The sequence below is a fragment of the Chryseobacterium lacus genome, from assembly GCF_003336205.1.
Lineage (GTDB): Bacteria > Bacteroidota > Bacteroidia > Flavobacteriales > Weeksellaceae > Chryseobacterium_A > Chryseobacterium_A lacus.
The window spans coordinates 229,609-280,461 of the sequence record NZ_QPIE01000005.1 but is presented as its reverse complement, the minus strand read 5'-3'; the positions used below and the strand labels follow the sequence as shown (position 1 = coordinate 280,461).

At 39.0% G+C, this 50,853-nt stretch carries 52 protein-coding genes, 1 tRNA gene and 1 pseudogene (1 of these 54 only partly in view); 26 read left to right on the top strand and 28 right to left on the bottom strand.

The window, feature by feature from the left end:
* Positions 1-397 precede the first annotated feature (397 nt).
* The 3 genes from DQ356_RS08495 to DQ356_RS08485 are packed head-to-tail and all read left to right on the top strand — an operon-like array spanning position 398 to position 2,923.
* Positions 398-1,840, top strand: coding sequence for an SIR2 family protein (locus DQ356_RS08495; protein ID WP_114304044.1), 1,443 nt, complete (start codon positions 398-400; stop codon positions 1,838-1,840).
* Between the two features lie 2 nt (positions 1,841-1,842).
* Positions 1,843-2,334: a TIR domain-containing protein gene (locus tag DQ356_RS08490; protein WP_114304043.1), complete on the top strand. Its 492-nt coding sequence runs from the start codon at positions 1,843-1,845 to the stop codon at positions 2,332-2,334.
* Position 2,335: 1 nt separating this feature from the next.
* Positions 2,336-2,923 carry a toll/interleukin-1 receptor domain-containing protein gene (locus DQ356_RS08485; protein ID WP_114304042.1) on the top strand — a complete coding sequence of 196 codons (588 nt, stop codon included), beginning with the start codon at positions 2,336-2,338 and terminating at the stop codon, positions 2,921-2,923.
* A 238-nt stretch (positions 2,924-3,161) separates the two neighbouring features.
* Here the strand turns inward: DQ356_RS08485 and DQ356_RS08480 are convergent.
* Both DQ356_RS08480 and DQ356_RS11180 read right to left on the bottom strand, forming a co-directional pair.
* Positions 3,162-3,490: pseudogene (locus DQ356_RS08480) on the bottom strand (transposase); the annotation flags it as partial.
* Positions 3,491-3,644: 154 nt separating this feature from the next.
* Positions 3,645-3,926, bottom strand: coding sequence for a phage integrase N-terminal SAM-like domain-containing protein (locus DQ356_RS11180; protein ID WP_126723265.1), 282 nt, complete (start codon positions 3,924-3,926; stop codon positions 3,645-3,647).
* Between the two features lie 333 nt (positions 3,927-4,259).
* Here DQ356_RS11180 and DQ356_RS08470 point away from each other — a divergent pair, with 333 nt between their 5' ends.
* Positions 4,260-5,030, top strand: a complete 771-nt coding sequence (locus DQ356_RS08470; RefSeq protein ID WP_114304039.1) for an abortive infection family protein — start codon at positions 4,260-4,262, stop codon at positions 5,028-5,030.
* 267 nt (positions 5,031-5,297) lie between these two features.
* Here DQ356_RS08470 and DQ356_RS08465 read toward each other — a convergent pair whose 3' ends face one another.
* The 8 genes from DQ356_RS08465 to fbp all read right to left on the bottom strand — a co-directional run bounded on the left by DQ356_RS08465 (position 5,298) and on the right by fbp (position 13,370).
* Positions 5,298-5,858 (bottom strand): Crp/Fnr family transcriptional regulator, encoded by a 561-nt coding sequence (locus DQ356_RS08465; protein WP_114304038.1) that lies wholly within the window; start codon positions 5,856-5,858, stop codon positions 5,298-5,300.
* Positions 5,859-5,939: 81 nt separating this feature from the next.
* On the bottom strand, positions 5,940-6,938 hold the full coding sequence (locus DQ356_RS08460; protein ID WP_114304037.1) for an alpha/beta hydrolase: 999 nt from the start codon (positions 6,936-6,938) through the stop codon (positions 5,940-5,942).
* A 124-nt stretch (positions 6,939-7,062) separates the two neighbouring features.
* Complete coding sequence (locus DQ356_RS08455) at positions 7,063-8,316, bottom strand: ABC transporter permease (protein WP_114304036.1); 1,254 nt, start codon at positions 8,314-8,316, stop codon at positions 7,063-7,065.
* A gap of 26 nt (positions 8,317-8,342) precedes the next feature.
* Complete coding sequence (locus tag DQ356_RS08450; protein WP_114304035.1) at positions 8,343-9,299, bottom strand: HlyD family secretion protein; 957 nt, start codon at positions 9,297-9,299, stop codon at positions 8,343-8,345.
* A gap of 33 nt (positions 9,300-9,332) precedes the next feature.
* The gene (locus DQ356_RS08445; RefSeq protein WP_114304072.1) at positions 9,333-10,739 is read right to left on the bottom strand and encodes a TolC family protein; all 1,407 of its coding nucleotides are present in this window, start codon (positions 10,737-10,739) and stop codon (positions 9,333-9,335) included.
* Between the two features lie 138 nt (positions 10,740-10,877).
* Complete coding sequence (locus DQ356_RS08440) at positions 10,878-11,048, bottom strand: DUF2007 domain-containing protein (RefSeq protein WP_228420691.1); 171 nt, start codon at positions 11,046-11,048, stop codon at positions 10,878-10,880.
* A 237-nt stretch (positions 11,049-11,285) separates the two neighbouring features.
* A complete protein-coding gene (locus tag DQ356_RS08435) occupies positions 11,286-12,302 on the bottom strand; it encodes an o-succinylbenzoate synthase (RefSeq protein ID WP_114304033.1) in 1,017 nt (338 codons plus the stop codon).
* Positions 12,303-12,350: 48 nt separating this feature from the next.
* Positions 12,351-13,370, bottom strand: a complete 1,020-nt coding sequence (gene fbp, locus DQ356_RS08430) for a class 1 fructose-bisphosphatase (RefSeq protein WP_114304032.1) — start codon at positions 13,368-13,370, stop codon at positions 12,351-12,353.
* Between the two features lie 211 nt (positions 13,371-13,581).
* Here fbp and DQ356_RS08425 point away from each other — a divergent pair, with 211 nt between their 5' ends.
* The 5 genes from DQ356_RS08425 (at position 13,582) to DQ356_RS08405 (ending at position 18,740) form a co-directional block, all read left to right on the top strand.
* On the top strand, positions 13,582-14,820 hold the full coding sequence (locus DQ356_RS08425; RefSeq protein ID WP_114304031.1) for an aspartate kinase: 1,239 nt from the start codon (positions 13,582-13,584) through the stop codon (positions 14,818-14,820).
* 18 nt (positions 14,821-14,838) lie between these two features.
* On the top strand, positions 14,839-16,695 hold the full coding sequence (locus DQ356_RS08420; protein ID WP_114304030.1) for a lysophospholipid acyltransferase family protein: 1,857 nt from the start codon (positions 14,839-14,841) through the stop codon (positions 16,693-16,695).
* Positions 16,696-16,771: 76 nt separating this feature from the next.
* A tRNA-Phe gene (locus tag DQ356_RS08415) sits at positions 16,772-16,844 on the top strand.
* Positions 16,845-17,017: 173 nt separating this feature from the next.
* Positions 17,018-17,926, top strand: coding sequence for a TIGR01777 family oxidoreductase (locus DQ356_RS08410; RefSeq protein ID WP_114304071.1), 909 nt, complete (start codon positions 17,018-17,020; stop codon positions 17,924-17,926).
* Between the two features lie 139 nt (positions 17,927-18,065).
* Positions 18,066-18,740, top strand: a complete 675-nt coding sequence (locus DQ356_RS08405; protein WP_114304029.1) for a YceI family protein — start codon at positions 18,066-18,068, stop codon at positions 18,738-18,740.
* A gap of 61 nt (positions 18,741-18,801) precedes the next feature.
* Here DQ356_RS08405 and DQ356_RS08400 read toward each other — a convergent pair whose 3' ends face one another.
* Positions 18,802-19,074: a hypothetical protein gene (locus DQ356_RS08400; RefSeq protein ID WP_126723263.1), complete on the bottom strand. Its 273-nt coding sequence runs from the start codon at positions 19,072-19,074 to the stop codon at positions 18,802-18,804.
* A gap of 488 nt (positions 19,075-19,562) precedes the next feature.
* On the opposite strand from DQ356_RS08400, the gene rpsF reads away from it, so the two are divergent.
* The 3 genes from rpsF (at position 19,563) to rplI (ending at position 20,850) form a co-directional block, all read left to right on the top strand.
* On the top strand, positions 19,563-19,904 hold the full coding sequence (rpsF, locus tag DQ356_RS08390) for a 30S ribosomal protein S6 (protein WP_114304026.1): 342 nt from the start codon (positions 19,563-19,565) through the stop codon (positions 19,902-19,904).
* 26 nt (positions 19,905-19,930) lie between these two features.
* Positions 19,931-20,233: a 30S ribosomal protein S18 gene (gene rpsR / locus DQ356_RS08385; protein WP_095069239.1), complete on the top strand. Its 303-nt coding sequence runs from the start codon at positions 19,931-19,933 to the stop codon at positions 20,231-20,233.
* A 92-nt stretch (positions 20,234-20,325) separates the two neighbouring features.
* Positions 20,326-20,850 (top strand): 50S ribosomal protein L9, encoded by a 525-nt coding sequence (gene rplI / locus DQ356_RS08380; protein WP_114304025.1) that lies wholly within the window; start codon positions 20,326-20,328, stop codon positions 20,848-20,850.
* 242 nt (positions 20,851-21,092) lie between these two features.
* Here rplI and DQ356_RS08375 read toward each other — a convergent pair whose 3' ends face one another.
* Entirely contained in the window at positions 21,093-21,770 is a 678-nt protein-coding gene (locus DQ356_RS08375; protein ID WP_262510892.1) for an SDR family NAD(P)-dependent oxidoreductase, read from the bottom strand.
* Between the two features lie 238 nt (positions 21,771-22,008).
* On the opposite strand from DQ356_RS08375, the gene DQ356_RS08370 reads away from it, so the two are divergent.
* On the top strand, positions 22,009-23,373 hold the full coding sequence (locus tag DQ356_RS08370; protein WP_114304024.1) for an aldehyde dehydrogenase: 1,365 nt from the start codon (positions 22,009-22,011) through the stop codon (positions 23,371-23,373).
* On the opposite strand, the gene DQ356_RS08365 is transcribed toward DQ356_RS08370, so the two are convergent.
* Positions 23,365-24,099 (bottom strand): TrmH family RNA methyltransferase, encoded by a 735-nt coding sequence (locus tag DQ356_RS08365; protein WP_114304070.1) that lies wholly within the window; start codon positions 24,097-24,099, stop codon positions 23,365-23,367. The two genes, DQ356_RS08370 and DQ356_RS08365, sit on opposite strands and share 9 nt — an antisense overlap.
* Here DQ356_RS08365 and tamL point away from each other — a divergent pair.
* Positions 24,085-26,646, top strand: a complete 2,562-nt coding sequence (tamL, locus tag DQ356_RS08360; RefSeq protein WP_114304023.1) for a translocation and assembly module lipoprotein TamL — start codon at positions 24,085-24,087, stop codon at positions 26,644-26,646. The genes DQ356_RS08365 and tamL overlap by 15 nt on opposite strands.
* Here the strand turns inward: tamL and DQ356_RS08355 are convergent.
* Together DQ356_RS08355 and DQ356_RS08350 are read right to left on the bottom strand one after the other, a co-directional pair.
* Positions 26,643-27,221: a SanA/YdcF family protein gene (locus tag DQ356_RS08355; protein WP_228420694.1), complete on the bottom strand. Its 579-nt coding sequence runs from the start codon at positions 27,219-27,221 to the stop codon at positions 26,643-26,645. The two genes, tamL and DQ356_RS08355, sit on opposite strands and share 4 nt — an antisense overlap.
* Before the next feature lie 35 nt (positions 27,222-27,256).
* Positions 27,257-28,381, bottom strand: coding sequence for a 2Fe-2S iron-sulfur cluster-binding protein (locus DQ356_RS08350; RefSeq protein ID WP_114304022.1), 1,125 nt, complete (start codon positions 28,379-28,381; stop codon positions 27,257-27,259).
* A 26-nt stretch (positions 28,382-28,407) separates the two neighbouring features.
* On the opposite strand from DQ356_RS08350, the gene DQ356_RS08345 reads away from it, so the two are divergent.
* The 8 genes from DQ356_RS08345 (at position 28,408) to DQ356_RS08310 (ending at position 37,552) form a co-directional block, all read left to right on the top strand.
* The gene (locus DQ356_RS08345) at positions 28,408-28,977 is read left to right on the top strand and encodes a TlpA family protein disulfide reductase (protein WP_114304021.1); all 570 of its coding nucleotides are present in this window, start codon (positions 28,408-28,410) and stop codon (positions 28,975-28,977) included.
* Between the two features lie 36 nt (positions 28,978-29,013).
* Positions 29,014-29,982, top strand: a complete 969-nt coding sequence (locus DQ356_RS08340) for an iron ABC transporter permease (protein WP_262510891.1) — start codon at positions 29,014-29,016, stop codon at positions 29,980-29,982.
* Between the two features lies 1 nt (position 29,983).
* Positions 29,984-30,907 carry an ABC transporter ATP-binding protein gene (locus tag DQ356_RS08335; RefSeq protein WP_114304019.1) on the top strand — a complete coding sequence of 308 codons (924 nt, stop codon included), beginning with the start codon at positions 29,984-29,986 and terminating at the stop codon, positions 30,905-30,907.
* A gap of 159 nt (positions 30,908-31,066) precedes the next feature.
* Positions 31,067-31,519 (top strand): MarR family winged helix-turn-helix transcriptional regulator, encoded by a 453-nt coding sequence (locus tag DQ356_RS08330; RefSeq protein WP_114304018.1) that lies wholly within the window; start codon positions 31,067-31,069, stop codon positions 31,517-31,519.
* A gap of 5 nt (positions 31,520-31,524) precedes the next feature.
* Entirely contained in the window at positions 31,525-33,918 is a 2,394-nt protein-coding gene (locus DQ356_RS08325) for a 3-hydroxyacyl-CoA dehydrogenase/enoyl-CoA hydratase family protein (RefSeq protein ID WP_114304017.1), read from the top strand.
* An 83-nt stretch (positions 33,919-34,001) separates the two neighbouring features.
* On the top strand, positions 34,002-34,466 hold the full coding sequence (gene tnpA, locus DQ356_RS08320; RefSeq protein ID WP_114304016.1) for an IS200/IS605 family transposase: 465 nt from the start codon (positions 34,002-34,004) through the stop codon (positions 34,464-34,466).
* Between the two features lie 104 nt (positions 34,467-34,570).
* Positions 34,571-35,749 (top strand): thiolase family protein, encoded by a 1,179-nt coding sequence (locus tag DQ356_RS08315; RefSeq protein WP_114304015.1) that lies wholly within the window; start codon positions 34,571-34,573, stop codon positions 35,747-35,749.
* Positions 35,750-35,785: 36 nt separating this feature from the next.
* A complete protein-coding gene (locus tag DQ356_RS08310) occupies positions 35,786-37,552 on the top strand; it encodes an acyl-CoA dehydrogenase family protein (RefSeq protein ID WP_114304014.1) in 1,767 nt (588 codons plus the stop codon).
* A gap of 87 nt (positions 37,553-37,639) precedes the next feature.
* Here DQ356_RS08310 and DQ356_RS08305 read toward each other — a convergent pair whose 3' ends face one another.
* From DQ356_RS08305 to gldB, 13 genes are all read right to left on the bottom strand, one after another.
* Positions 37,640-38,029 carry an META domain-containing protein gene (locus tag DQ356_RS08305; RefSeq protein WP_114304013.1) on the bottom strand — a complete coding sequence of 130 codons (390 nt, stop codon included), beginning with the start codon at positions 38,027-38,029 and terminating at the stop codon, positions 37,640-37,642.
* Between the two features lie 66 nt (positions 38,030-38,095).
* Positions 38,096-40,498: a phenylalanine--tRNA ligase subunit beta gene (gene pheT / locus DQ356_RS08300; protein WP_114304012.1), complete on the bottom strand. Its 2,403-nt coding sequence runs from the start codon at positions 40,496-40,498 to the stop codon at positions 38,096-38,098.
* 162 nt (positions 40,499-40,660) lie between these two features.
* Positions 40,661-41,104 carry an SRPBCC domain-containing protein gene (locus DQ356_RS08295; RefSeq protein ID WP_114304011.1) on the bottom strand — a complete coding sequence of 148 codons (444 nt, stop codon included), beginning with the start codon at positions 41,102-41,104 and terminating at the stop codon, positions 40,661-40,663.
* 37 nt (positions 41,105-41,141) lie between these two features.
* Complete coding sequence (locus DQ356_RS08290; RefSeq protein ID WP_114304010.1) at positions 41,142-41,558, bottom strand: SRPBCC domain-containing protein; 417 nt, start codon at positions 41,556-41,558, stop codon at positions 41,142-41,144.
* A 35-nt stretch (positions 41,559-41,593) separates the two neighbouring features.
* On the bottom strand, positions 41,594-42,016 hold the full coding sequence (locus DQ356_RS08285) for an SRPBCC domain-containing protein (protein WP_114304009.1): 423 nt from the start codon (positions 42,014-42,016) through the stop codon (positions 41,594-41,596).
* A gap of 6 nt (positions 42,017-42,022) precedes the next feature.
* Positions 42,023-42,451 carry a VOC family protein gene (locus DQ356_RS08280; protein WP_114304008.1) on the bottom strand — a complete coding sequence of 143 codons (429 nt, stop codon included), beginning with the start codon at positions 42,449-42,451 and terminating at the stop codon, positions 42,023-42,025.
* A gap of 83 nt (positions 42,452-42,534) precedes the next feature.
* Positions 42,535-43,752 carry a DUF763 domain-containing protein gene (locus DQ356_RS08275; RefSeq protein WP_114304007.1) on the bottom strand — a complete coding sequence of 406 codons (1,218 nt, stop codon included), beginning with the start codon at positions 43,750-43,752 and terminating at the stop codon, positions 42,535-42,537.
* A gap of 63 nt (positions 43,753-43,815) precedes the next feature.
* Positions 43,816-44,313, bottom strand: a complete 498-nt coding sequence (tpx, locus tag DQ356_RS08270) for a thiol peroxidase (RefSeq protein ID WP_114304006.1) — start codon at positions 44,311-44,313, stop codon at positions 43,816-43,818.
* 85 nt (positions 44,314-44,398) lie between these two features.
* Entirely contained in the window at positions 44,399-45,820 is a 1,422-nt protein-coding gene (locus DQ356_RS08265) for a CCA tRNA nucleotidyltransferase (protein ID WP_114304005.1), read from the bottom strand.
* A 75-nt stretch (positions 45,821-45,895) separates the two neighbouring features.
* The gene (locus DQ356_RS08260) at positions 45,896-46,444 is read right to left on the bottom strand and encodes an L-threonylcarbamoyladenylate synthase (protein WP_114304004.1); all 549 of its coding nucleotides are present in this window, start codon (positions 46,442-46,444) and stop codon (positions 45,896-45,898) included.
* A 66-nt stretch (positions 46,445-46,510) separates the two neighbouring features.
* Complete coding sequence (locus DQ356_RS08255) at positions 46,511-47,659, bottom strand: cystathionine gamma-synthase (protein WP_114304003.1); 1,149 nt, start codon at positions 47,657-47,659, stop codon at positions 46,511-46,513.
* 47 nt (positions 47,660-47,706) lie between these two features.
* Entirely contained in the window at positions 47,707-48,033 is a 327-nt protein-coding gene (gldC, locus tag DQ356_RS08250; protein ID WP_114304002.1) for a gliding motility protein GldC, read from the bottom strand.
* A 9-nt stretch (positions 48,034-48,042) separates the two neighbouring features.
* A complete protein-coding gene (gene gldB, locus DQ356_RS08245; protein ID WP_185123777.1) occupies positions 48,043-49,023 on the bottom strand; it encodes a gliding motility lipoprotein GldB in 981 nt (326 codons plus the stop codon).
* Positions 49,024-49,102: 79 nt separating this feature from the next.
* On the opposite strand from gldB, the gene nadE reads away from it, so the two are divergent.
* The 4 genes from nadE to DQ356_RS11425 all read left to right on the top strand — a co-directional run.
* Positions 49,103-49,903 (top strand): NAD(+) synthase, encoded by an 801-nt coding sequence (nadE, locus tag DQ356_RS08240; RefSeq protein ID WP_114304001.1) that lies wholly within the window; start codon positions 49,103-49,105, stop codon positions 49,901-49,903.
* An 11-nt stretch (positions 49,904-49,914) separates the two neighbouring features.
* Positions 49,915-50,406 carry a ribonuclease domain-containing protein gene (locus DQ356_RS08235; protein WP_114304000.1) on the top strand — a complete coding sequence of 164 codons (492 nt, stop codon included), beginning with the start codon at positions 49,915-49,917 and terminating at the stop codon, positions 50,404-50,406.
* Between the two features lie 20 nt (positions 50,407-50,426).
* Positions 50,427-50,708 (top strand): barstar family protein, encoded by a 282-nt coding sequence (locus tag DQ356_RS08230; RefSeq protein WP_114303999.1) that lies wholly within the window; start codon positions 50,427-50,429, stop codon positions 50,706-50,708.
* 71 nt (positions 50,709-50,779) lie between these two features.
* A protein-coding gene (locus DQ356_RS11425) for an ATP-dependent DNA helicase (RefSeq protein WP_114303998.1) crosses the window boundary here: on the top strand, positions 50,780-50,853 show its 5' portion. Its footprint extends 1,852 nt past the window's final position; the window shows 74 of its 1,926 coding nt (coding positions 1-74); its start codon is at positions 50,780-50,782; the stop codon falls past the right edge of the window.

The window sequence follows — 50,853 nt, the reverse complement described above, 5'->3', positions numbered from 1 at the left end:
CTAGAGGCACGATTGAGAAACTTGTTAGTCCTTAACTCCTCCGGAGATTTTTTTTTGTAGCCATTTTATATGTTTTTTAGGGTTTAATAAAAACAAAATTACTAAAACGGTGAATGGGAAAGCTACCGGAGGTTTAGTTCAACATCGCATTGGCTAAATGGCGGTTTAAGGGAGAAATTGAAAGTTTCTCCTTTTTTTGTCGCAACAGCCTTTTATATTTCCTTTTTTCATAAATTTAGAAAATAATAAAAGGCTGTTGCTTAGCTTAGTGCAAGATTGAAAGTTTAGGCTTTCTAATCCGCCACTATCGCCAATACGCGGCCCGTTAGCGGTAATACTTCGATAACACATCGAATATAATCATTATACATACAATAACCATTTTATAAAAACAACCATGAAATTTTCTAACGAAATTGATATATTCATAAATGATTATGTCAAGGATTTAAACTCTGGAACAGCGTCTATTTTTGCAGGTGCTGGAATGTCAATTCCAGCTGGTTTTGTCAATTGGACAGATTTAATGAGTGAAATAGCAACAGATTTAGGATTAGATCTAAATCTTGAAAAAGATTTAGTTTCTATTGCTCAATTCCATGTAAATGAAAATCAAAATAGAACAAAAATTAATCGAAAAATATTAGAAGAATTTACAGAAGATGTGTCGGAAACTGATAATCATCGTATTGTTGCTAGATTACCCGTATCTTCAATTTGGACAACAAATTATGATCAATTAATTGAAAAATCTTTTGAAAAAGAATATAAAGTTATAGATGTAAAATATACAAATGACCAGCTTCTAACTACAAAACCTAAGAGAGATATTGTAATTTACAAAATGCATGGTGATGTTTCACATCCAAATGATGCAATTTTAACTAAAGAGCAATATGAACATTACTACCAAACACACGAACCTTTTATAAATGCACTATCCGGAGAATTAACTACTAAAACATTTCTATTTATTGGATTTAGTTTTAATGACCCAAATTTAGATTATGTTCTTAGTAGGTTAAATTTTAGGTTTAGAAAGCAACAGAGACAACATTACTGCTTTGTAAAAACTCCTAAAATTGGAGACTATAACATTCCTGACCAAGCTAGTCTTGATTACAGCATCAAGAAACAAAATTTAATTATTAATGACCTTAAACGATATGGAATAAAGTCATTGAAAATTGAGAAATATTCAGATATAACTGAAGTACTTAAAGAGATTGAGATTCGATATAAAAAGCAAACAGTTTTTATTTCAGGTAGTGCTGAAACGTATGAACCTTATGAAAAAAATGATGCTCTTGGATTTGTCCACAAACTATCCAAACTTTTAATTCGTAACGAATATAAAATCGTCAATGGCTTTGGTTGGGGAATTGGTAGTTCAGTAATAAATGGTGCATTAGAACAAATTTATGAAAATCCAAAAAAGCACTCTGAATCTCAACTTATAATGAAACCATTTCCTCAATTTGAAAGTGGTAATAAGAAATTACCTGAATTATGGAAGGAGTATAGACAAAATATGATTTCTCAATGTGGTCTTTGCATTTTTATTTTTGGGAACAAAAATGACAAGGGTGAAATAATTAATGCAGATGGTGTAATTAAAGAGTTTGAAATTGCAAAACAAAACCAATGTATTTGCATACCAATTGGAACCACACAGTATGCTTCAAAGATTATTTTTGAAGAAATATCAAAAAATCCTGAAAATTATTATGACAATTACGAAGCTATTTTTCCATTCATTGTAAAGCTAAATGACACTAGTCTATCTTTAGATGAAATTTTAAAAGTGATACAAGAATTATTAAACAAAATAAAAAAATAAGTATGTCTAGAAAAGTTTTTACAAGTTTTCATTATAGTGCAGATAATTGGAGAGCTTCTCAGGTTCGAAACATGGGTAAAATAGAAGGAAATCCAATAGCAACAACCAATAATTGGGAAGAAGTTACAAAAGGTGGTGATAAAGCTATAGAAAAATGGATTGACGATAACATGCATGGTAAATCTTGCGTAATCGTATTAATTGGTTCAGAAACATCCAATAGAAAATGGATTGATTATGAGATAAAAAAAGCTTGGAAAGAGAAACGTGGAATAGTTGGTATTTATATTAATAAATTAAAAGATAGCAATGGAAATCAAAGTATTAAAGGGAAAAATCCTTTTGAAAAATTTGATGTTAACGGTGTAAATTTCGCTAATATTGTCAAATCTTATAATCCACCATACCAAAACAGTTCAGACGCTTATAATTATATTAAAGACAATATTCAAAATTGGATCGAAGAAGCAATGAATATTAGAAATAGATATTGATATGAGTATACTAAGTAAAAGTCAATTATTGGAATTTAGAAATACAACTAGAGTATTCTCAAAATCAATTAATGAAAGTTTAAGTGAATTTAGAAAAGAAAGTCAACTAGGTAAAACAACTATATTTTTATCGCATAAACATGATGAATTAGCAGAATTGGATTCGGTAATATCCTTACTTAAAAAAATTGGAGTAAATGTTTACGTTGATTGGCTCGATAGTGGAATGCCTAAAAATACTTCAGGAGTCACAGCTGCTAGAATTAAAGAAAAAATTGTAGAAAATAAAAAATTTATTCTATTAGCAACTGAAGGTTCAATTTCATCTAAATGGTGTAACTGGGAACTAGGTTTAGGCGATGTAAACAAATACGATAAAGATATTGCGATTTTTCCAATAAGGAATGATTACGAAAATTTCTCAGGAAGTGAATATCTTCAAATTTATCCTAGGATTGAATTTGTAACTAAAAATTCAGTATTAAGAAAGATTGGTGGTTATTTTGATGAAGGATATTATGTTATTACTCCAACAAATAATGAGGGAGTTTCTTACTATACAAAACTTCAAGAATGGCTTACAAAATAAAAGTACTACCGCTAATAACTAAGCTTTCGTTGGGCTTGAAAAGCCAACAATGAAAGCCCGTTGAACGGAACCTTCGGGGGCTTTTTTGGCAGTCTATGGAGTTATCGTTTTTAGAATTTAGATACACAAAGCAGTTTTTTTAGAAGTACTGCTTTTTTTGTGGGCAGAAGTGGCACTTTGTAGGGTTTAAATGCTGTGATTTTTCGTTTCAGCATATAATTTCCCTTACCCGCAAAGTTTATTTCGCAGAGAAAGTTTGGGTGACGAAAAGAAAATCCTGTGGCGGACCACGTTGCCCGAAAATGGCAATGGTCACCAGGTTTCCTTTTTTGCAACAGCTGCATTTTCTGAGCATAGTCTGGCGAACAAAAACGCTCCGTTCCACTTTTAAACTTTCTTGCAAACCCTGAAGTTTTCCACGCTTCCAGCTGCTGCTTAAAATACCATAATAACGGATTTTTACAAATCTTTTCGGCAAAAGATGCATCGCAAAACGGCGGATAACTCCTTGTGGCTCAAAACCATCTGCTTTCTGATACCTTTCTGGCGGTAATCTTTGTAACTGAACAAATCACAGAGACGAAGATTTCTGACTTCCAAACAGCGCAATCCACAGCCGTAAAGCAACCCGATTAAGATTTTATGTTTTAAAAGTTTACAGCCGGACAACATCTGCCAAACCTCCTGTTTACTGAGCACTACAGGAAGTTTTTTCTCTTTTTTAATTTCCGGAAGACTTAGAAAATCGTAGCTCAATCCTTCCGATTTCAACAGAACCGAAGTCCGTAAACCGTGTGTTTAATTGCGAGGGTGATTTTGATTTTTTCTGAAGATAAAAAAGGTAATCGTGGATTTGCTCAGGATCTAATTCTGTCGGGATTTTCCCGAAATGCAGCGACACCGCAGCCAGGTGTCTGGAGTAATTACTGAACGTACTTTGGCTTGTTCCAAGCACCGAAACCGTACGTTCAAACCGGCCTAAAAGTTCTGTAAAACCAGGCACTTCGCGCTTTGCCTGATTGATGATTTTGTTTTCTCTGAGCTCGTCTGAACTCTTTTTTTTGTTGCCACTCTATTGATTTTTTAATTAACTTTACAAGTAACTGATTTATGCGATTGGGAAAGCTACCGAAGGTTTAGTTCAACAAGGTATTGCCAAAAGCAGGGCTGAACGGCTTTGATTGAGCATTTGAGCAAGGTTCAACATTTGTACTTCGATTGAACTTTTGTGCTAAAAATCCCCGCCTTCGGCAATACCCGGATTGTTATGCGACATTTTACGACCTGACTGCTAAATAGCGATTTAGAAAACATAACATCATTTCAATAAATTTAAATGAAAGACATTAAAAGACTTCAAAAAGTTCTTAAGTATAAGAATAGAAATGATTTAGCCGATTTACTTAAAAACTCACGCTCTAACATTCGTGAGACCTCAACTTATGGAAGTATGTGGTATTCTATAATTAGTTATTTTGAAATTTATTCCCCAGCAAGAAATAATGAAAAATTAATTAGTCTATCTGAAGAAGATAAGTCTGAATTACATAAGGCTATTTTGTTAATTTATCCCATAAAAGAAAATGAACCTGAAATAGTTGATATTGAATTTTATCCAGACTTTGATTTAGAAGACGAATACGAATTGGTAGATGCTAAAAATTTAGAAAAAATTGATTTTCAATATATCCAAGAGCAAATAACAAAATGTAATCAAAAAATTGCAGAAAAAGATTTTGAAGGAGCTGTAACAAATTCAAGAACTTTATTAGAATCAATTTGTCTTTATATTTATGAAATGAAAGTTGGAGAATATGATTATAAAGGGAATTTAATTAAACTTTATAAAGATGTTAGTCAAACCTTAAATATGACCCCTTCAGATCATTCAGATGAATATCTTAAGCAAATTTTATCTGGAGTATTTAGTATTATAAATGGAGTTTCAGGATTAAGAAACAATTTTAGCGATTCACACGGTAATTCTCCAAGAAAAAATTATAAAATTGATGATAGACACGCAATTTTAACTGTGAATTTATCAAAAACAATAGCTGAATATTTATTTTTGTCTTATGAAAAAAATGAAAAAAAAATTATCAATTAAAAACGTCGCATAATAGCTAAGTTTTCGTTGCGTGCGAAGCACGAACAATGAAAACTCTGTTGAACGGAAACTTCGGCAGCTTTTTCAACATTATTAATTTATCGTAAAAAGTTTTTAAAAATACTGAAGAGACTTGTAGAAAAGTCTCTTTTTTTTGTTCCTGGTTATTCTTTTATCCCGCCTGAAAAATAAAATCTTTGCAAAAGGTACAATTATTTTTCGCACCGCCACTCAAGCCGCATCTCTGTCTGTACTTTAATAACTTTTCTAAACCTCACTTCTGATTCTACTCAAAGTTTCCTGAGAAATGCCAAGATAAGAAGCTATCATCCCAAGCGGCGCACGCAAAAGGATATCAGCATTATCTTCTAAAAGCTGAATATATTTTTCCTTTGCCGTCATATACTGCAAGGAATTGATGCGCCTTTCCATATTCGTCATCAGAAGTCCCAAAACACGGCGGCTGAAATTGGCAATGGTGAGCGAAGTTTCGCAGAGCTCTTCCATTTTCGAGTACCGGAAAAAGACAATCTCACTGTCTTCTAAAGCTTCAATGGAATGCCGTGCCGGAATTTTCTCAAAGATGGTGTCTTTATTGGCGAGAATGCTGTTTTCGGGGTAAAAATTGGTGGTGATGTCTTTTCCTTTTTCAAAATAAAACGAGCGCAGAAGCCCTTTTTCTACAAAATACACCTTGCGGTTTAGAGTGTTTTGATCGCTGATAACGGTTCCTTTTTTCACAGATATTTTTTCGGTCTGGGTGTTCAGAAAACTGTGGATATCATCGTCGATGGTGATGTATGTGGCAAGCATTTCGGGAAAAGTCATCAGGATTCAATTTGTACAAAAATAAAAATAATGCCCCAAAAATGAGGTATTATTTACAAACCGAACATTAAAAATAAACTATTAAAAATCAATCTTTTGTAGCCAAGTGAAAAGTTCGTCATACACTTTTTCGCGCACCGGTTTTTTGGAAAGCACTAAATCGTGAATGCCGCCTTTAAAGGGAATTATCGTCACATTTCCCTTTAAATTTTCAGCATTTTTATGAATATCCTTCACGTTCAGGATGATATCGGTGGAAGTCACTTCCTCATTCCAGACTCTTGGATAGCCCGATTTTTCAGAATGCATCACCAATACCGGAACGTTGAGTTCTGCGTTGCGGATGTCTTTCTGTGCACGGTGAATAGCACGGATAAAGCCAAAATTTACTTTCCCGTTGGCATTGGGTTTCAGTTTTAAATCATAATTCCATTCGCCCTTAAAATTTTTATGCAGGCTTTCACCGTAGAAAGTGGAAAATCCACCGTCAATTTTCGTGTCAGGATAATGTTTTCCCAAACCACTGATGATGGGAATCCCAATTTTTTGCGCCAGAAACCCCATATTGAAATCGTAAAAGGGACTGTTCACCCAAAGTCCGGCAATGTTAGGGTTTTCCGTGTGATATTTCATATAACGTGTCGTGATCAGCCCGCCGGTTGAATGACCTGCCAACAGAATTTCGTGATGATTTTCAGCAGTAATGATTTTTAAAGCTTCATCGATTTCGGCATTGTATTCGTCCAGATTTCTTACATTGTTAAAAGTTTGATGCGGCAAATATGAACGCCCATATTTTCTTAAATCCAAAGCATAAAAATCAAACCCTTTTTCATTGAATTTTTCAGCCATTTCCGCCTGAAAAAAATAGTCGTTAAACCCGTGAATATACAACACAGCTTTATGGGTAGGACTTTCCGCTTTTTTGCGAATGACTGTTGCGGTAACTTTTCCTTCGTAATCGTTGGGAAAATTCAATGTTTTCTGCTCAAAACCGTTTCCCAAAATATCCGGCGAATATGCCTGCGAGTACAAAAACCCCGAAAGGAAAATGAGCAGCAGTATAAAGTTCTTTTTCATTGTCCAGTTGTTTGTTAACGCAAAGTTCCGGCTTCTTTTGAACTTTGGCTTTGACATTTATCAAAAAAAACGTCCGGGAAGTAATTTCCCGGACGAACAAACAAACTATAAAGAAATGAAAACTTTATATTTCTTGCGGTGTTGAGCCGTTTTCGTTGAGATTATTTTCTGATGCTGTAATTTCATCAAAATCATCGCTTTCATCATCTTCTGAAAGCTGGTACTTTTTGTAGAGTGAATTGATTTTAATTTTAAGCGCAATCCAGCCTAATACAAAATACACTAACGCCAAAATCAAAAGATGGAAGAAGTACTTTTGGGTTAAATAATCTGAACCACGTTCCACAACCATGATTTTCAATGCCTCGAGATAAGGGGTCAAGGGAATAATGGAATTGAAATACTGCACAAACTGAGGCATCGCCGATGTTGGCCACGTAAATCCACTTACAATGAACGCCGGAGAAGCTATCACCATCAGATATTGTGTCGCCTTCAGCGCATCAGGAACCAAAATACTGAACAGCACGCCCAAATTGGTTGATGCCACCACGAAAATTGCGGTCAGCAGGAAGAAGTTGGGCACATTCACCGGTGACGGAATTTTAAAATAAAGGCTGCACAGGTAGAAAAACAGGATGTTGAAATTGGCGAAAATCCACACCGGAAGACATTTTATAGCCATCACCAAAACCGCATATTTGTGTTTACCGGCAAAATCACGTTTAAAACTGTCGCGCTTGAATTCCTCAGCAAAAGTCACTGCCATTGCCATCAAAATGACCTGCTGCAGTACCACCGCCATCATCGCGGGCCACATAAAAATCAGGTAATTACTCGTGGTGTTGAACAGCGTGATGTAATTGGCTTTAAACGGTTCGTACTGGGTTTTCGCAATTTCTACATTCATGCCTTTTTTCTGCAGCGCCTTGATCTCTGCACCTGCCGAAAATGTTCCCAGAATCTGCTGAATCGCTTTCGTAGCAAAATTCGCGGTGAGGACATTGGACGTGTTGACGTAAACCGTAATTTCCGGATATTTTTTCTGAAGCATCAGCGCTTCAAACCGCTCCGGAATGATGACTACAGCGGCAGCTTCGGTCTTGATGACCTCATCTTTCAAGGGAGCCGGTTCATCAATATAATTCAGGACTTTTATGGTATGGTTGTCCTCAAACATTTGGGTTACCTGGTCGGAAAGCGGCGTTTTATCGTGGTTGATGAGGATCACCGGAATGTTTTCAACCTTCCCTTTTTTATACGTGAAACCGATGAGCAACGCGTAGAATGCCGGTGCCATAAAAAACACCGATAGCATGGTTTTATTGGTAAAAAAGAGCCGGAATTCTCTTTTCAGTAAATATCTTAACTGTTTCATTTTTAATAGAATAAGAATTCCGTCACTTATTTTAAAACCACATTGGAGTTCACCAGAATATTACCCAACTGGGCCCGATTATCCGGAATTACTTTAATCTCATAAACCGCATCTTCAGGATTATAATCCGGAAAAGCCGTCGTGATATCGGCGTATTTTGCCAGTTGTTTGATGGAAACAATGCGCCCGGTAATTTCTTTTTGGTTGTAATTCACGACCATTTTTACGGTTTTCCCTTTTTCATAAGCTGAAATTTTACTTTCCGGAACGGTGAATCTGAAATAAGTCGTGTCGGGAATATAGCCTGAAAAAAGCGCAAAACCGGCGGTCGCGAGTTCACCTTTGTTCAAAGAAACCGTTTCGATTTCCATATCGTTCGTAGCGATCACATATCGTTCAGAATAAGCCACATTCGCTTCCTGCAATGCGCCCATCGCCTGATTCGCCTGTCCTTCCGCCATTTCTATTTTTTCGTACCGCGTACCGATCTGAACGTCGTGCAGTTCGGCGTTTGCAGCATCCAACTGTGCTTTGGCGCCCTGATATTTCGCGAAGGCTTCATCATAATTTTGTGGCGAAAGCAAGCTGTCGCGGTACATATTCCTAGCCCTGTCGTAGGCTTTCTGCGCATACTGAAACTGCTCCTGAAGCCCTTTTTGCTTGGCTCTCAACTGTCGCATCTGGTCGGCGGTAGCACCGTTTCTTGCCATTTGAGCCTGTGCTTTGGCTGCGGAAGTTGCACCCTTTGCCTGTGCGATTTTTGCAGAGACTTCAGGTACATCAAGCTTTGCAAGCGTATCCCCGGCTTTTACGGTTTGCCCTTCTTCCACATAAATCTCCAGGATTCGGCCGGTTACTTTTGGTGAAAAAGTGACGAGTTCTTTTCTCGTTTTACCTTCAATGGCACGTTCTGCAGGCTTTTCGCTGCAATTGACCAAAGTTAACAGGGTAAGAACAGAAAGTATTTTTGATGTAGATTTCATTTCGTTTGTTTGTTTTTTAATTTTTTTAAATAATTAAAGATTTTCAGGATTAAGGTTTTGTGTAGATTTCATCAGTTCAATGGCGGAAACTCTCTGATTGAAAATCGCGGTGTGCAGTTCCAGTTCGGCATTCTGTAAATCCGTTTCCGCTTCGATAAGCGCGGCGGAGGTTCTGGTGCCGTATCTGAATTCCTTTTCCAACTGTTCCAAACCTTTGGCCGCGATCTGTCTTGCCTTTTCTTTTAGTTTGATTTGAGCGTTCGCGATGTTGTAATTGGTTTGGTTGTTGGCTAGGTTTAAATTCAATTTTTTAATTGCGTCTTTCTGTTTGCTCTCCAGAATTTCCTTATCTATCTTGGCTTTCTCAATGGCATGTTTGCCTTCATTACCGTCGAAAACCTCCCATTTAAAGCCAATTCCTGCGGTAAACATGGGAAATACGTTTATGGCACGAGGATGCAAATCGAGTTTTTTTCCAGTGCCGAGAAAAATTTCATCCGAGGTTGAAATGCGGTTGTTGTAAAGCCCGAAATACGAGAGCGAAGTCTGCGCCTGAACTTTCGGAACCCACCATCTCTCTTCGGCTTTAATTTTGAAATATGTCGCGTTAATGCCGTGTTGAAGCGCTTTCACTTCTGCCCTGTTTTCAACGGTTTCGTTCAGAACATCGTAGTTTATCGGCTGAAGATCGTGTTCAATCATGGCAATACGCTCCCTTTCAATGCCGGTCAAAAGATGGATCTGAGTGATCAGAAGATCCTTTTTACCTTCATATTCCACCATTTTAGAATCCAAAGTGGCCTGTGCAAGTTCTATTTTTTTGTGGTCGTAAGGCGTAATCAAACCATAACCCAAAGCTTTGTCGGCCGTTTTTTTATTGATTTCCAAACGTTTTTTGGACTGATCCAGAACATTTTTGGATTCGTAAACCAAGGCCAACTGGTCGTATGCTTTGGAAATTTCGGTAATGACGTCGTCCTTGGTTTTCTGCATCATCACTTCTTCCGAAAGATTTTTCTCGCGGTTGGCTTCCTTCAGATATTTCACCTTTCCGCCTGAATAAATCACCATACTTGCTTCGGCCTTTGCAGAGGCAGAAAGACCCGAAATGTTAAGATTATTACTCAGCTGTCCTTCAGGCACCACCGCTCCCGGAAAAACCGCCGGCACTGCCGGAACTTTTATTTCCGGTGAACTGATATGCGCCGAAGTGTACATATAACCTGTTTTCCCGGTAATCTCCACTTTTGGGAGAAACACATCATTCAGCTTTTCGTCATCGAGTTTGGTGAATTTGTTTTCTAAAACCTGCTGGTTGAGCGTTTCATTATTCTGCAGCGCACTGCTGATGAGTTCCTGCAGCGTAGGTGCCTGTTGCGCATAAAGCGTGAGCGGCAGCGAAAAAGCTGCGCCCATAAGCAATTTGTGTATAGTTTTCATTTTCTGTTTGTTTGTAAAATTGAACGTGCAAATTTCGGCCGCTGCAAAATAGATTCCTTTGACAAATGTCAAAAAAAACCGGAACACCCAATGTTCCGGTCAAAGTAGTAAAACTTAAAATTATTCAATTGTTTTGGGTTAAATATTATCCGATTTTTGAAGCCAGGCATCAATGATTTCAAATGCCTTTTTTTCATCTTCGAGGCTTACCATTATTTTCAAAGTGTTCGCCGTCAGCGTCGTGGTGAAGGTCATATATTTGTTTTCAACCGTGTTTTCAATACCGGCATCGGCTAGTTTAGGTTTCACCAGCTGAATCTCCTGCTGTCCTTCACCTTCAAATACTGGAACATTGGTTTTGTTGGTTTAATTACCAGAGTTTTGTTGGTCTTTCAAGCCCAACAACGAATTGAAAAACCATCGAAACAAAATAGCAAATAAAAAACGCTGAGATAAATTTCTGTTGAACGGAAGCTTCGGGAGCTTTTTTCAGCAGTATGATGGTCCTTTGGTTTCATTATTTCCAGTTCTTGTCCTACGAGAACATTATCTCTTCTCAGAATCATACATCAACACATCTCCTTCCAGCACAATTGGCGTTTCAAAATTATTGGTGAAAACATTTCCGGTTCCGAGTCCCTGAGGCATCGGATTATTTTTGGTGTAGACGTACTGGGCGATGGCATTCAGGCCGATATTGCTTTCCAGCGCGGAAGTAATCCACCATCCGGTTTTGGTTTTCTCAGCCGCAGAAATCCATTCATCGCTTCCGGAAAAACCTCCTGACAATGAGGGTTTCAGAATAATAAACTGTGGCCGGATTTCCTCTAACAATATTTGCTTCTCCGGGACCTGATTGATTCCGATCAGTTCTTCATCCAGCGCGATGGGTACGGGAGTCCGGCTGCAGAGTTGTTTCATCGCAGTTCTGTTTCCGGATTTTATCGGCTGTTCAATGGAGTGAATTTTAAGTTTAGCGAGTTCTTCTAATACTGTTGTAGCTTGCTCCGGAGAAAAAGCACCGTTGGCATCTACCCGCAATTCCAGATCCTGCGCGGGAAATTGAGTTCTGAGAATTTTCAGAATTTGGTGTTCCGTTTCCCAATCGCTCCCGATTTTCAGTTTCAGGCAACCAAATCCATGCTGCAATTTTTCCCGGATCTGTTCCTGCATGTATTCCGCATCGCCCATCCAGATGAGTCCGTTGATTCTGATGCCTTTTTTACCTTCCGTAAATTCACTGGGAAAATACAGACTGTCGCCGTGTTTCAGGTTCAGCATGGCCTGTTCGTACCCAAACCAAAGCGAAGGAAAATTGCGCAATTCCTCTAGGAGAACCGCCACATCTTCGTTAATATTACTGCAAAGCCATTGCAGTTTTGATTCGTATTCTGGAACATCATCACAACTCAATCCGCGGAAAAGCCCGCACTCTCCTATTCCTTTTTTTCCATTTTCAAATATTTCAAGAAGGTAGGTTTCCTTGGTATTAAGAACGCCGCGCGAAGTTCCGCCGGGAGTTTTGAATTGTAAAATGTGCTGGCGGTAAATTGCCGTTTTCATTTTTGTATTGATTTAAAGAAAAAAGACGCCTGGGCGCCTTTGCAATATTTAATCTTGTGTAGCATCTATCCTCATGAATTCTTCTGCTTTTTCCACCATATTTTTACTTCCGCAGAAAAAAGGAACTCTTTGGTGCAATTCTGTAGGTTCCAGATCCAGAATTCTGTTGAAACCATCGGTTGCTTTTCCACCGGCTTGTTCTGCCAGAAACGCCATCGGATTGCATTCGTATAACAAGCGAAGTTTCCCGTGCGGTGCGTTGGCATACGACGGATACATGTAAATTCCGCCTTTGATCATATTTCTGTGGAAATCAGAGACCAGAGATCCGATGTAACGTGATGTATATGGCCTGTCGCCTTCTATCATTTGGCAATATTTCAGATAATTTTTGACGCCTTGAGGGAATTTGAGATAATTTCCTTCATTAATAGAATAAATTTTCCCCGATTCCGGAAATGTCATATTCGGATGAGAAAGATAATACGTTCCCAAACTCGGATCCAGCGTAAAACCATTCACGCCGTTTCCTGTGGTATACACAATCATGGTGGAAGAACCGTACACCACATATCCCGCAGCAACTTGTTCGGTTCCTTTTTGTAAAAAATCGCGGAGTTCTACCGGAGTTCCCGGTTCGGAAATTCTTCTGTAAATGGAAAAAATACTTCCTACGGATACGTTCACGTCGATATTGGAAGAACCGTCCAAAGGATCTATTAATACTACATATTTGCTCATGTGGCCGTTCGGGCCGCATTTGACATCGATGAAATCATCATTTTCTTCGGAAGCGATTCCGCATACCACTTCCCTTTGAGAAAGTGCTGCAATAAATATTTCATTTGCCAGAACATCCAGTTTCTGCTGATCTTCGCCCTGAATATTGGTATTTCCGGCTTTGCCGATGATGTCCGCAATACCTGCCTTGTTCACTTCACGGTTCACGACTTTTGACGCAAGCCTTATGGCACTCAACAGTCTGGAGAGTTCTCCTGTGGTGTACTGAAAATCTTCCTGTTTGTCGATAATAAATTCCCCCAGAGTTTGTAATACTTTTTCTGACATTTGTAATATTTTGATTCTGCACAAATTTCGGAATTTTCTATCACATAAAGAAGCGGATTCTTCGCAATATAAAGCATTGTGTTTTAGGCTTTGCTTTACCAGTTGTCAGCTTTTTTTATTTCTCGTGTTAAAACACTATTTTTGAAAACTTTTTCTATTGTGATTTTCGGATGGAAAAATAATTATATTCTGTTGACTGTTAGTTTTTTAAATGAAAGTTTTTAAATTCGGAGGTGCATCCGTGAAGGATGCTAAGAGTGTAAAAAATGTTGCTTTGGTTCTGGAAAGCCAGGGTTTTGAGCACTGTATTCTCATCGTTTCTGCGATGGGAAAAACCACCAATGCGTTAGAAAAGGTGGTGGCACTCTATTTTCAAAAAGGCAATTATAAACAGGAAATTGACATTATAAAACAAAATCATATTGATATCGCTAAAGGAATTTTCTGTGATCAACATTCTGTCTTTCAGGAAATAGCTCTTTTTTTTGATGATCTGGAAGCTTTTTTGAGAAGAAATAAATCACCGAATTACAGTTTTGTGTACGATCAGGTGGTTAGCAGCGGAGAATTGATTTCCTCAAAAATCCTCAGCGAATACCTGAACGAGAAAGGATTTACCAACCAATGGCTGGACGTGAGGGATTTTATTAAAACAGACGATACTTATCAGGAAGCCGAAGTAAATTGGCAACAAACCGAAGAACTGATACGTGCGCTGCCTGAAAACGCCAGTTATGTGACCCAAGGATTTATCGGGTCCGATTCCAACAATTTTACCACGACGCTTGGCAGAGAAGGCTCCGATTATACTGCTGCGGTTTTTGCCTATTGTACCGACGCGGAAGCGATGACGATCTGGAAGGATGTTCCCGGCGTGATGACCGGCGATCCCAGGAAATTTGAAAATGTTTCGCTGCTTTCCAACATTTCTTACGAAGAAGCCATAGAAATGGCCTATTACGGTGCATCGGTCATCCATCCGAAAACCCTGCAACCGCTGCAACAGAAGAATATTCCGTTCTTTGTGAAATCTTTTTTGAAACCGGAAGAAAAAGGAACCAAAATAAGCCTCACTGCGAAGAATGAACTTACTGAAAGTTATATTCTGAAAAATAAACAAACCCTGATTCGGATTGCGACACGCGATTTTTCATTCATTGCTGAAGATCATATCAGTCATATTTTCCAGCTTCTGAACCAGTCTAAAATTCGGGTATCCCTCATGCAGAACTCAGCAATTTCATTAGCTTTGTGCCTGGAGGATCCTTTCGGAAATATCGATGCTTTTCATGCCGAACTTTCGCGTGATTTTCATACAGAACTGGTAAAAGATGTATCGCTTTTTACTGTTCGAAATACCGATCTGAAAGATCTTCATAAATTTTATAAAAATAAAAAAGTACTGCTGGAGCAAATTTCAAGGAATACGCTTCAGATGGTTACACAATAAAAAAACTTTTAACTAAAAATGAGTTTAATTTCCAGACAAGATCTGATAAAAGCTGCCGGCCTTGACAAGGTGGGGCCTCTGAAAAGCCCGATTGCTTCTGCAGTGATGTGGCTTACCAAGATTAATGAGGTGAATGCCTTATATGATAAACTGAAAGACAAAAAAGGGAAAGATTTCTTTGACGCTTTCGTCCGGGAAAGGAATTTGAAATACATTGTTTTTGAAGAAGACCTATGCAAAATTCCCAAATCCGGGCCTTTTATTATAGTGTCCAATCATCCTCTGGGCGCAATCGACGGGATTTTGATGACGAAAATTATCTCGGCAATACGCCCTGATTTTAAAATAATGGGAAATTTTCTCTTGTCGAAAATTGAACCGATGGCACCGTATGTTATTCCGGTAAATCCTTTTGAAGGGCGAAAAGAGCTTCACAATTCTGCCAACGGAATGCGGGCGACACTAAAACATCTGGAAAACGGTGGCTGTATAGGGATTTTTCCGGCAGGCGAAGTTTCCAATACCAATAATCCGTATGGTGAAATACTGGATAAAACCTGGGAGACTCCGGCTCTGAAGCTGATCAGGGCAGCGAAATGCCCTGTCATTCCCATGTATTTTCATGCAAAAAACAGCCAGAAATTTTATCAGCTTTCCAAACTGCATCCTAATCTGCAGACCCTGATGTTGCCTTCGGAAATGATGTTGAACCGCGACAAACCGATCCGTTTGAGAATCGGTAAAAGTATTTCGCTGCGTATGATTGAAGAGCAGGAATCGATTGAGGAACTGGGAGAATTCCTGAAAAGGAAAGTGTATATGATGAAATCCTATTATGACCGGAGAAAATCATTGCCGGAAATTCTAAAACTTCCCAACCTGAATATTAAATTTCCAATACTAAAAGAGTCCAATATTATTCAGAATATTATTGAAGAAACGCCGCAGGAAGATCTTGTAAAGGAGATTAATGAGCTGAAAAAAAGCGATAAAATGTTTTTTTCCAACGGCAATTATGAGGTTTATTTTGCAGCCTATCATGAAATTCCTTCTATTATGAGAGAAATCGGGAGACAGCGCGAATTGACCTTCAGAAAAATTGGCGAAGGAAGCAATCTACCCTATGATCTGGACGAATTTGACAAACATTACAACCACCTTTTTCTTTGGGACAGCGAAGCTCGGAAACTGGTGGGATCCTACCGAATGGGACTTGGGAAAGATATTATGAAAAAACAGGGAATTACCGGCTTCTACACCAATTCTCTTTTTGAATTTGATCAGGAAATTCATCCTTTTTTCCGGAAAGTTATTGAAATGGGACGGGCCTATATTCTGCCTGAATATCAGATGAAACCACTTCCCCTTTTCCTCTTATGGCGCGGCATTATTCATGTCTGTCTGCGGAATCCTGATCATAAATTTCTGATGGGTGGCGTGAGTATTTCCGATAAGTTTTCGGAATTTTCCAAATCGCTGATGGTAGAATTTATGCGTTCGCATTACTACGATTCTGCCGTGGCGCAATATATCCATCCAAAGAAAGAATTTAAAATAAAAGTGCGCGACCGTGACAAACATATTTTCCTGGAAGAAATGGATGCGGATCTGAACAAACTGGACAAGGTTATAGATGACCTGGAGCCGGAACTAAGGCTTCCTGTGTTGATCAAAAAATATATCAAGCAAAACGCAAAGGTAATTTCTTTTAATGTGGATCCTAAGTTCAATGATGCTATCGATGGTTTGATGTATATCCGCATCAGCGAACTCCCGGAAAGCACCATAAAACCTGTACTGGAAGAGATGAGCGACCAGATGCGACAGGAACAGGAAAAACATACATCTGAAAATCAGCAGGTTCAGGAAAAATAAAAGAAAAAGCTGAATTTCACTTGTGTTGTATGGAAATTTATATTATTTTTGCAGCACTTTAAACAACAAAGTTAATGGTTTCTTAGCTCAGTTGGTAGAGCAACGGACTGAAAATCCGTGTGTCCCTGGTTCGATTCCTGGAGAAACCACTTTTAAAATCCCTAACAAGCTCTGAATAGCAAGTTTTAGGGATTTTTTGTTTTTTAACCTGACGGAATTTACCTTACTTTTGATTACGCATTTTTGATAATCAGGTATCTAAATGACGCTATTTTACTAACTTATCTTTCCATAATAATTTCCTATATTGAGGAACATGAAAATGAATAAAATTCTGATTGCCGGAGCTACCGGTTTTATTGGCCAACAGATGATTGCTTCTTTATTGGAAAAGGGATATTTTGTGAATGCATTGTCGAGAAAGCCACGGCGCAGTTCGAAACCACAGCTCCACTATTTCCAATGGGACACAGATACAGGGTTTATAGATAAAATTGCTTTTGAAGAAGTGGATGTGATCATCAATCTTACCGGTGCTAACATTGGGGAACAACGCTGGTCAAATAGAAGAAAAAAAGAGATTGTTGACAGTAGAATTACCTCGATCAATCTGTTGTACAATTTTGTAAAACACAATAATATTCAGATAAAAACTTTCATTTCCTCCTCTGCTGTCGGATATTATGGCACCGTAACTTCCGATAATATTTTCACTGAAGAATCTGCTGCCGGCAAAGATTTTTTAGCCGAAGTCTGTCAATCCTGGGAGCAAGCTGCAATGCAGTATCAGACCTTAGGAACCCGAATCGTGATTTTAAGAAAAGGAGTGATTATCGGAAAAGACGGAGGCATGCTGCAGAAATTATCTCCTTTGGCGCGATTAGGCATCAACGTTTCATTAGGAAGCGGCAAACAATTTTTACCGTGGATGGATGTGCGGGATGTGATCCGGTTGTATGATTTTATTCTGGCCAACAATGAAATATCAGGAATTTATAATGCCGTTTCTTCTGAACATATCACGATGAACGAATTTTCAAGAATTTTGCTTCAGTCTTTCGGAAAGAAAAGCTGGCTTCCGAACACTCCGGCATTTATTATTAAAATGATCTTCGGGGAAATGTCTGTCATGCTTTTGGAAGGCTCCAAAGTCAGCAATGAAAAACTTCTTTCAAGAGGATTTACTTTTGAATTTGACACCTTAAAGAAATCGCTGGAAAGTTCAATGTAACTTTTGCTCCACATCAAATCAGAGCAGCCAGACTCATTTTCGGTTAAAAAATTATCTTCTCATTTCTTATCATAGATCAACGCATAGCGGTGCGCCTTGCTGTAGCTTTGCACCTGTATATTTTAAACTATTTAAAACAATGAAAAAATTATTTATTCTGGCATTATCAGCCACGCTTTTTGCGGTTTCCTGTAAAGAATCAAAAACCGATAACGCAGTAACTGCAACAGAGCAAGAAGTGGGAGCACAAAACGGTGACACGCTCACTGTCAGCACCGAAGGAAGCACCGTAAAATGGGTTGCTTATCATAAAGGCGGGCTGAATCCAAGATTCGGAACCACACAAACTACAGGCCACTTTACTGTTGATAACGGCCAGTTGACCGGCGGAACGCTGATCTCTGATCTTACTACTTTACTCACAGATCCTGCATCAGTTGATCCAGCGATCACGGACGGGAAAACTTCCGCGGATCTAGATGCCCATCTTAAAAATGCAGATTTCTTCGATATTGAAAAATATCCTACCGTGAAATTTGAAATCACCAAAGTGGAAGATTTGGCTGCCGGTACCGAAAGTAAAACGGAAGGAGCCAACAAAATCGTGAGCGGAAATCTTACGATAAAAGACAAAACGGTAAACGTTACGTTTCCTGCAAAAGTGGATATAACAGAAAATCAGATGAGTCTGGCTTCGAAATTCACCATCAACAGACAGGATTGGGGACTGACTTACGGTACAGAAGGCGATCCAAAAGACTGGATGATTTCTCAGGATGTTGATCTTGAAATGAATCTTGTATCCAATAAATAATCAATTTGTTTTCAGAAAAACCGTTTCAATATAGTATTGGAGCGGTTTTTTTTATAAAAGGTCATGAACAGAGAATCAATGGATCGATAATTTTTTTTGCGATTGGAAACTTCAGTACATTCTCCAAATCCATAGCGCTCACCATATTCACAAATGCCTCAGGCTCATAGGCACTGCCGGATTCCTCATAAAATGCCCACCACAACTCATGTAGGAGAAACATAATGAAAACCATCCAGATATTCTGTAGATGAGAAATATAAAGCCCCGTCACCCTTGTCATAATAAAACTCTTTTTCAGTTTGGTGCCGTCGGCTCTGTACTGGTAGGTCACACTTTTGTTAAATCCTTCTATCCTCACCTTGGTGGGAAGACTCAGGTGGTTATAGTAAACACAGGAAAGATTAAAAAATTAATTTTTCATTTCTTTAAGTATAATTGATTACTTATTATAGGAAATGAATACAATTGGTATTTTTTTTTGTTTTTTACGTTGGGAAGTTGTTAAATATTCACTCATATTGTTTTGAATACAGATTTCTAAGCTTGCTTGATATTCACCCTTAAAAAAATACCCATATGGATTAAATTGGTTATTGGTTAGGTCATGAAAATCAACTGGAATTTGAAAGTTAACTTTTTCATATAGTTTTAGAAGCAGAAATGCGAAACCTGTGACCGTCGCTAATCTCCCTTTCATTCCCTCACTTCGCTGCAAACTCCTTTTTACAAATTCTTCATACCCAAAGCTTTTTTTATTGTGAGTTTCAGAATGATTGCCTATTTTTGCACCTCGAAATAATTAATTAATTTTTTAACATTATGCACAATTACGAAACTGTTTTCATTTTAACTCCCGTTCTATCTGACGCACAGGTGGAGGAAGCAGTGAAAAAATTTGAAGACCTTTTAAAAGAAAAAGGTTGCGAAATCGTTGCCAAAGAAAATTGGGGACTGAAGAAACTGGCTTATCCTATTCAACTGAAAAAGAACGGATTTTACACTTTGATCGAATTCAAAGGTGAAGGTACTGTAGTGGCAGATCTGGAACTTGCGTACAAGCGTGACGAAAGAGTGATCCGTTACCTGACTACAAAACTGGACAAACACGCAGTAGAATATGCTGTAACCCGCAGAACCAAAAACAGAACTGCAAAAGCTTAATCTTTAATCCTAAAAAAAATAGTACAATGGCAATAGATGAAATGGCAAAACAAGCCTCAGCCGGAGGAGAATCTGAAGTAAAATTCCTTACTCCGCTGGACATCAATACAAAATCTGAAAAGAAATACTGTAGATTCAAAAAATACGGAATCAAACATGTAGATTATAAAGATGCTGATTTCCTTCTTCAGTTCGTAAACGAGCAAGGGAAAATTCTTCCAAGAAGATATACAGGAACTTCTTTGAAATACCAAAGAAAAGTATCCGCAGCCATCAAAAGAGCAAGACACCTCGCTCTGATGCCGTATGTGGCAGATATGCTGAAATAAGACTTAAAAGAACCGAAAAGTAAGGTTCACAACATTATTAATTTGTTGGTTGCGAAAAAACCGCACCTAACTTTAAAACAAAAAGGACAACAATGGAAATTATTCTAAAAAAAGACGTAGAAAACTTAGGACTTGAGTTTGATACTGTAAAAGTAAAACCGGGATACGCAAGAAACTTCCTGATTCCACAGGGGTATGCTGCTCTGGCTACACCAAAAAACAAGGCTACCCTTGCTGCAACTCTGGAATCCAGAAAAGAAGAAGAAGCAAAATTAGTTGCTGATGCACAAGCAAAAGTAGAGCAACTGAAAAAAACTCCGCTTACGATTGCTACCAAAGTAGGATCCGGCGACAAGCTTTTCGGTTCTATCAACAATGCGAATCTTTCTGAAGAACTGGCAAAAGCGGGTGTAGAAATCGACAGAAAATACATCAAGATTCCAGGAAACAATATTAAGAGAACAGGTAAATTCACCGCGCTTGTAAGACTTCACAGAGATGTGGAATACAACTATGAGTTCGATGTAATCTCCGACGCTCCTGTAGAAGCTCCGGCTCCTAAGGAAACTGCAAAACCAGCAGCTGCTGCAGAAGAAACCAAGACTGAGGAAGCTTAATATTTTCCCGTCACTAAAGATAAAACCGGTTCGCATGAGCCGGTTTTTTTTATTGAAAAAACAAAAGGAATATGATTGCTAAAATTGAAAAAACAATAGCGATCCATAGTTCTACAATTTCTCCCTAATCATCCTCTCTGCTTTTCAAGTAATTCCTCTTGGTGCGTATCCCCAAATTAAAAATATGAGTAACTAAGCAAAAACTATAATGACAGCAAACTTTGTTTCCATTTCTTCTTTAATCAACCTCTTCCTTTAAACTCCTTCATCGTGTCATAAATTCCCAGAACATCGCGCATCACCCAATCGAATACGGAGAGTGGAAGAATTCCCTGAGAAAACCTGATAAACCAATACGGAAGCGGCATCGCGAGCATTTTCCTTTCCTTTTCTATAGCACGGATGATCCTTTCTGATGTTTTTTCAGGATCCAGCATCGGCAGAATTTTAGATTTCACGCCATCGAACATTCCCGTATTGATGAAAAAAGGCATAATCGTGGTGAAGGAAATATTTTTTCCCAGTTGTTTCATTTCCAGCCGCACACTGTCGCTCCACCCTACTGCAGCCCATTTTGACGCAGCATATACTGACATTTTCGGATTCGAAATCAGCCCTGCTGAAGACGCCACTGTACACACAGCACCATGATTTCTTACCATCATTTCCGGAAGAAATTCCAGCGTCAAATGCATCGGTGCGCATGAATTGATCAGCATGGATTGTTCTATATTTTCATGGGTATGTTCATGAAAGTATTTTCCGGTAACCACACCTGCATTGTTGATGAGAATATCGACATTTCCTACTTCATTCTTTATTTTTTCTGAAACCTCACGGATTTGGGTAACATCGGCAAGATCGCAGGGATAAATCAGTATCTCTTTTTCCCAGTGTGAAAATTCCGATTTTGTCTGCACCAGCACGGATTCATTAATATCAATGATGATCAGTTTTGAAACCCCTTTTTCAACCCTTTTCTTGCCATGATTTTTCCGACTCCCGAACAGCCGCCGGTGACCAACAAAGTTTTATGTTTAAAATCCATTATTTTTATAAAGTTTTTAACGCTATTTTTGAAATGTTTAACCTAAAGCAAAGCCTTTTTTCAGTTACATTTGTTTCTGAAAATCCACTCTCTTACTAAACTTAAAAGTAATGAATATCCATCATATTCTGCATCAGCAGAAAGTTTTCTTTGCTACTCATAAAACAAAAAATGTGAGCTATAGAATTCAGCAGCTTGAAAAACTGAAATCGGTACTCCAAGAACATGAGGAAATGCTGTATGAAGCGATTCATCAGGATTTCGGAAAATCCCGTTTTGACACTTTTACCACTGAAATTTCTTTAGTTTTAAACGATATCGAGTATTTTTTTAAAAATCTGAAACGACTCTCAAAACCCCGGAAAGTGGCGACCAACCTGGCGAATATTCCCGGGCGCAGCCGGATTTATTTTGAACCTTTGGGAAATGTTCTGGTGATCGGAGCATGGAATTATCCATATCAACTTTCGCTTTCACCGATGGTGGCAGCCATCGCTGCAGGAAATACCTGCATCATCAAACCCAGCGAAGTAGCAGCAAACACCATGGTGGCTATGGCAAAAATCATCAACGAAAATTTTGATCCCGAATTGCTGCATGTTGCCCAAGGAGGCGTGGAGGAAACCACTGAAATTCTCCAACTCAAGTTCGATAAGATTTTCTTTACCGGAAGTACCCGTGTTGGAAAAATCGTGTATGAAGCAGCGGCAAAACACCTAACGCCCATTGTTCTGGAACTCGGAGGAAAATCGCCTGCGATTGTCACCGAAAGTGCCGACTTTCAAATCGCGGCCAAAAGAATCGTTTGGGGAAAATTTCTGAACGGTGGCCAGACTTGCGTTGCTCCGGATTATGTATTAGTGAATGAAAAAATAAAAGATAAATTCCTGGAATATCTCCGAAGTTATATTCAGCAGTTTAATTACCAACCTGACAGTGAACATTATACAAGGATTATTAATGAAAAAAACTTTGATCGGCTGGTTCAGCTCATCGATCCTGAAAAAATCTATACCGGCGGAAATCATGACCGTTCCCGACTCTTTATAGAACCTACCATTCTTCACAACATTTCTTGGGATGACAAGATGATGGAAGAAGAGATTTTCGGCCCTATTTTGCCTGTTCTCACCTATCCATATTTCCGCGAAGCTCTGACCGAAATTCAGAGCAGAGAGAAGCCGCTAGCTGCTTATCTTTTCACCAACAAGGAAGACGAAAAGAAATTATTTACTTCTCTCGTTTCCTTTGGCGGCGGCTGTATCAATGATGTAATCATGCATCTGAGCAATCCTCATCTTCCATTCGGAGGTGTGGGAAATTCAGGGATGGGCCATTATCACGGCAGGTTCAGTTTTGAAACTTTTTCACATCAAAAAGCGGTATTACATCGCAAATGGTGGGGCGAACCGAACTTAAAATATCCGCCGTATTCAGAAAATAAATTGAAGTGGATCAAAAGACTTTTAGGGTGATTTCTTTGAAAAAATCTGTCCCAAAATAATTCCTGCTGCCATGGAAACATTTAGGCTTTCGGTAGACTGATGATTTCCAAACCGGGGAATGGTGATTTTGTGATGCAAAAGTTGCTCAGTTTCAGGGCGAATTCCGTTGCCTTCGTTACCTAAAAGCAAATTTATTTTTTCTGGAAACGGGAAGGTATAGATATTTTCGCCGGACATATCTGTTCCGAGATTGACGTTTATGGAGTTTTCAAGAACCTCTTTCAGATTTTGATAAACAATATTAACCCTTGTGAAAGATCCCATGCTGGCCTGAATGACTTTAGGATTGTAGAAATCCACCGTATCTTCCGAGCAAATGATCTGTTCAATTCCAAACCAATCGGCAAGCCGGATGATGGTTCCCATATTTCCGGGATCCTGAATTCCGTCCAGAATAAGCTGTATAGCGCAATTTTCCAAAAAGGTATTTCCTTTTATTTCGCAAACTGCAACGGAATCTTTTGGGTGCTGAAGAAAGCTAATTTTTTTCAGTTCGCGAGCGCTGATTTCCAATATATTAGCTTCCGGAAAGTCCAGTTCGGTGGGATTTATAGAAAATATTTCATTAATTTTATACTCTGAAGAGAACAGTTCCCGTATATTTTTGTTTCCTTCCACGAGAAACAAATTGTATTTTTGGCGAAACTTCTTTCTATCCAGAGACTGTAATATCTTTATTGTATGAGCCGTAAGCATTCAGGAAAATATTTTCAAAAATATCATATATTTCTATCTCTCGCAACCGCAATTTTCTTGCTTTATGCCTGTAGTACAACTAAAAAAGTTCCTGACGGGGAATATTTGCTTGTAAAAAACAATTTCAGGTTTGAAAATGAAAAAGTGTATGAGGACGAACTGCACGATTATGTAGCCCAAAAACCGAACTCCAAGCAGCTGTTTCTTTTTCCCTTAGGACTTTGGATGTACAATATGGCGAATCCGAAATACGATACCATTCTGAACGAATACATGACCTATCCCAGCGAAATGAGAAATCAGAAACTGAGGGATTCTCTTTTTATAAAGTACGGCCATGAAGAATATGTCGGAAAAAATCTTTTCTGGAACCGCTTTTTTCATACTGTAGGACAGGCTCCGGTGATTCTGGATCAGTCGAAAAGTGAAACCAGCGCCAATTCCATCAGGAAAAGACTGGTGTACCGCGGCTATTGGGATGCCGAAACAAAATACAGCCACGATCTGGATTCCGCTGCAAAAAAAGCCGAGGTAAATTATCTGATTACTCCCAAAAATCCTACTTATATCAGCGAATCGTATTATAACATTCCTGATCCAAATATTAAAAATATCTATGAAATCGATTTGAATAAAAGCCTAATACGATCCAACGAAATTCTGGATCAGACCGTTTTGGAACAGGAAGTGAAAAGAATCAATACTCTGATGAGGGACAAGGGATATTATGAATTTAACAACAGCGGACAGGAAATTTATTTCACTGCAGATACCCTGAACAGCAGAAAGCAGGTTCCGTTAACAATGGAAATTCATAAGGATTCTTTAGATTCTCCTTACAAAGTTGCCACCATCGGCGATATACGGGTTTTTGTAGTAGATAAAATTGCTGATACACTCACCGCCAAAAAAGATTCTTTACTTGGAATCAATTTCTTTAAACAGGATGAACGATACAAAACCAGAACATTGTGGCGGCCGGTTATTTTAAGAAAAGGTGAGGTTTACGACCAGAGAAACCTGGATCTTACCCGACGAAACTTTCAGGCGATGAACAATTTCAGCATTATTTCTTACCGGGAAGGACTTCGCAAGCAAAGCGACAGCATCATCGACGTTAGTTATTATCTGGCTCCGCTTCCGAAGTATGATCTGAAAATCTCAGGCGATATTAATTATTCCCAATTGATGAGTATTGCAGTTTCGCCTTCCGTAGATCTCACCACGAGAAATCTTTTTGGCGGTGCACAAAACCTTAACACTTCGGTTTCTTGGATTACGGGATTGGTGCAGGATACCAAAGATCCCGGAAGCAGAACCTGGGCTCATGAATTTTCTGCCAATGCCGCGCTCAGTTTCCCGAAATTATTGTTGCCGTTCAATTATTACAAACTCATTCCGAAGCGGTACTCTCCTACTTCATCCATTAATCTGGGTGTAGGTTTTCAGAAAAATATCGGTTTGGAAAGAATTAATTTCAATACAGGACTTTCGTATCAAGCCAATGTGAATGATATCGTTTCGCACCGGCTTACCTTATTTAATACCCAACTCAGTTTGACAAGAAACAAGGATTTATATTATGAATATTTCACCAAAGACCAGATTTTCAGAGATCAGGCTTTCCAGAATTATTCCCCGATGTTGTATCAACAGTTTCTGAACGGACAAATTTCGTCAGACGAGCTTTCTTCTATGATTATTAAAGATGAAGCCTACGTGAACAGTCTTTCCGGAGGTGAGCTGAACAATTACAACAGTTTCCGGCAATCATTGATCAACAAAGACCGGCAGACTCAGGATGTACTTATTTCCTCTTTTATTTACAATTTTATTTATAACGAAATCGGGAAAAAAGAATATCTGAATCCTTTCTATTTTAATGGAAAAATAGAAGTAGCGGGAAATGTTCTTGATCTTTTTGTGAAAGATGCTTCGCAACAGGGAATCACGACGGGTGAACAAAAAACCATTTTTAAAGTTCCGTTTTCCCAATTTGTAAAATTTGATTTTGATGTCAGAAAATACTTCACTTTTGGCAATCAAACCTTGGCTTTGAGACAGTTTATTGGCCTGGGAATTCCTTATGGAAATTCAAATCAAATGCCTTTTGTCCGGTCTTATTTTAATGGTGGTTCCAATGATATTCGGGCGTGGAGGCCTTACGGCGGTTTGGGTCCTGCAGATTCGCAGCTGGATGAAAGAATCAGAATGTTTGCCATGGATAACGTGAAACTCACTACCAGCGTAGAATATCGGATTCCCATTACCAACCTGTATGAAACCGCTGTTTTTACAGATATGGGAAACATCTGGAGTTTGAAAGATACCGGATTTGGAGATGATTTCAAATTCAATAAATTCTGGAAACAAATGGGAATAGGAAGTGGCATCGGACTCAGGCTGAATATTGCCTATATCACGCTTCGTGCAGATTTCGCCTACAAAATTTATGATCCAAACCAACCTGATGGAGAACGCTGGAGAATCAGTAAAATAAAACCGTTGCAACCTACGGTAAACATTGCTTTCGGATATCCTTTCTAATCTGGAGAAATTCCGAAAACGAAATATACCACGGCTAAAACTCTTGCGAGAATTTCCCGAGCCTGATTACGGTAGAAACTCTCGGGTTTCAGGACATCCTGTGCATCAAACCCCAGCGCATCCATGCCGTTATTTCTGGCGAAAAACAGTGCTCTCAGATTATGAAAACCTTGCGAAACAATGATAATATTCTTTTCGTGATACACTTCTTTGCATCGTAAAATGCTTCTGTGAGTATTGAAACCTTCCGGATCTTCAATAATAATATTTTCTGGTACACCTTCCTGATACACCAAAAATCTCTTCATGGCGGCTGGTTCATCATAACCTTGGCTCTTTTCTCCGCTTACAATAATTTTTTTAATTTTTCCATGATGAAAAAGCAAAGCAGCGGCTTCCATTCTTTTAAGAAAATAAGGATTTGCGGCTCCTGAAACCATTCTGGGAGAAGTGCCTAAAACCAGCGCTGTTTCCCGCGGCGGAATCTTTGAAATTCTGTTAAAAGTTCTGCCGTTCGTTTCTGAAGACACCCAAATATTGGCCAAAATAATCAGTAGAACGCAGATTTCTGCGATCACAAAAAAAGATTTTATTATGTTGATGAGTCTTCTCAAACGTTGTCAAAATCTAATCTGATGGTATCGGTCAAAGCATACGACATACAGGCCAAAATATTTCCTTTTTGCTCTTCATTTTCAGTAAGATATTCATTTTCCAGCAGTTCTACTTTTCCTTCCTGAAGGCGACATTCGCAGCTTCCACAAATTCCCGATTTACAGGAAAAAGGTACCGGAAACTTCAGTATAGAAAGGCTTTGCAGCAGTTTATTTTTATTATTTTCCAACACGGTTTCATATTGTTCTCCATTATACCGGAAAGAAACGCGAATATTTTCCACCAACGGAAATTTCACTTCTACAGGATAAATATCTTCATTATATTCTTCAAAAAGCTCAAAATGAATATTATTTTTGAGAATACCGTGTTGATGACAAGCATTGGCAATCGACTTTATCATCGGTCCCTTTCCGCAAATCAGGACTTCGTCCACCGCATCCCAAACCGTGCTTTCTTCGTCGGTATCGTCCAGATGCAAAATCTGATTGATGATAAGATGAAGTTTTTTTTCATCCAGCCGCCCTTCTGATAACGGGTCACCAATTTTTTCTCTGGAATAAAAATAATGAATTTCCAGTCTTTCGCTGTGCTGTTTCTGCAAATCGTCTAAAACATCTTTGAAAGCGACACTTTCCCTGTCTTTATTTCCGTAAAACAGAAAAAGCCTTGTTCGCGGTTCTGTATGTAAAATATGTTTGAAATGGCTGAGTAATGGCGTAATTCCAATTCCGGCAGCAAAACCTACGATGGTTCTGAACTCATGCGGTTTGGAAACAATCGTAAATCTTCCTTTCGGTTCTGAGACTTCTATAAAATCGCCTTCAGAATACTGTTCAAACAGCTCACGTACTGAACTTTCTTCGGAATTGATTTTAATTCCCAACACGATGCCTTCTTCATGAGGAGCATTGGTCATTGAAAAATCTTTAATGTACAGTTCACCCTGATGATAATATTTCAACCCTACATATTGGCCGGCTTCAAACTGAAAATTCTTCCTGAGATCGGCAGGAATTTCAAACGCTAATGTAAAGGTATTTTTGGTGATCTGCTGCTTTTTCGCTAATTTTAGGCTGTGAAATGTGTACTGCCTTGCATGGTGTATTTGATTTTCCATATTTCATTCAAAAATAATAAAAATTTATGAAGAAATTCCTTCTATCTCTGTTTGCCATTGCTGTGCTCGGCTCCTGTACTAAAAAAGAAACCGTTGCCGAAACAGAATTTTCTGATACCGACAGCAGTATAGTAGCAGATACTCCTCCGGTTTCAGCTTTTAAATCGATTGAATATTCTCCGGAACAGGTGACAGAATTTCTTTCTGCGAAAGAGAATGACACGTTGTATGTTACCAATTTCTTCGCCACTTGGTGCGGTCCTTGTATCCGTGAAATCCCTCATTTTAAAGAAAAGATGGAGGAGCTGAAAGGTCAGCCAGTAAAATTTACTTTCATCAGCCTTGATCAGAAAAGCGACTGGGATACGAAGGTGAAGGATTTTGCCGAAGAAAAAGAACTGTCGGAGAATATTATTCTTTTAGACGGAACGCTTCTGAACGAAGACTTTTTTGCCAAAAATTTTGAAAGCTGGGATGGCAGCGGGATTCCGTTTACTTTTATGAGGAAGAAAAACAGGACAGATGAATACATGAGTATGATGACGAAAGAACAGCTGGATGAAAAAATCAACAGCTTCAGCAAAAATGGAAAGTAGCATTTCGAAAAGGGCAAACTGATTATTGACACCGATTTGAAACCGGGATTTAAACCTCTTTGTGCAGCCATTGTTATTTTAGCTGTTATTACTATTATGGTGAATCTGAATGTTGGGTTTATCAGTCTTTCCTTGGCAGATTTTTTTTCGGACAGCAGCCATTCTCAGATTGCCCAAATCCGGATGAACAGAATTCTGGTAATGGCTTTGGCAGGAATTTCCATTCCCACTTCCGGATTTCTGCTTCAGGAATATTTTCAAAATCCATTAGCAGGACCATCGGTGCTCGGAATCACCTCAGTAGCGAGCCTGAGTGTGGCTTTTTACATTTTTTTCTTTCATGATTTTGCTCTACCTGAATTCCTGCAGAACGGATTCATCAGTATTGCAGCGGTGACAGGAAGTATCCTGATGATGCTGGTTCTGATTTCTTTTTCCAATACGTTTCAGGATAAATCATTTCTTATTATTTTTGGGTTTCTGGTTTCTGCGCTTGCAGGTGCAGTGGTTGCACTTTTGCAGTTGTATGCGGACAATCAAAGTCTGAAAAATTATATTCTCTGGAGTTACGGTGCCAATCAACAGGTGAGCAATTATCAATTAATAATTCTGTCTGTTATTGTATTCATCGGGTTGATGGTGAGTTTCAGAACGATCAAACCTTTAATCGGAAATACGCTGGGAATCCAATACGCACAGAGTTTCGGGGTTAATTTAACACAGCTTAAATATCTGATTATCATTTCTTCTTCCCTGCTTTCTGCTTCTATAACGGCATTTTTAGGGCCAGTTTTATTCATCGGGATTGTAGTTCCGCATTTCTGCCGTATGATCTGGAATCCGGCACAACTGTGGCATCAGTGGATTCTGAATATGCTTTTAGGAATTTTCATTATGGAATTATTCTCTGTCATTTCGGAACTTATTCAGCTTCCGATGAACGTAATTACTTCTCTTTTCGGTATTCCTGTGATTCTTTTAATGTTAATAAAATCCCGCCGCTGACATGTTTCTGGAATTAGAAAATATAACTATTGGATACCAATCTCCATTAATAAAGAATGCGGATGCTGCCTTGTCTTTAGGGGAAGTCTGCCTTATAATCGGGAATAACGGCGTGGGAAAAACAACTTTATTCCGAACGATTCTCCATCAGATTCCTGCACTTTCAGGGAATATCCGTATCGATAAAAAAGATATAAAAACATTTTCAACCAAAGAAATTGCGAAATATATTGCGATGGTATTTTCCAAACCTCAGGTTCCGGCACATTATACCACGGAGGATTTGATATCTTTGGGAAAGTATGTGCATTATCCCTATTATTTTGAACTTGAAAAAAAGGATAAAGAAGATGTTCAGCATATCATTCAAAATCTGAATCTGGGGCCTTATAAAGACTGGAATTTACAGAAACTATCCGATGGAAACCTTCAAAAAGCATTTATAGGGAGAGCTTTTGCTCAGAATGCACCTGTGATGATTCTGGACGAACCTACCACGCATTTGGACGAAGAAAATAAAATTATCATCCTAAAACTGCTGAGAGATTTTGCAGAGAAATATAACAAACTTGTCCTGTTTTCTTCTCATGACTGGCGATTGGCAAAGGAATTTGCAGACAAAATATGGTTTATAAAAGATCAAACCCTTCACGCCGGAGTTGCAGAAGATATATTGATTTCCCATCAGGATTTAGCGGCTCCTTTTTTGTTCAATATGGATCAATATTTCATTCCGCCCGTTATTTCAGCACCTCTTTTGGAAAAAGAGTTTCTTTATTCCGCACTTCAGAAAAATTTTAAAAAAGACCTTTCCAGTTTCCAGTTTTCCTACAAAAACCCTTTCTGGGAAATTTCCACTTCTGAATTTGTACACCAGTGCCATTCATTTGAAGAAATCATTCACTTCCTTCGGAAAAGGTCTTAAAGTCTATCTAAATCTTTTCTCTTTATATACCCTGACAGTATGCTATTCATACCGTTAATCATGCTGATGTACAACAATTAACAAAAGATTAACAAAATAAACATACTATGCATGCATAATAATTTCTATCTTTGATGATTATGCAAACTAATTTAGATAATGGAAAAGAATAATACAGAAAAGGTGGATAACATTGATTTACTCTTAAAATCAACCTGGATATCAGTTTCAAAGATGTATTCTGAAATGGCTTCTGAATACGACAGCACTGCAGTTCAGGCCTTAACTTTATTAAAAATTGACCCCAAAGAAGGTACCCGAAGTACCAATCTTGGTCCGAAGATGGCCATCGAACCAACTTCCCTCACTAGGATTATTAAAATTCTTGAGGATAATGGGTATATCTATAAAGAAAAAACAACTTCAGACAAGCGTGAAGTGATCATAAAGCTGACTGAAAAAGGATTGAAACACAGGAATATTTCAAAGGATGTCGTGGTGAATTTTAATAAAGCCGTGATCGATAAAGTATCTCCTGAAAAACTCGAAATTTTCAAGGAAGTAATGGATATCATCCTAAAAACCGCTAATGAACTCAACAAGAAAAAATAAGTAATATGAAAAGACGGATCAAACACGTTACCGTTCTCGGTTCCGGGATCATGGGTTCAGGTATCGCAGCGCATTTTGCCAATATTGGTGTAGAAGTGCTTTTGCTAGATATTGTTCCTTTTGAACTCACCGAAGCGGAGCAGAAAAAAAATCTTACCAAAGACGACAAAGCCGTACGAAACAGAATTGCTTCCGAAAACTTTGCAAAACTGAAAAAAGCGAGCCCGGCTTTGCTTTACACTCCGAAATTTGCCGACAGAATCAGCATAGGGAATTTTGATGATGACTTACCAAAAATCAAAAATACTGACTGGATTATTGAAGTCGTTGTTGAAAGACTCGACATCAAAAAACAGGTGTATGAGAAAATTGAACAGTTCAGAACTCCGGGAACCCTGGTTACCTCCAATACTTCCGGTATTCCGATTAATATGCTTGTAGAAGGGCGAAGCGAAGATTTCAAAAAACATTTCGCCGGAACACACTTCTTCAATCCGGTAAGATATTTACCTCTTTTGGAAGTGATTCCAACAAAAGATACAGACCCTGAAATCTCACAGTTCTATATTGATTATGGTGCTAAATTCTTAGGAAAAACCACGGTTCTTGCAAAAGATACTCCTGCATTTATCGCCAATAGAATCGGTGTTTTTTCGATGATGAATCTGCTTCACGAAGTAAAAGAATTAGGCCTGAGTGTCACAGATATTGATAAATTAACCGGTCCCGTCATTGGCCGTCCGAAATCTGCCACTTTCAGAACCGCAGATGTTGTGGGCTTGGATACTTTGGTGATGGTGGCAAAAGGCGTTCACGGAAGCGGTGTGGAAGCCAATAATTTTAATAATGTTTTCGAATTGCCGGACTACATCCAAAAAATGGTGGACAACAAATGGCTTGGTTCAAAAACAGAACAAGGCTTTTATAAAAAAATAAAAAACGCTGAAGGAAAATCAGAAATTCATGGCCTTAACTTGGATACCATGGAGTATGAACTTCAGGGTAAATCCAGTTTTCCAACTCTTGAACTGACAAAAAATATCGATAAACCTATCGACAGGTTTAAGGTGTTAATTGGCGGAAAAGATAAGGCGGGAGAATTGTACAGAAAGTCATTGGGAGCACTTTTCGCCTACGTATCGCATAAAGTTCCGGAAATTTCCGACGAAGTATACAAAATAGATGACGCTATGCGTGCAGGTTTTGGCTGGGATAACGGCCCGTTCGAAATCTGGGATGCCATCGGTATTCAAAAAGGAATTGAGCTCGCAAAAGATGCAGGATACGAGGTTTCAGATTGGGTGAGAAATGTGGAATCTTTCTACAAAGTGAACGAAAAAGGACACAGAATTTTCTTTGATCAAACCAAGTCTGAGTACTCAGATATTCCCGGACAGGATGCTTTCATTATTCTCGACAATATCAGAAAAGATAAAACCCTTTGGAACAATTCGGAATCTGCTATTCAGTATCTGGGCGACGGAATTATCAACTTTGAAATCCGTTCCAAAATGAACTCTATGGGCGGAGGTGTTTTGGATGGTTTAAACCGAGCCATCGATCTTGCAGAAAAGGAATACGACGGGCTGGTTGTTGGAAACCAGGGAAGTAATTTTTCTGTGGGAGCGAATTTAGCAATGATTCTAATGATGGCGATTGACCAGGATTGGGATGACCTTAACATGGCGATCGGCTATTTCCAGAAATCCATGATGCGGGTTCGCTACTCTTCCATTCCTGTTGTCGTTGCGCCTTTTGGCATGACCTTGGGCGGCGGTTGTGAAATGACGATGCATGCCGACCGTGTTGTAGCTGCTGCAGAAACTTATATCGGATTGGTAGAAACCGGTGTTGGCGTAATTCCCGGCGGTGGCGGAACAAAGGAAATGACCTTAAGAACTTCTAGAGAATTTGAAAAAGACGACGTGAAAACCAACCGTCTGCGGGATGCTTTCATGAATATCGCCATGGGTAAAGTAGCCACTTCTGCCTATGAAGCTTACGATATGGGAATTTTAGAACAGCACAAAGATATCGTGGTGGTTGATAAGAACCGTCAGATTGCGGAAGCTAAGAAAGTCGCAAAACTGCTCGCGGAGCAAGGATACACCCAACCTATTGAACAGAAAGTTACCGTGCTTGGCAAAGATGCTTTAGGAATGTTCTATGTGGGAACCGATCAAATGCTTGCCGGAAATTACATTTCTGAACATGACAAAAAAATTGCCGACAAACTCGGTTATGTTATGGTGGGCGGAAATCTATCCGAACCCACATTAGTATCTGAACAATATTTATTGAACTTAGAAAGAGAAACGTTCCTTTCCCTTACGGGCGAGAGAAAAACTTTGGAGAGAATTCAATACATGTTGCAAAAAGGAAAACCATTGAGAAATTAGAAAAGCTCCGGAGGAGCGACCTGTTAATAGCAATGTAATAAAAACTCCTTTTATGAGCCACGTAGTGGCGACCTGTTAATTTTATGGCCAACACCTATACACAGATTTTTATCCAAATTGTTTTCGCAGTGAAAGGAAGGCAAAACCTTATTCCGGTAGAAAACAGAGAGTTACATAAATTTATTACAGGAATGGTTCAACATAGAGGTCAAAAATTATTTGCTGTATTTACTATGCCTGATCATATACATATGCTGGTAAGTGTGAAACCTACTATCTTAATTTCAGATTTAGTCAGAGATATAAAAGCTGGATCTTCAAAATTCATCAATGATAAAAAATGGATGAACAACAAATTCAACTGGCAGGAAGGTTATGGGGCATTTTCCTATTCTAAGAGTAGTGTAGATTTGGTAGTGAAATATATTTTAAATCAGGAAGAACATCATAAAACTAAATCGTTCAAAACTGAATACCTGGATTTTCTGGAAAAATTTAATATTAATTATAATTCCGAATATTTGTTTGAATGGATTGAAGATAATTAACAGGTCGCTCCTACGGAGCTCCCCTTTAAAATCCCACAAAGATTATTAACAGCCGCCCTCTACGAGGCCGAAACCAAAAATTAATTTTAAATAATACAAAAAATATGAGACAAGCATATATCATAAAAGGATACAGAACAGCAGTCGGAAAAGCACCGAAAGGCTCACTCCGTTTTACACGTCCCGATGTAATGGCGGCAACTGTTATTGAAAAACTAATCACAGATGTTCCACAGCTCGATAAAAACAGAATTGACGATTTGATCGTTGGAAACGCAATGCCCGAAGCAGAACAGGGACTCAATGTTGCCCGATTGATCTCATTAATGGGATTGCATACCGATAAAGTTCCGGGCGTTACGGTGAACCGTTATTGTGCTTCAGGTTCTGAAGCGATAGCCATTGCATCCGCAAAAATTCAGGCGGGAATGGCCGACTGTATTATTGCAGGCGGTACCGAATCCATGAGTTATATCCCGATGGGTGGTTACAAACCCGTTCCCGAAACGGAAATTGCAAAGTCCAATCCCGATTATTATTGGGGAATGGGTTACACTGCTGAAGCGGTGGCCAATAAGTATAAAATTTCCAGAGAAGAGCAGGATCAGTTTGCATTTGATTCTCACATGAAGGCCCTGAAAGCCAATGAAGAAGGAAGATTTAAAAATCAAATTGTACCGATTCCAGTAGAATATAATTTCCTGGACGAAAACCAGAAAATGCAGACGAAGAAATTCGATTTTTCTGTGGATGAAGGCCCAAGAAAAGATACCAGTTTAGAAGGTTTGGCCAAACTTCGCCCAGTTTTTGCCAATGGAGGTTCGGTTACAGCAGGAAATTCTTCACAAATGTCTGATGGTGCCGCTTTCGTTATCGTGATGAGCGAAGAAATGGTAAAAGAATTAGGTCTAGAACCTGAAGCGCGACTCGTTTCTTACGCTGCTGCAGGATTGGAACCCCGCATCATGGGAATGGGCCCAGTGTATGCCATTCCGAAAGCATTGAAACAGGCGGGAATGCAACTGAAAGATATCGAACTTATTGAAATGAATGAAGCATTTGCGTCACAATCAGTTGCTATCCAAAAAGAACTGGATCTGAATAAAGAAATTCTGAACGTGAACGGAGGAGCGATTGCACTGGGACACCCATTAGGCTGCACCGGAACCAAACTGACCGTTCAGCTTCTGGATGAAATGAAAAAACGCGGCAACAAATACGGAATGGTGACCATGTGCGTAGGAACGGGACAGGGAGCTGCGAGTATTTTTGAATTGCTTTAAAAGGTAAGATAACACTTAAAATAAACGAATAAATATATGAGCACATTAATTGGAGGTGATTTCTTAATTACCGAAACTCCAGCCAAAGACATCTTCACGGTAGAAGACTTTTCCGAAGAACAAAAAATGCTTCGTGATTCGGCCAAAGAATTTATCGACAGAGAAGTAATCCCTCACCACGAGAGATTTGAAAAAAAAGATTACCAACTGACCGAGGAAAAAATGCGCCAGCTTGGCGAACTCGGACTGCTGGGTGTAGCCGTTCCTGAAGAATACGGTGGTTTGGGAATGGGCTTCGTTTCCACCATGCTGGCCTGCGATATTGTTTCCGGTGCCAACGGATCTCTTGCGACCGCTTATGGTGCACACACCGGAATCGGAACACTACCGATTTTGCTGTACGGAACCGAAGATCAAAAGAAAAAATACCTTCCGGATCTGGCTACAGGAGCTAAATTTGGTGCGTATTGCCTTACTGAACCTGATGCTGGCTCAGATGCCAATTCAGGAAAAACTCGAGCAAAACTTTCCGAAGACGGCCAACATTACATTATCAACGGACAGAAAATGTGGATTTCAAATGCAGGTTTTGCAGAGATTTTCATCGTTTTTGCCAAAATTGATGACGATAAAAACATCACAGCTTTTATTGTAGAAAAAACAGGAACTGAAGGGCTTTCTTTCGGCGAAGAAGAACACAAGCTGGGAATCCGCTCCTCTTCTACCCGACAGGTTTTCTTCAATGACATGAAAGTACCGGTAGAGAATCTTCTGGGAGAAAGAAACAATGGTTTCAAAATCGCCTTGAACGCATTAAACGTCGGACGAATTAAACTTGCTGCGGCAAATCTGGACGGACAGCGTAGAATTTTCAATCATTCTGTACAGTACGCAAACGAAAGAAAACAGTTCGGTGTTTCCATTTCTACTTTTGGCGCTATCCGCAAAAAAATAGCAGAAATGGCGACCGGAATTTTTGTTTCTGAAGCCGGTTCCTATCGTGTGGCTAAAGATGTAGAAGATAAAATTTCAGAACTGGTTGCCGCTGGTATGAATCATCAGCAGGCAGAACTGAAAGGTGTTGAAGAATATGCCGTGGAAGCATCTATTCTGAAGGTTTTTGTTTCAGACTTAACACAGCATACTGCCGATGAAGGAATTCAGATTTATGGTGGGATGGGATTCAGCGAAGATACGCCAATGGAAGCTGCCTGGAGAGATGCCCGAATCGGACGTATTTATGAAGGAACCAATGAAATCAACCGTCTTTTAGCAGTCGGAATGCTCATCAAACGTGCGATGAAAGGACAATTGGATCTTCTGACTCCTGCGATGGCCATTTCAAAAGAACTGATGGGAATCCCCTCTTTCGAAATTCCGGATTATTCTGAATTTATGTCAGAAGAAAAAGCCCTGATTGCCAATCTGAAAAAAGTGTTTCTGATGGTTTCCGGAGCTGCACTTCAAAAATATATGACCGAAATCGAAAAACAGCAGCATCTTTTGCTGAACGCTTCGGAAATTCTGAATCAGATCTTTATGGCTGAATCCGCAATTCTAAGAGCGGAAAAACATTTTTCTGCAGATTCTGTAGAAGCTGAGATGGCGCAACTGAACCTTTATAAGGCGACCGAAGCCATTATTAAAGCAGCAAAAGAAGGAATTGTTTCGTTTGCCGAAGGAGATGAGCAACGAATGATGCTTTCCGGGCTGAGAAGATTTACAAAATATACCAATACTCCAAATGTGGTAGCTCTTACTGAAAGAATTGCCGCACATTTTGTAGAAAAAGGATCGTATTAAGCAACCAAAAAAAATAGAAAAAATGGCGCTCCAAAATGAATTGGAGCGTTTTTGTTTAGGTTAAAAGAAGGAAAAACCTTTTAGACATTATTTTATTTTACTGAATTTCAGCAGCAAGAGATCATTCTGATACAATTCGAGTGTAGATCCTGAGATTCTATAACGGTTTGCTTTAGGAAGCATATTGAAATAAGTGGTTTCTCCTGCTATATTTTCACACATTTTTTTGGTTGCTCCGATGCCTTTAACAGAAAAACTCCCCGTTGCGGGATCTGCCTGAAGATCACCGAAATAATTGTTGCAACCACCGTTACCGCTCACCCTTGTGTTTTCAAAAACAAGAGTTGGCTGATTTCCTTTTACCTGATCCGAAAGTTGCCATTGTGTATTAGCCAGAACAGGTTGATTTTGAGTGCTTACTGCTCCACAGGAATACAAAACGGCAGAAGCCATAGCGGCAAAAATATATTTTTTCATTTTTTTAATAATTTAAACTTTGTTTAAAAACGATGAACTGAAGACAATATTTCGATCATCGCAACTTTATCCGCGAAGTTCTGCACCAAATTCCTTTTGGAACTGGTGAATAAGCGAATTCATTACTTCAGAAATTTCTTTTTCCCCAAGGGTCTTTTCTTCATTCAGTAGTTCAAAACTCATGGCATACGATTTCTTTCCTACAGGAAGTTTTTCGCCTTCATACACATCGAAAAGCTGAACTGATTTCAGATATGGCGACGGGTTCTTTCGGGCTGCACTTCGCAAAGCCGAATAACTGATTTCCTTATCCACCAACAACGCCAGATCTCTCCTGAGTTTGTTGAATTTCGGAATCTCTTTGAATTTAAAATTTCCTTTTGCACGAAGTTTCTGTGCCGTTTCCAGCTCGATTTCTGCATAGAAACAATCCTGATCCACATCGAAATGCTGTGCCAGTTTCTTTGAAACTTTACCCATTTTTGCAATGGTTTTGCCTTCAGAAGACATTTCAAGCGCATCTGAAAATCGGGAATCTTCAAGCGCATTTTCTTCAATTTTAATTCCCAATCTGTCCAGAAGCAGTTTTACATAACCTTTCAGATAATAGAAATCTGTAGAAGATTTTGGCTGAAGCCAGTTTTCCGCTTTTTCTCTACCGGTAATCAGCAATGCCAATTGTTTTCTCTCCAGATAATTTTCCTTTTTATGATAAATTTTACCCAGTTCAAAAAACTTCAAATCCGGTGATTTCCGATTGATATTATAAGCCGCATTTTCCAAGAGGCCTTCCAGCATTGAAGTTCTCATAAAAGCAAGATCGCTGCTCAGCGGATTCAGAAGTTTCACAGCATCGGTAGGATCCGCCAATGAGGTCAGTGAATTATTCATCACTTCAAAAAAACCATTTCCCTGAAGCGTTCTCGCCCATGAATTTTCAAGTTCATCCTGATCTTCAGGCGTTAATTTCACAGGAGTAAAAGCCATTTTGTGCTGAGATTCAATTTTATTATATCCATAAATTCTCAGGATTTCCTCAATGACATCAATTTCGCGGGTGACATCTGCTCGATATGCCGGAACCGAAATTTCAAGTCCGTTCGCAATCGTATTTAATACAGTAATTTCTAGCGATTTCAGAATGCTTTTGACAGTTTCAATATGAATTTTTGTTCCAAGAATCTGTTCTATTTTTGAAAAACGAAGAATAATGTAATGATCTTCTATTTTATTAGGATAATGTTCCAGCAATGGTTCAGCCAGCTTTCCGCCGGTGATTTTAGTGATCAGTTCAATGGCATGCGTGATGGCTGTTTTGGCGATATTTGGATCAACCCCTCTTTCAAAACGGAATGAAGCATCGGTACTTAATCCGTGAAGTTTAGCTGTTTTACGTACTGAAACAGGATTGAAATAAGCGCTTTCCAGAAAAATATTTTTTGTAGTTTCTGAAACTCCGGAATGTGCACCACCGAAAACGCCTGCAATACAGAGCGGTGAATTATCTCCGTCTTTTATCATCAGTTCAGAACCATTCAAGGTACGTTCTGTCCCGTCGAGTGTTTTAAATTTTTCTCCGGCTTTGCTGAGTCCGATTTTAACTTTATTTCCTGATATTTTATCCGCATCAAAAGCATGCAATGGTTGCCCTAATCCATGAAGAATAAAATTGGTAATATCAACCACATTGTTCACGGGTGCCAAACCAATCGCTTTCAGACGATTCTGTAGCCAGGCAGGCGATTCTTTTATCTGAACATCCTGAATGACAGCTCCCACATATCGGGGACACAATCCACTGTCTTCTACTTCAATAGTAAATTCTGAATTTCCTTCAAAACGCAAGTCTTTAGCTTTAATTTTCTCAAAATCACAGGAAATTCCATGGGTTGACATGAAGGCATTCAGGTCTCGTGCTACACCGTAATGGGACATCGCATCGGTTCTATTGGGAGTGAGCCCGATTTCAAAAACATCATCCTGAACGATTTCAAAATAATCTAACAAAGGAGTTCCGACTGTAAAAATACTTTCTTCCAAAACCATAATACCGTCTGCATGATCGCTCAGCCCGAGTTCATCTTCGGAACAAATCATTCCCTGAGATTGCTCACCACGAATTTTTGCTTCTTTTATTTCGAAAAAACTTCCGTCCTTGCTGTAGATTTTCGTGCCGACTGTCGCCACAGGTACCGTTTGTCCTGCAGCTACATTGGGTGCGCCGCAAATGATGTTCAGAATGATTCCGTTTCCTGTATCTACGGTGGTTTTTTTTAGTTTATCCGCATTGGGATGCTGTTCACAAGTAAGAATTTTTCCTACAATGATGCCTTCCAGCCCGCCTTTTATGGTTTCATATTTTTCAATACCTTCTACTTCCAGTCCGATATCGGTAAGGTATTCTCCGATTTTTTCGGATTTCAGGTCAGTTTTCAGATAATCTTTCAGCCAGCTGTTTGAAATTTTCATTCTTTAATTTTGAAATTTAAAAAAGGGGAACTATCTCCTTTGGGTGATTCATCATTTGCAAATATCGGGAATTTTTCACATTTTCTTTCTAAAAATCGGGGATTTCAACGACAAAAAAAAGGAAAGCGCTTGCCTTCCTGTAGTCTTTTTTGGTTGAAATGCTTATGCCTGTTCCGCAAGTTCTTTTACAACTGCAAAACCTTTTTCGAAACCTTCTAACATAGGTTCCTCATATTCCGGAGTGGTTTGTAATTCACCTGCCAACTTGGTATATCCGTGAAATTCTGTGAGAAAATATTTCTCATGAGCGCCGCTCCACTCTGCAATCTCCCGGGTATTGAAAACTTCTTCGCCATTCTCAAGAAATCCAATATGCTGAAAGACTACTTCGTAGGGTTCATTCAAGCTATCGATGGTGGAAATCATTCCATTTTTTCCGCTGCTATCTAAGAAAAGAGTTCTGCCTCCAACTTTCCAATCAGACGTGTACTGCGAACCTTCGGAAAAAAAACGCGTCCACTGGCTATATGAACTTTTATCCCATAGAATGTTCCATATTTTTTCTGCCGGAGCAGCAATTTCTATTTCGTATGATATGGTAGCCATTTTAAATAAGTTTTAAGTTAAGATTGATAAATTGACATTATCGTGAGTTTTCTACATATTTTTCAAAATTGGAAAGCACAATATCCCAGAAACGTTTCTGCGATTCGCGGGTATTTTTCGTTTCCGGATCAAAAAACATGATGAAATGTGTGGTGGTATCGTCTTTTTTTTCGAAATGAAATTCCAAGTTTCTGCCGTCATCCAAAGTTGATAAGATTTTTTCCATGGGAATTACCGAATCGATGGTGCCTACAAAATCATAACCATGACTGCCATCTTTGTTTTCCATTCGGTAGCTGAAATTCCCTCCTGCTCGGAGTTCATTCAATGCTCTGGCACACCGCCAATCTTTGATAGCAAAAAACCATTTCTGAACGTGGTGAGGTTCCGAGAAATAAGTCCATACTTTTTCTACAGGTGCGAGCAGCCGTATTTCTGATTTTACTGTTTCCATTTTATATATTTTTAGACTACCTGAAAATCAAATAATTATTTACTGTTTTGATTTTCAGAATACAATTCGAAACTATGAAGAATTTTATCGAGACCATTTTTCTGCATTTCCACAGGATTTTTGGTTTCCGCTTCTATATCCAGAAAAACTTCGGTAGTTGTTTCATCCACTTTATTGAAAATTACTTCTGCTTTTCTGCCGTCATCAAGCGTATAACTGAGTTTTTGCTGAGGAATGACTTCATCAAAAGTTCCTGCATAATCGAACCCATAACTACCGTCTTTTGTTTCCATTCTGTAATTAAATCTTCCTCCGGTCCGAAGGTCATTTTCTGCTCTCGGACAAACCCAATTTTCATTGGTAATATTCCACTTTTTAATATGTTCAGGTTGCGTATAATATTCCCATACTTCGTGTACAGGTTTCAAAATGGTGGTATTGAGTATAATATTTTCCATAATTGTTTAAAACGTTGAATTTTCTTCAAAATGAATCATCCAAGGTGTGCCAAACCGATCTGTAAAACTTCCGAAGTAACCGTAAAATTCCTGTGACATCGGCATTTCTACCTTTCCACCTTCAGAGAGTTCCTGAAAAAGGCGGTCTGCTTCATCTTTGGTGTCCGGGGAAATGCAAATATAGCTGTTATTTCCTTGTTGGTAAGCAAAACCCATTCCCGGCATGGTATCCGACGCCATCAGAAATTCATCGCCCAAAGGCAACGAAACATGCATCACACGGTCGTGAAGCTCAGCAGGAATTTTATCCGCATCAGGTAAATCGCCCATTTTCATCATGCCATTGCCGGCAAAATCTACCCCGAAAACTTTTTTATAAAAAGTCATGGCTTCTTCGGCGTTACCGTTAAAATTAAGGTAAGGGTTTAGTTTCATAGTTTATAATTTGGTTGTTGAATGATAATTCGGCGATTAAATTTAAAAAAAATATATCAATCTAAGGCTCTGTTTTTTACGATTCAGAAAAGAGACAGCTGAATACCGCCGTTCCGGGGAAGATTTCTCGGTGGTTTTGCATCTCCGAAAACTGTTTTTCCTCCGTACTTCCACGAGTTTTTTCGTTCTTCTTCAATGACATCCTGAACATCAAAATCGGGTTCAAAATTTTCCTCTAATCGTACATTGATTTCATGAAGTTTCTTGATGGCCAGCAGTTTCTCAGAATGTTCCAATTTAGATTTTTGAATTCCTGATCTCAGAATTTCGATCGTTTCATCATATATTTTGGTAGGAACGGGAAACGGATGCCCGTCTTTTCCGCCATGAGCAAAGGAAAATCTCGCAGGATCCTGAAATCTTGACGGTGCACCGTGAATCACTTCCGAAACCAACGCCAGACTTTGCATCGTTCGTGGCCCGACCCCTTTTAACAACAGCAGTTCTTCAAAATTTTCCGGCTGCATTTCGCGAGTCATAGCCAAAGTGGCGCCCAGTCTTTTCAAGTTCAAATCAGATGCACGGATATCATGATGAGCAGGGAGAATGAGTGAAACTTCCTTCATCATTGCTTCCGGACTTTCATGGGAAATATTCAGAATGCCGTTTCTGTTTTGGCTGGCAGATTTTGCAGTAAGATCCAGAATAATTCCCTGATGAATTCCACAAATCCCTGTGTGAGGCTCTTCGACAAAACTTTTAATATTTTCAGAATGCCAATGGTACCGACGCGCTGTTTTACTTTTAACATTCATCCCCTGTTGGATCACTGCCCAATTTCCTTCATCGTTCACCATAAAATTGTGGGTGTACAATTGATAACCATCCTGAATGGCCGTATTATCCACTTTTGCTGATAATTTACTGGCGCGAACCAATTCTGATCCGTTGAGGCCGGTTGTTTCTGCAATTTTTAAAAGTTCGGAAGGCGTTTCCAGGGAAAATTTTCCTTTTCCACCGGCAATATAAATTCCGAGTTCACGCGAATGCGGATTGATGGCTCGTTTTAACGCACCCATCACCGAAGTGGTGACCCCCGAAGAATGCCAATCCATTCCCATCACTGCACCCAGACTCTGAAACCAGAAAGGATCACTCATCCTTCTGATGATTTCATTTTTACCATAATCTGCCAGAATTACCTCGACAATGGAAATTCCGAGTTTGGACATCCGTTCGTACAACCATTGTGGAACATATCCATAATGGAGCGGTAGGTTTGCAGATCCTGAGCGTTTCATTTTTCAAAATCAAAAAAACGCAAACTCAATTGCGCTTTTTTAATTTATAAATTTCTAGTTTTATTATTTCAAAGCTTGTAAAGCAGCATCGTAATCGGGTTCTTCAGTAATTTCCGGAACCTGCTCTGTGTAAAGCACTTTTCCTTCCTCATCTGTTACAATAATCGCACGGCTGAGAAGCCCTTTCATCGGGCTGTCGCTGATGCCGACACCGAAATCATCTCCAAAAGTTCCTCTGAAATCGGAAAGTGTTTCCACATGATCCAAACCTTCGGCAGCACAAAATCTCTTGAGTGCAAACGGAAGATCTTTGGAAACATTAATCACTACTGTATCCGGCAGATCCGCCGCTTTTTCATTAAACTTTCTGGCTGCAGCAGCACAAACGCCGGTATCTACGCTTGGGAAAATGCTGAATATTTTCTTTTTCCCTTTAAAATCGTCTTTTGTTTTCACATTCAGATCGGTGTCTACCAATGCAAAATCTTTGATCGAGCTTCCTACTTCAGGAAGATTTCCTACGGTTTGAACGTCATTACCGTGTAATTTAATATGTGCCATACTATTTTATTTTTATCAAAAATAAGCAAATTATGACAGAATCTTCCTAAGATAAAGGTTAAATAATTCTTAAAATAAAAACAGATCAAGCGGGAGAAAGGCCCAATTTTCTAGCTTCGGAAAGGACAAAATGCAAAGCTTCTTCCTTGCTATTAGAAATCTTTCCTTCCAAAATTGCTTCTTTTACACTTTCTTTCAAAACACCAATTTCACGTCCAGGTTTCAGTCCGAAAAGTTCCATCAATTCTTCACCGGAAATAGGCGGTTGAAAATTACGGATATGATCTTTGGCTTCTACTTCTTTAATTTTGGCAGCCACATAATCAAAATTCTTCTTAAAATGTTGCTGTTTTTTCGCGTTTTTCGTGGTAATATCTGCTTTACAAAGTGTAAACAAATCTTCCAGATCTTCTCCGGCATCATACAGCAAACGTCTCAATGCGGAATCTGATGCATCATCTGTAACGAGCGCAATTGGCCGTGAAGAAAGTTTCACCAATTTCTGTACATATTTCATATCCTGGCCCAAAGGAAGTTTCAGCCGTTGAAAGAGATTTTTTACCATTTTGGAACCTAAAAATTCGTGCCCGTGAAAAGTCCAGCCTGTTCCTTCTGCAAATTTCTTGGTTGGAGCTTTTCCAATGTCGTGAAGCAATGCAGCCCAGCGAAGCCAGAGGTTTTCCGTATGAAGAGAAATATTATCCACCACTTCCAAGGTGTGATAAAAATTGTCTTTATGCGTTTGCCCTTCCACTTCTTCAATGCCTTTCAATGCAGTAAGTTCAGGAATAATCAGTTTTAAAAGGCCGGTTTGTTCCATCAGTTTTAAACCTGATGATGGTTTTTGCGAAAGCATTATTTTGTTAAATTCCACCATAATCCGCTCCATGGAAACAATTTTAATACGGCCGGCTTCCTGTCGAATGGCAGCCAGCGAAGGTTCATCAACACGAAAATTCAATGTAGTGGCAAACCGGATGGCGCGCATCATTCGCAACGGATCGTCGGAATACGTTTGATGAGGTTCCAATGGAGTTCTGAGGATTTTATTTTCGAGATCTTGTTTTCCTTCAAAAGGATCTACCAACATTCCGAAATTTTCTTTATTCAAAGAAATGGCCATCGCATTTATGGTGAAATCCCGACGAAGTTGATCTTCTCGCAATGTTCCCGATTCTACTTCAGGATTTCTGCTTTCTTCGGAATAACTTTCTTTTCGCGCTCCGACAAATTCCAGTTCCAGATCATGGTAACGAAACATCGCTGTGCCATAGGTTTTGAAAATGGAAACTTTCAGTGTTGGACTGAGAGTTTTGGCAATATTTTGGGCGAGTTCAATTCCTGAACCTTCGGTCACAAAATCAATATCTGAAGGTGTGGCTCTTTTCATTAATAAATCCCGAACATAGCCGCCGATGATATAGACGGACTGTCCATGCAGGAAGGCTGTTTCAGAAATAATTTTGAAAAGTCTGTAATTTTTATTTTGAATTAAATTGATGTGCATGGGCTAAAATAAACGTCACCAACAAGCGTTGTTGTAAGTGTTGTGGTGTGTAAAGATACGAATCGGATCACTCTCTTATTCTCTTAAAATTTTTATGCGGTTGTCCGGCCAGATTCTGATGACAGAAGAACCCGAAAACTTAGAGATTCGGTTGCGCTGTTCTTCCACAGCGTAATCCACTTCCTGAATAATTTCAGGATTGATGTCGGAAAATTTCATCGGACTTTTTTCTCCGCTGAAATTTGCCGATGTAGATACCAAAGGTTTATTAAGTTTTGAAATCAATTTTTTGCAAAAATTATCCTTCACCAACCGTATTCCAATACTGCCATCTTCCGCCAGAAGTTCATCAGGAATTCCTTTAGGAAGATCATAAACGATGGTTACGGGTTTATCCGAAAGATCCATGATTTGCCAAGCCATTTCTGGCACATCCACAATATTCTGAAGACGCTGCTCGCTTTCTACCAGAACAATCATTGATTTGGAGGCATCCCGTTTTTTTATTTCAAAAATTTTTTTAATAGCTTCCACATTCGTTGCATCGCAGCCTATTCCCCAAATGGTATCGGTAGGATACAACAAGGTTCCGCCGGATTTCAGAATTTCAACAATATGATCCATATTCGGAGAAAAATATACTGTGTTTTGACTTAAAACCTCTCAATAAAGTGGATAATCCTACTATTATTAAATAGATGAAAAAGCTATTTCCAAATCAGAAATGAGGTCTTCCAAATCTTCTATTCCTACACTTAAACGGACGAGATCATCAGTAATACCGAGTTCAGCACGTTTTTCCGCCGGAATAGAAGCATGCGTCATGCTAGCCGGATGATTGGCAAGCGATTCTACACCTCCCAGGCTTTCAGCAAGGGTAAATACTTTAAGGTTTTCAAGCAACTTTACAGCATCTTCTTTCTTTCCAGATTTAAAAGTAAAGGAAACCATTCCGCCATTTTCTTTCATTTGTTTTTTAGCCAATTCATACTGAGGATGGGAAGGCAATCCGGGATAAAAAACATTTTGCACGGCAGGATGCTGCTCAAGATATTTTGCGACTTCGATTCCGTTTTCTGAATGCCTTTGCATTCTGAGCGATAAAGTTTTAATTCCTCTCAGCACGAGATACGAATCGTGAGGTCCTAAAATACCACCGCTGGCAAACTGAATAAAATGCAAAGCGTCGCCGAGTTCTTTGGTTTTGGTGATTAAAGCTCCGGCAATAACGTCGGAATGACCGCCCAAATATTTCGTTGCCGAATGCATCACAATATCCGCACCCAAATCTATAGGCCGCTGAATATATGGGGAAGCAAAAGTATTATCTACTGCCAACAGAATATCTTTTCCTTTTATAAGATCAGCCACTGCTTTGATGTCTACCAGTTTCATCAAAGGATTGGTTGGCGTTTCCAGCCATATCAATTTTGTTTTATCCGTAATAATATCAGCAATTTTGGAAACATCATGAAAACTGACAAACGTAAATTTAAGGTCATATTTTTCATATAATCTGGTGAAAAGCCTGTAGGATCCGCCGTAAAGATCGTCTACTGCAATCACTTCATCGCCGGGATTCAGGAATTTTAAAACAGCATCCATAGCTGCCAAACCTGATCCGAACGCCAAACCTGTAGCTCCGTTTTCTATGCTTGCAAGGGCATCTTCCAAGGCTTGTCGCGTAGGATTGGCTGCTCTCGAATATTCATAACCCGCTTTCAGTTCACCGGGAGTGCGCTGTGCGAAGGTAGAAGTAAGAAAAACAGGAACATTAACAGAACCCGTATGAGGCTCATGTTGTTGTCCGCCATGGATCACTTTCGTATTAAATTTCATAATGTGTAATTTTCTAATTAATGATAAAGAACAAAGGAGGTTTAATTTTACATTTTAATGGCTGCTTTTACCGCAAATTCTTCGGCCATCATTTCCATCCAGTCGGCTACATCTTCCTCTCCGGTCGCTTTTTCATAGGTATTACTGAGCGAAAGCAAGATCTGATGCAGAAACATTTTCATGTGATCGACAGGCATATCTTTCGTCCATAAATCAATGCGGAGTGCTTCTTTTGCAGCATCATCCCAAACTGCCATCACAGTAGCTTTGGTAGGTTGATTTTCTATTCCGCCGTCTTCGGCATGCCAGGTCATCGTTTCAGGAACGTGATTATCATCTAGTTCCACATCCAGTTGTATCTTTGTTGTACGCATATTTTTATTTTAAAGAGTAGGTTTATAGGCAGACTGATTAAAAATATCTCCTGCACTCATGTTTAGAAATTCCTGTAATGAGGTTTCTTTATTTTTATCGAAAAAATTTCTGCAAATCTGCCACCCTGTGAAAATGCCAACTTGTGGCGACGATTCTTTATCGGCTTCGGTATAAAATTTAGAAAACGGCCCTGGCGCAATAAATCGCTCCGAAAGACGCGGATCTGCACTAAAGAGATAATCATTCTCCACGAAATAATCCCAAATATTTTGCTCATTAGCTTTGTTCCAGGTCATTTGTTTTTCACTGATATTCATTTTGAGATGATCCGGAAGTTGCGGAATAAAAGCATCCTGAAGCATCATTACTTTTCCGTAAAAAACCATTAAATCAATGAACTTCTGAGAATTCCGGTCATAGGAAACTGCAGAAAACGCAATGGCTTCTGAGATTTTAGGAAGTATATTTTCCTGATTCATCGAGACTTTGAAATATTCTTCAATTCCTTTATAGTATTCGTTTTTTTCACCCATAAATCCCGAAATATCTATAAACAAATATCCCTGTTGCGGATCGTAAATCACGGGTTCTTCATACATCTGTGTGCTGGAAGAAAAAGTGTACACTTTAGGATCTTTAAAATTTGGGAAATAATGTCTTATTCTGGCAAAAAGCTCAGTAAGATCCGTGGCCAATTTATTAAGATCTGTTTTGGAAGCAGCTTCTTTGTAAAGCTTTATTTCTTCGGGATTATTTTTTCTTTTAATAAAATCTTCATCTTTTACAGAACCCTGAAACCACGGATATTTTTCTTTAAACTGCTCAATAGGAACATTGGCATCAAAAAATTCTTTGGAAATATCGGTAATCGGCACTTTTTCAGCGGGAGTTTCCACCTTTATATCCCAGATATTTTCTTTTTCTTTCTGGCATGAAGTGATGGCGAAAGCTACGGCAACTGCAAGCATGAATAATTTAAAAAACTTCATTATTTTTACATCCTGTTTAGAGGGACAAAAATAAGGAAAATTAAATGAAGCCTTTGCTTCCTCACCTTAAGAAAATAGTATGCAGTCAGAAAAAATCATTCATCATATTGTGCAATGGCTCCGCGATTATGCTAACAATGCGGGAGCGAAAGGATATATCATCGGAGTATCGGGAGGCGTAGATTCGGCTGTGGTTTCGACACTTTGTGCGATGACAGATCTCGAACTTCTCATGTTGGAATTGCCCATCCGACAAACACAGGACGAAATCAGCAGAGCATGGGAACATATGAATTTCATTACTCAGCGTTTTCCCAATGCAAAAGCGCAGCGGGTAGATCTCACAGCAACATTTGAGGAACTTGAAAATACGTTTGATGTTCCTGAAAATCAAAATTCCAATCAACAGCTTGCTTTGGCGAACACCAGAAGCCGGCTTCGGATGCTTTCTTTATATTATTATGCGCAAACCAATGACCTGTTGGTATGCGGAACGGGGAATAAAGTAGAGGATTTTGGAATTGGATTTTTCACCAAATACGGTGACGGTGGCGTTGACATTTCTCCCATTGCGGATCTTTATAAAACTGAAGTTTACGCTTTGGCCAATGCTTTAAATCTGGTTGAAAGTATTCGCAATGCGATACCCGCAGACGGACTTTGGGATACGGCAAGAACAGATGAACAGCAGATCGGAGCAAGTTATCCTGAACTGGAAAAAATTCAAAAAGAATGGGGAACGAAAACTGCAGCCAACTATACTGGTCGTGATCTTGAGGTATACAGAATATTCTCTAAAATGCACAAGGCTACTCAGCATAAAATTACCCCGATTCCGGTGTGTGAAATTCCTGAAGAATGGAAAAACACTGAGTCCTGAAACCATTTCGTATGAATTCTGAAAAAATTAAAATTTTCTTTTTCTTTCTGATCGGCGGACTTATCGGAATTTTGCTGATGTTTGCCTACTCACAGTATCAATCGGAACCGAAAGAAACAGCAACTGCACTCTCTGCAAAACCCATTGAAATTTCGGAACCTTCCATTTCTCATGCTGCTATTGATGAACTTACCAAAGATTCGACGGTTATCAATTATGTGAAAAAACATCATCAACTGCCCGATTATTACCTCACAAAAGCTGAAGCAAGAACTCAGGGATGGATTCCTGAAAAAGGCAATCTCTGCGATGTTCTTCCGAGAAAAGCGATTGGTGGCGACCGTTTTGGAAACAGAGAAAAAAAACTTCCTGCCGAAAAAATATATTACGAAGCAGATGTAAATTACCGTTGCGGGAAGCGGAATGCTGACCGTATCGTATACACGGATTCCGGCGAAATATGGCTCACTAATGATCATTACAAAAGTTTTGATAAACAATAACAGAAAATCACTTTCATCTTATGAAAACAATATATATCGATTTTACAGATATTGGCGACGTTGAGGATTTTTACCTTCAGTTGAAAGAAAAAATACAACTTCCTGAACATTTCGGGAACAATCTGGATGCGCTGTACGACGTTATTTCAGGACACTTGGAGTTGCCGCTTCATTTAGAATTTGTCAACATGAGAGTGGATCAACTGGAAGATTTTGAAGAAGTACTTATCACTTTGGAAGAAGCAGAAGACGAAGTGGAAGGTTTCAGTTTCAGCTATTATCTGGAACAGTATGAGGATTAAATTGGATGACAATTTGATTCTCAAGTTATATTATATTTTAGAGTTTAAGGTTTCTTCAAAAAAATTACAAGATGGTGAATACAAAGAAAATCGTAGAGGGAGTCCCGTTAGATGAAGCAAATGTTGAGTTTAATATGGCCTTAGA

What these genes read in the sequence shown, in the direction of transcription:
- DQ356_RS08285 (WP_114304009.1), bottom strand. Translation starts at nt 42,016, where the DNA reads ATGGAAAATATTATACTCAATACCACCATTTTGAAACCTGTACACGAA.
- DQ356_RS08365 (WP_114304070.1), bottom strand. Translation starts at nt 24,099, where the DNA reads ATGCTTACGGCTCATACAATAAAGATATTACAGTCTCTGGATAGAAAG.
- DQ356_RS08350 (WP_114304022.1), bottom strand. Translation starts at nt 28,381, where the DNA reads ATGGAAAATCAAATACACCATGCAAGGCAGTACACATTTCACAGCCTA.
- DQ356_RS08445 (WP_114304072.1), bottom strand. Translation starts at nt 10,739, where the DNA reads ATGAAAACTATACACAAATTGCTTATGGGCGCAGCTTTTTCGCTGCCG.
- fbp (WP_114304032.1), bottom strand. Translation starts at nt 13,370, where the DNA reads ATGTCAGAAAAAGTATTACAAACTCTGGGGGAATTTATTATCGACAAA.
- DQ356_RS08490 (WP_114304043.1), top strand. Translation starts at nt 1,843, where the DNA reads ATGTCTAGAAAAGTTTTTACAAGTTTTCATTATAGTGCAGATAATTGG.
- DQ356_RS08235 (WP_114304000.1), top strand. Translation starts at nt 49,915, where the DNA reads ATGAATTCTGAAAAAATTAAAATTTTCTTTTTCTTTCTGATCGGCGGA.
- tamL (WP_114304023.1), top strand. Translation starts at nt 24,085, where the DNA reads ATGAGCCGTAAGCATTCAGGAAAATATTTTCAAAAATATCATATATTT.
- DQ356_RS08460 (WP_114304037.1), bottom strand. Translation starts at nt 6,938, where the DNA reads ATGAAAAAGAACTTTATACTGCTGCTCATTTTCCTTTCGGGGTTTTTG.
- DQ356_RS08325 (WP_114304017.1), top strand. Translation starts at nt 31,525, where the DNA reads ATGAAAAGACGGATCAAACACGTTACCGTTCTCGGTTCCGGGATCATG.
- DQ356_RS08315 (WP_114304015.1), top strand. Translation starts at nt 34,571, where the DNA reads ATGAGACAAGCATATATCATAAAAGGATACAGAACAGCAGTCGGAAAA.
- DQ356_RS08295 (WP_114304011.1), bottom strand. Translation starts at nt 41,104, where the DNA reads ATGGCTACCATATCATACGAAATAGAAATTGCTGCTCCGGCAGAAAAA.
- DQ356_RS08410 (WP_114304071.1), top strand. Translation starts at nt 17,018, where the DNA reads ATGAATAAAATTCTGATTGCCGGAGCTACCGGTTTTATTGGCCAACAG.
- rpsR (WP_095069239.1), top strand. Translation starts at nt 19,931, where the DNA reads ATGGCAATAGATGAAATGGCAAAACAAGCCTCAGCCGGAGGAGAATCT.
- DQ356_RS08455 (WP_114304036.1), bottom strand. Translation starts at nt 8,316, where the DNA reads ATGAAACAGTTAAGATATTTACTGAAAAGAGAATTCCGGCTCTTTTTT.
- tnpA (WP_114304016.1), top strand. Translation starts at nt 34,002, where the DNA reads ATGGCCAACACCTATACACAGATTTTTATCCAAATTGTTTTCGCAGTG.
- DQ356_RS08485 (WP_114304042.1), top strand. Translation starts at nt 2,336, where the DNA reads ATGAGTATACTAAGTAAAAGTCAATTATTGGAATTTAGAAATACAACT.
- DQ356_RS08370 (WP_114304024.1), top strand. Translation starts at nt 22,009, where the DNA reads ATGAATATCCATCATATTCTGCATCAGCAGAAAGTTTTCTTTGCTACT.
- DQ356_RS08345 (WP_114304021.1), top strand. Translation starts at nt 28,408, where the DNA reads ATGAAGAAATTCCTTCTATCTCTGTTTGCCATTGCTGTGCTCGGCTCC.
- gldB (WP_185123777.1), bottom strand. Translation starts at nt 49,023, where the DNA reads ATGAAGTTTTTTAAATTATTCATGCTTGCAGTTGCCGTAGCTTTCGCC.
- DQ356_RS08465 (WP_114304038.1), bottom strand. Translation starts at nt 5,858, where the DNA reads ATGACTTTTCCCGAAATGCTTGCCACATACATCACCATCGACGATGAT.
- DQ356_RS08290 (WP_114304010.1), bottom strand. Translation starts at nt 41,558, where the DNA reads ATGGAAACAGTAAAATCAGAAATACGGCTGCTCGCACCTGTAGAAAAA.
- DQ356_RS08495 (WP_114304044.1), top strand. Translation starts at nt 398, where the DNA reads ATGAAATTTTCTAACGAAATTGATATATTCATAAATGATTATGTCAAG.
- DQ356_RS08330 (WP_114304018.1), top strand. Translation starts at nt 31,067, where the DNA reads ATGGAAAAGAATAATACAGAAAAGGTGGATAACATTGATTTACTCTTA.
- DQ356_RS08280 (WP_114304008.1), bottom strand. Translation starts at nt 42,451, where the DNA reads ATGAAACTAAACCCTTACCTTAATTTTAACGGTAACGCCGAAGAAGCC.
- DQ356_RS08405 (WP_114304029.1), top strand. Translation starts at nt 18,066, where the DNA reads ATGAAAAAATTATTTATTCTGGCATTATCAGCCACGCTTTTTGCGGTT.
- DQ356_RS08420 (WP_114304030.1), top strand. Translation starts at nt 14,839, where the DNA reads ATGAGTTTAATTTCCAGACAAGATCTGATAAAAGCTGCCGGCCTTGAC.
- DQ356_RS08335 (WP_114304019.1), top strand. Translation starts at nt 29,984, where the DNA reads ATGTTTCTGGAATTAGAAAATATAACTATTGGATACCAATCTCCATTA.
- DQ356_RS08305 (WP_114304013.1), bottom strand. Translation starts at nt 38,029, where the DNA reads ATGAAAAAATATATTTTTGCCGCTATGGCTTCTGCCGTTTTGTATTCC.
- DQ356_RS08310 (WP_114304014.1), top strand. Translation starts at nt 35,786, where the DNA reads ATGAGCACATTAATTGGAGGTGATTTCTTAATTACCGAAACTCCAGCC.
- rplI (WP_114304025.1), top strand. Translation starts at nt 20,326, where the DNA reads ATGGAAATTATTCTAAAAAAAGACGTAGAAAACTTAGGACTTGAGTTT.
- pheT (WP_114304012.1), bottom strand. Translation starts at nt 40,498, where the DNA reads ATGAAAATTTCAAACAGCTGGCTGAAAGATTATCTGAAAACTGACCTG.
- DQ356_RS08255 (WP_114304003.1), bottom strand. Translation starts at nt 47,659, where the DNA reads ATGAAATTTAATACGAAAGTGATCCATGGCGGACAACAACATGAGCCT.
- DQ356_RS08265 (WP_114304005.1), bottom strand. Translation starts at nt 45,820, where the DNA reads ATGCACATCAATTTAATTCAAAATAAAAATTACAGACTTTTCAAAATT.
- DQ356_RS08230 (WP_114303999.1), top strand. Translation starts at nt 50,427, where the DNA reads ATGAAAACAATATATATCGATTTTACAGATATTGGCGACGTTGAGGAT.
- DQ356_RS08260 (WP_114304004.1), bottom strand. Translation starts at nt 46,444, where the DNA reads ATGGATCATATTGTTGAAATTCTGAAATCCGGCGGAACCTTGTTGTAT.
- DQ356_RS08450 (WP_114304035.1), bottom strand. Translation starts at nt 9,299, where the DNA reads ATGAAATCTACATCAAAAATACTTTCTGTTCTTACCCTGTTAACTTTG.
- DQ356_RS08275 (WP_114304007.1), bottom strand. Translation starts at nt 43,752, where the DNA reads ATGAAACGCTCAGGATCTGCAAACCTACCGCTCCATTATGGATATGTT.
- DQ356_RS08435 (WP_114304033.1), bottom strand. Translation starts at nt 12,302, where the DNA reads ATGAAAACGGCAATTTACCGCCAGCACATTTTACAATTCAAAACTCCC.
- DQ356_RS08470 (WP_114304039.1), top strand. Translation starts at nt 4,260, where the DNA reads ATGAAAGACATTAAAAGACTTCAAAAAGTTCTTAAGTATAAGAATAGA.
- DQ356_RS08425 (WP_114304031.1), top strand. Translation starts at nt 13,582, where the DNA reads ATGAAAGTTTTTAAATTCGGAGGTGCATCCGTGAAGGATGCTAAGAGT.
- nadE (WP_114304001.1), top strand. Translation starts at nt 49,103, where the DNA reads ATGCAGTCAGAAAAAATCATTCATCATATTGTGCAATGGCTCCGCGAT.
- rpsF (WP_114304026.1), top strand. Translation starts at nt 19,563, where the DNA reads ATGCACAATTACGAAACTGTTTTCATTTTAACTCCCGTTCTATCTGAC.
- tpx (WP_114304006.1), bottom strand. Translation starts at nt 44,313, where the DNA reads ATGGCACATATTAAATTACACGGTAATGACGTTCAAACCGTAGGAAAT.
- gldC (WP_114304002.1), bottom strand. Translation starts at nt 48,033, where the DNA reads ATGCGTACAACAAAGATACAACTGGATGTGGAACTAGATGATAATCAC.